Consider the following 57,671-nt stretch of genomic DNA (forward strand, 5'->3'; position numbering starts at 1 on the left):
GCTTCGTGTGAGCTCGATCGTGCTCGACGGCTCGAACCCCGCGGGAGGGCTCCGCCTTGCCCAAAGGCTCCGCCCCGCTCTGTGGGCCGCGTCTCCGTCGCGCTCGAATCACTTGAATCGCTCGAATCAGTTGATTCGGTCGAATCAGTTGAATCGCCCGCGCTGGAAGGCCGCTTCAGCCGCGCAGGCACCTACTATGCCCTGCTCGGCCGGTCGACGATTCATCAGGTACGCGGCCGACGCCGCATCTTCACAGAGCTTCACCACCGCGCTCCCCCATGCGGGGCCGGTCCGTGACAGGCTGGCCACCTGGGGTTTCGGTGTCCCCTGTGTCGCCTGGTCTTCCGTAGCGGGTACCGTGAGCCCCTCGCACGGACGTTGTGGGCCATCGGCGCCCCTGGCCCGTCGCCGGGATCCCGTACAGGAGGATCCCGCCCGACGAACGGGCCACTACTTCGCGAAAGGGATGTCCCGGGGGATGACCAGCGCTACGAGCACTCGGCGCGGACGCCGCGCACAGCAGCAACAGGGAGGTCCGGGCGGCAGACGTACGTCGGCTGCTTCGGCCGCGCCCGTCGCCGCGTCGCCGCGCACCCTGCCCCGCCCCGGCGGGCTGGGCCCGGTGCGGCTGCAGCAGCTCATCCTGGTGGAGCTCGCGGCGGCCGTGATGCTGGCCGCCTGGGCCGCCGACACGTCGTGGCTGCTGGTCCCGGCCGGGATCGTGGCGGCGCTGCTGCTGCTCCTGGCGGTCCTGCGCCGGGGTCGTCGTCCGCTGCCCGAGTGGTACGAGACCTCGCGCGCGCTGCGGCAGCGCCGACGCGAGGCGAAGGAGCCCGTCCCGCCCGGCACGGACGCGATGCTGGCCCCTGTCGTGGAGTGCGACCCCGCGCTGCGGACGTACGGCTTCGTGTCCCGGGACGACCGCTCGATCGGCATGATCGGCGACGGGACCTTCCTGACCGCCGTGCTCTTCGTGCAGCCGGCGGACCAGCCGCTGCGTCCCGGGGCCACCGAGCGGCAGCTGCCGCTGCGGCTGGTCCAGGACGCCCTGGAGGTCGACGGGATCCGGCTCGCCTCCGTGCAGGTCGTGCAGCACACCCAGCCGGCGCCGGCGCCGCATCTGCCGCAGCAGTCGCTGGCCGCGCGGTCGTACGGCCCCCTGCAGGCCCAGGCCGGTTCGCCCGCGCTCCGGCTCACCTGGGTCGCCCTCAAGCTCGACCCGGAGCTGTGCCCCGAGGCGGTGCAGGCCCGCGGGGACGGTGTGCCCGGGGCGCAGCGGGCGCTGCTGCGGGTGGCGGACCAGCTGGCGAGCCGCCTGGCCGGGGCCGGCTTCAAGGCGACCATCCTGGACGAGACCGAGCTGGTGCAGGCGCTGGCGACGTCCAGCTGTCTGAACCCGCGCGCCAACGCGCAGCACGCCCAGGACGGGCGGCAGCCTCAGCGGCGTACGGTCGAGTCGGTGCGGACCTGGCGGGTCGACGACCGGTGGCACACGACGTACTGGGTGTCGCGCTGGCCGCAGTTGGGAAGCGGGGGTGTGGCGTTGCCCGAACTGGTCACGCGGTTCACCTCGTTGCCGGTGCTCGCCACGACGTTCAGCATGACTCTGAGCAAGGCCGGCAACCGGGGTGTCGCCCTCACCGGGCACGTCCGCGTCACCGCCCGCGGCGACAGTGAACTCGGCCAGATCGGGCGGGAGTTGGAGCGGGCCGCGAGTGCCGCGAAGGTCGGCCTGGTCCGTCTCGACCGGGAGCAGGTCCCCGGAGCCCTCGCCACTCTGCCGCTCGGAGGTACGTACTGATGTCCCACCCCGCCCCGACCATGCCCCCGGGACAGCAGGGCCGCGCCCCCGGCCGCACGCCGGCCCACGTGGCATCGCCCACCGACACCGGCATGATCCCGATCATCCGGCAGCCGGAGACACCGCAGCAGCAACGGCGCATCTTCAGCCCGGGTTTCGGGCTGCGCGGGCCGCGCCGTAACCGGCATGTGGTCACCGCCGACGAGCTCGCCGCGATCAGCATGCCGATCGGTGACGACGGCGTGATCATCGGCACGGACCCGGAGTCACAGCCGGCCGTGCTCGGTCTGTCCCGTCCGACCGCCTTCGACATCGTCCTCGTGGGTGGTCTGTGGCTCGCCCAGGTGCTGGCGTTGCGCGCCGCCGCGACGGGAGCGCGCGTCGGCGTCGAGACCGGCCGGCCGCAGGCCTGGCAGCAGTTGGCCCAGGCGGCGGGCGGCGGCCAGCAGTGTGTGACGGTCTATCCGGTGGGCCGGGTGCCCGCGCAGGGGCCCTCCGTCTCCAGTCCGGTGGTGCTGTTCCGGGACTGCGGCATCCGCCCGCCGCGGGGACGGGTGACGTCCGTGCCGTGGCAGGCCGTGGTGACGGTGCTGCCCTTCGTCAGTGAGCATGCGCCGCGCTGGCTGTCTCAGGCCCATCTGGTGGGGATTCAGCGTATTTCGCCCTACGAGACCGAGGTCGTACGCGACACCCTGGGCGTCCCGGAAGAACACCTCCAGCATCTGCCGACCCTTCACGACGGCGTCGCCCTGTGGTGCACTCGCAAGCACCACAAGTTCGTCATGACCGAGCCCACCGATGCGGAGACGGGTCTGCTCGGCACCGCCCGCCGTATGGACTGACGCGTCGTCGTCTGCGGGAGCGGGGCGCGAAGAGGCCGCGTCCATGGGGCTTTTCCACCCATGCCCAGGGGGTTTACCGTCCGCCCCCATGGGGGCTTTTCCGTCCCGCCGTGCGAGTGATTAGGCTTCTGGTGGTGCGGTGACGATCGCAGTCGCGTGGGACTCGCCACTCGGTCCGCCCGGCCGCGACGACTACCAGCTCAGCAGCAGTGGCTGACCAGGAGGCAAGCAGTGAACAGGGATCGGTCCGAGTACAACGGCGGGAGCCCTACCTCGGACGGGGACGATCACGAGGTGGATCTGACGGGCGAGTTCGAAATCGTCTACACGCCCCCCGCCTGGTATGCCCAAAGTACGCAGAGTGGCTCCGCGACCGGCGGACAGCAGGACACCGGCCCGGCTTCGCCACCGCCGCCGACCGGCTCGCCCGTCGGATCGCCCACCGGACCACCGGGCGGTCCCGCACCACAGGCTCCCGTACCGCCGCAGCAGCCCGCGCAGCCCGCGCAGGCCACTCCCGCTCAGGGCACGCCCGGCGTGAACCAGCAGGGCCCTGCCACGGGTGGCTACGGCTTTCCGCAGCAGCAGTCCGCGCCGGGCGCCCCCGCGGCCGGCGGCGCGGCGGTGCCCGGCGGGTACGGCTATCCCCAGCAGCCGGGAGCCGGTGCCCCTCAGCCGGGCCAGGACACGTCCGGTGGCTTCGGCGCGCCCCAGCAGGACACTTCGGGCGGTTTCGGCGTACCTCAGCCCGGCCAGGACACGTCGGCCGGATACGGCGCGCCCCAGCACACGCCTGCCCAGGCGCAGCAGCCGCAGCAGCCGCCTGCCCAGCCCCCGCACGCACCCGCCCAACCGCCCGCCCAGCCACCCGCCGCGCCCGGCTTCCCCGTGCTGCGCCCGGTGGACCAGGACGCCCAGGCCACCCCGCCCCCGACCGCTACCCCGGCGGCCGGTGTCCCGGCAGCAGCCGCGCCCGAACACCCCGCCCCCGAGCAGTCCGCCCCTGAACAGCCTTCCCCCGCGCAGCCGATGCCGGAGGAGCCGGAGGGCGAGCTCAACCATGCCGCCGCCGACGCCGAGGCGGCGAGGCTGTTCGGCGGTGGCGACGACGAGCCGGCGGGGGAGCGGAGCGACGAGGCGGAGGCCGGTGAGGCCGCCGGGCCCGCGTCCGCCGCCGCGGAGGGCGACGAGTCGGCGCCCGTCCGGTCCGACGCGGAGTCTCCTGAGCAGCCGCAGCCGCAGCCCGAGGCCGCGCCGGCAACGGCGGAAGCGGAGCCGGAGGCAGAGGCAGCAGCCGGCGCGCAGGCGCCCGCGGCCCCTGCCCCCACGTCGGCGCCCGCCGGGCAGGCCCCCGCGTCCCCCCAGCCCAACCAGGCTCTTCCCCCGCTGCCGCAGGGCTTCGCGCCCGCGCATCCGCAGGGAGCGCCGAAGCAGGCGGGACAGCCCGACCAGCAGGCCGCTGCCGCCGCGGCACAGGCCGCAGCCGCACAGGCCGCAGCCGCACAGGCCGCAGCCGCACAGGCCGCGGCAGCACAGGCAGCCGCACAGGCCGGCGGATACGGCTATCCCCAGCCTCCCGCCCAGCCGCACCCCGGGCAGCCGGGCCACCAGGCCCCTCCCCAGGGCGCGTTCGGCCCGGCCCAGCCGCAGCCCGGGTACCCCGCGCAGGGTGGGCAGCCCGCGCCCGTCGACCCGCGGCAGGCGGCCCAGCCCGGTCACCCGCAGGCCGGACAGCCCGTCGCCGCCGGGTACGGCTACCCCCAGCAGGCACCGCAGCCCGGCCAGCCCCAGCCCGGCCAGCCCCAGCCCGGACAGCCCGTCGCCGCCGGGTACGGCTACCCCCAGCAGGCACCCCAGCCAGGACAGCCGCACCCCGGCCAGCCCCATCCCGGACAGCCGCACCCCGGCCAGCCCCAGCCCGGCCAGCCCCAGCCGGGTCAGCCCCAGCCCGACGGTTACGGCTACCCGCAGCCCCCGGCGCAGCCCGGCTACGGCTACCCGCCCCAGCAGGGCGGTTACGGCTACCCGCAGCAGGCCGCGCCCCAGCAGCCCGCGCCGCAGCAGCAGCCTCCGGCCCAGCCCCAGCAGCAGGCACCCCAGCAGCACCCCGCTGCCCCGCCCGCCGCCTACGGCAACCAGGGCAACCAGGGCTGGAGCGCCCCGCCCGGCCCGCAGGCCGGCCCCGGTGCTCCCCAGCAGCAGCAAGCCGCGCCCGGTACCCCGCTCGGCTACAACGCCGCCGTGGAGCTGTCCTCCGACCGGCTGCTGCGCAACCAGCCCAAGGCCCGCAAGAACAACCAGGGCCCGTCCCGCTTCAAGCTCGGCGCCAAGAAGGAGCTCGCCGAGCGGGAGCGGAAGCTGGGGCTGATCCGTACGCCGGTGATGTCCTGCTACCGGATCGCGGTGATCAGCCTCAAGGGCGGCGTCGGCAAGACCACGACGACCATGGCGCTCGGCGCCACGCTCGCCTCCGAGCGCCAGGACAAGATCCTCGCGATCGACGCGAACCCCGACGCCGGCACCCTCGGCCGACGGGTGCGGCGCGAGACGGGCGCCACCATCCGTGACCTGGTGCAGGCGATCCCGCAGCTGAACAGCTACATGGACATCCGCCGCTTCACCTCGCAGGCGCCCTCCGGTCTGGAGATCATCGCCAACGACGTGGACCCGGCGGTCTCCACCACCTTCAACGACCAGGACTACCGCAGCGCGCTGGACGTGCTGGGCCGGCAGTACCCGATCATCCTCACCGACTCGGGTACCGGTCTGCTCTACAGCGCGATGCGCGGAGTCCTGGACCTCGCCCACCAGTTGATCATCATCTCCACGCCCTCGGTGGACGGCGCGAGCAGCGCATCGACCACGCTCGACTGGCTGTCGGCGAACGGCTTCGCCGATCTCGTCCAGCGGTCGGTCACCGTGATCTCCGGTGTCCGTGAGACGGGCAAGATGATCAAGGTGGAGGACATCGTCGCGCACTTCGAGACCCGCTGCCGCGGCGTCGTCGTGATCCCGTTCGACGAGCACCTCGCGGCGGGCGCGGAGGTGGACCTCGAAATGATGCGTCCCAAGACGCGCGAGGCCTACTTCGATCTCGCCGCCCTGATCGCCGAGGACATCGCCCGTACGCAGCAGGGCTTCGGCAATCCGAACATGCAGTACCAGCAGCACCCCCAGCAGGGGTACGCGCCCCAGCAGCAGCCGCAGCAGCCCTACGCCCCGCCCGGCGGCGCCCCCGAGCCGGGGCAGGCCTGGCAGCGGCCCGCACCGGGCCAGGGCTGGCAGCAACAGCCGGCGCCGCCCCAGGAGCCGCAGCAGCAGCCGCAGCAGGGCGTCGTACCGCCCGGCTGGACTCAGCAGTAGCGGACCGCTCGGCAACGCGAGAGGGCCGGCACCTGCACGGTGCCGGCCCTCTCGCGTCGGACGGGGTTCAGGCGAGGCCTTCGGCCGCCGCGATCAGCTCCCGGCAGCGCTTCACATCCACGGCCATCTGCTCCAACAGGGCCTCCAGCGACTCGAACTTCGCCTGACCGCGGACGAAGGCGAGGAAGTCGACGGCGACGTGCAGGCCGTACAGGTCCAGCCCCACCCGGTCGATCGCGTACGCCTCCACCGTGCGCTCGGTGCCGTCGAACTGCGGGTTCGTGCCGACCGAGATCGCGGCCGGCATCGCCTCGCCCTGGGCGTGCAGCCAGCCGGCGTAGACGCCGTCGGCCGGGATCGCGGTGTGCGGCAGCGTCTCGACGTTGGCCGTGGGGAAGCCGAGTTCCCGTCCCCGCTGTGCGCCTCGGACGACCACGCCCTCCACACGGTGCGGGCGGCCGAGGATCTCGGCGGCACCCTCGACGTCGCCCTCGGCGACCAGGCGCCGGGTCAGCGTCGAGGAGAAGGGCTGGCCGCCGCCCGCCTCGCCGGTGACGTACAGGTCGACGACCTCGACCTCGAAGTCGTAGATCTTGCCCTGCTCGGCGAGGAAGTCGACGTTCCCCGCGGCCCGGTGCCCGAAGCGGAAGTTGGGGCCCTCGACGACCGCCTTGGCGTGCAGCTTGTCGACCAGGACCTTGACGACGAAGTCCGCCGGGGACAGCTTCGAGAACTCGGTCGTGAAGGGCAGGATCAGCACCGCGTCCACGCCCAGCTCGCCCATCAGTTCGGCGCGGCGGTGGTGCGGGGCCAGCAGGGGCGGGTGGCTGCCGGGGCGGACGACCTCGCTGGGGTGCGGGTCGAAGGTGACGACCACCGAGGGGATGCCCAGCTCACGAGCCCGTGTCACGGCGTGCTCGATGATCAGCTGGTGTCCACGGTGAACTCCGTCGTAGGAGCCGATGGTGACGACGCTGCGCCCCCAGTCGTGGGGGATGTCCTCCAAGCCACGCCAGCGCTGCACTGTGCCTGCTCCTTGTCGCAAACTCGTCGAACCCGTGTCCGTCTTTGCTCAAACGCTCTTACGCAGGTCTAAGGGTGCCATGCCGGGCGCTCCCGGCCCGCATCGGCATGGGTGCTGTGACCGGGTGCACGCAGGAACGCGCTGGTCATGCGGGAACTCGTACACCTGCCAGATTCTCGATCATCCGGCGGGCGCTCGGTCCCACCACCGCCGCCCACTCCTGCGGAGTGCCGGTCAGCCAGCCGGCGATCCGCGCCGCGAAGCCGGGCACTTCGCGGCCCAGGTCGACCAGGCGGCGGTCGAAGCGGGTCGCGCCGTCCGGGGTGCGGACGAGGAGCAGGCCGATGCGGTGCACGAGGTCGCGGAGGTCGTCGTCCGACCGGTCGCCGCCCTGCTGGACGGTGGCCCGCAGAAGGGCGTCCAGGACGGCGGGAGCGCGCTCGTGGGCCAGGAGGAAGTCGAGGAGCTCACGGCGCAGGACGCGGGAGGCGGGCGTGGCGCGAGCGGCGAGTACGGCGACCAGGGCGACCCGCACCTGTTCCGGACCACCGTCAAGCAGGCCGGTAACGAGCGGGAGGAGTACGTCGCGGGCGGTGGGGCCGTGGTCGAGGCGCCGGTCGACGTACGCGGCCACGTCCTCGGCGGTCTCCGGGCGCCACTCCACCGCCTCCCCCACGAGGGCGGCGACCCGGCGGGCGAGGCCGGGCGTGGTGACGTCGGCGAGGGTGCGCAGCGCCTCTCCCGCGTCCGGTCGGTGCAGTCGTGCCCGGAAGGCGGCGAGGACCGCCTCGGGATGGGTGGGCAGGGCGGTGACCAGGGCGCTGGGCGTGAGCTGTGGGTCGCCCGCCGCGAAGTGCCGTAGCGCCCGCGGGAGATGAAGGGCTCGGGTACGGGGATCACGCACGAGCATCGCGAGCGCGCCGCCGTGCAGGCTGCAGTCGGCGGGGCGGGCGAGCAGGGCGAGGGCCGCGCGGCGGAGGAGCTCGCGGTCGGCCTCGGTACGGGCCTGGGGCGCGGCCCGCAGCCCGTACGCCACCGCGGCGACGCGTCGCGCGGGCCTGTCGTCGTGCGCCCACCGGTCGACGGCGCGGCACATGGCGGACGGTTCCTCCTCGGCCAGCACGCCGAGGAGTTCGTCGGCCCGGAGGTGCGCGCTGTCGACCAGCGTCTCCGTGAGGTCGTCCAGGGCGCGGTCCCGGTGTGCGTACAGCAGGGCCTGGGCGGCACGGGCGACGGTCGCGTGCGGCATGGCGGGGAGCGGACGGTCGTCGTCGAACCAGCGGGTGAGATGGGGCTGTACGGCGGTGGGGGCCGCGGCGAGCAGCTCGGCCACGGCGTCGAGGTAACGGGGTGGGGCGTAGTGGGGTTGGTGGGGCGCGGCACCACCGGAGGCATCGGTGCGCGCACCTGGGAAGCCGAGGGCGCCGGAGAACGTGGCGGTGCCTGAGGTCGAGGCGGTGCCGGAAGCCGAGGCCGGGCCGGCAGTCGAAGCGGTGTCGGAGGTCGTGGAGGCGTCGGAGGCCGTGGCGGCGTCGGATACGAGACCGTCCGTCTCGGGTGGGGGTCCGTCGGCCCGCACCAGGCTGCGGAGCAGTTCGAAGCGGTCGGTGTCCGGGAGCCGGAGTCCGGTCCAGAAGTCCGGGCCGAGTTCGGAAGGCGCGGGGCGTTCGTGCTGCCGCCAGGCCACGATGCGGTCGGTGAGCAGGCGCAGTACGTCGATGTACGGCGTCGCGTCCGGGACGCGCAGCAGGGTCTCGGTGAGGAGGCGGGCGGCCCACCAGGACTGCCGGTCGGCGTCGAGCGCGTGGGTCAACTTCTCCAGTTGCAGGGCCAGTTGACGGGTGCCGTGCTGGCGGGCGACGAGGAGCAGGGCCTCGACGACGGGGCCGATCCGGTGGTGCGGTACGGGGACGGGGTGCGCGGCGTCTGGGTCGGTGCGGCGGCGGTGGACCAGGGCGTGCAGGGCCTCGTCGAGGTCGAGGTGCATGCCCTGGATCCAGTCGGCGAGTTCCTCGTGGGCGAAGCGGTAGCCGTTGCCGGCGGGGACGAGGAGGCCCTCGGTGAGCACGGCGGACGCCCAGCCGGTGCCGCCGCCGAGCCTCGCGGGGGCGGGTCCCCACGGGAACACCGCCTCGAACGACGCCCGGTCCAGTTCGCCCTGCCCCGGTCCCAGGCTGCGGCGCGCGGCCTCGTGGACCTGGCCGGAGACCTTGGCGGCGAGGCGGCGTACGGCTGTGCCGCGCAGGCCGTTCTCGGCGGCGAGGCGTACGGCGATGCGCAGGCACATGAGGTCGAGGTGGGCGAAGAGGACGTCGTCGCGGTCGAGCCGGGGGTGGGGAGTGTCGGGGAGGGCCGCGCGCACCTCGGAGAGGAGGCGGAGGGTGAGAGGGTGCCGGGCGTCGGGGCCGGCGAGTGCGCCTTCGGGGATGCCGTAGCGGGCGCGGGCCTGCTGGGCCTCGTCGGCGGTGAGGTCGCCGAGCCGTACGCAGGGCGGGAACCGCCGGGAGATCTCGCGCCCCGCCCCCTCGGAGGAGCTGTACAGCAACTCCTCCGGAAACCCGGCCCCCGCCCCTTCCCAGTACTCCGCCCGGCACGCCACCACCAGCCGCGCCCCCGTCTCCCGCAGCCACCGCGCCGTGCCGTTGGTCCACTCCGGGAGGCGGTGGGCCAGGTGCGGCGGCATCTCCTCGGGGCTGTCGAGGAGCAGCAGGAGGGGGCGGCCGATGGTGTGGGCGAGGTCGGCCAGGCGTTCCGGGGCGGTGTCACCCAGGGCGGCGGGGTCCGACGGGGTGGACGCCGCCACGATCCGAGCCGCCCGGGCCAGTGCCCGGCGCGCGGCGTCGGCCACCGAAGCGTCGTCGTCCTTCAGGTCGGCGCCGCGCAGCCACAGCGTGGGAGCCGGCTGCGGGCCCCGGTTGCGGCGGGCTGCCAGGGCCGCGAGTTCCGTCGTACGGCCGCTGCCCGGGGCCCCGACCAAGCCCAGGACCATGGCCCGGCTCTTGGTGAAGGCCCTGAAGTCCCTTGCCGTCGAGGCCCGTTCGACGGGGGCCACCGCCCCCGCTCCCCCGGCGTCCGCCAGTGTTCCCGGCGGACCGTCCTGGCCGACCGACGTGGCCGTCAGTTCCAGTACGCCCGCCAGGTTGAGGTCGGCGCCGTACGCGGGGACCGTCGCCGCGTTCTGGGCGAGCAGCTCGGCCAGCGGGCCGTCCTGCGGTGGCCGCAGCGGTACGGCGAACCCCGCCTCGCGGTGGCCGGACCGCAGGGCCGTGCCGAGGACACCCACCACCGCGCCGGTCGCGGCGTCGAGCACCGGTCCCCCGGCCGCCCCTCCGCCCGGCCGCAGCGCGTCCCGGCCGGCGGTGCCGATCGCCAACTCCAGGGCGGGGTCGATGAGATGGGAGCGGTCCGCCGCCGTGTACGTCACGGCCGTCGCGCCCAGCACCCGCGCCTCCCGCCAGCCGCCGGCCGCGATCCGGACGTACGCGCCGGTCTCGATCCGGTCCCGCACGGTCACCGGAAGCGGGTCCACGCCCAGGCCTTCGACACGTACGAGCGCCAGGTCCAGGCCGGGCAGCGGGGTCACCGCGCCTGCGGGCACCACGCGACCGCTCTCGCTCTCAGCGGTGTGCAGGACCAGACGGGGCAGGCCGGCGACGACCTCGTGGCTGGTGACGACCGTGCCCTGATGGTCGGCCACGAAGCCGAGGCCGCGCGGACGACCGGCCAGGTCGTGAATGCGGACCAGGGCGGCCTCACGGACGCAGGCATCGAACGGGCGTTCGCCCCCGCGCTGCTCGCGGCTCGCGTCGGGTCCCACGGAACCGCCGTGGGCGCTCCGCGTCTCCCACGCGTCCCCGGCCGCCCGCTCCCCACCCGGCATCCGGCGGTCGCCGCCCGCCCCCGGGCCCCGTCCCGCCATCGTCGAACCTCCCCGCCGTACAGCCATGCACCCGCCCCCCGTTCTCGACGGTAGGCGCGATGTGATCAGCGGGGCAGCTCGCTCGGTGAACGCGCCCCCTTCCGCTCCCTCGGTTCACTCCGAGCGCCTGCCCGGACGGGTGAACAGACGGGGGTCGCTGGATAGACCCTAGAGGTGGGGGAACCGAGGGGGGCCGTGGAGCGGCGGGCAGAGGACAACCCCGTGACCGCCGCTCCACGGGCAGGCACCCGAAGAAGGCCGGGTGTCTAGCCGAAGATGGCCAGGCTCTTCGCCTTGCCCTTGTGCTGCTCCACGAGCGCCAGGAAACCGCCCTCGGGGTCGAAGACGGCGACCGGCCCGGCGCCCGCATACTCGTCGGGCATGTCGAGGCGGACCCCGTTGGTGAGCAGACGGGCGCGCCTGGCGTCCACGTCCCAGCGCGGGAACGCGGCCGAGGCGGCCTCGGCGATCGGCATCACCGTGAGGTCCTGCTGGAGCTGGTCCAGTGTCTTGGCGGAGTCCAGCTTGTACGGACCGACCCTGGTGCGGCGCAGCGCCGTGAGGTGGCCGCCGACGCCCAGGCCGGCACCGAGGTCACGGGCCAGAGCCCGGATGTACGTACCGGAGGAGCAGACCACCGACACGACGAGGTCGAGGACCTGCGTGCCGTCGTCGGCGACGGCGTCCCGCATGTCGTACACGGCGAACGAGGAGACGGTGACCGGCCGCGCCGGAATCTCGAAGTCCTCGCCCTCCCGCGCCCGCTTGTAGGAGCGCACGCCGTCGATCTTGATGGCGCTGACCTTGGACGGCACCTGCATGATGTCGCCGGTCAGCTTGGCGATCCCGGCGTCGACGGCGTCGCGGGTGACCTTCGAGGCGTCGGTCGACCCCGTGATCTCGCCCTCGGCGTCGTCGGTGAGCGTGGTCTGGCCCAGGCGGATGGTGCCGAGGTATTCCTTCTCGGTCAGGGCCAGATGACCGAGGAGCTTGGTCGCCTTCTCGACACCGAGGACGAGCACGCCCGTCGCCATGGGGTCGAGGGTGCCCGCGTGCCCGACGCGGCGGGTGCGGGCGATGCCGCGCATCTTGGCGACCACGTCGTGCGAAGTGAAGCCCGACGGCTTGTCGACGATGACAAGGCCGTCGGGCGTCCGGTGTTTCTGGGTCATTCGGCAGCGTCGTCCTCGTCGGCACCCGGCTTCTTGTACGGGTCCGCCTCACCGGCGTAGGTGGCGCCGGCCGAGACCTCGCGCACCTTCTCGTCGGACTGACGGGCCTTGTCGAGGAGGTCCTCGATGGTCCGGGCGGTGTCGGGCAGCGCGTCGGCCACGAACGTCAGCGTCGGCGTGAACTTCACGCCCGCCGCCGCACCGACCGCGGAGCGGAGCACGCCCTTGGCGCTCTCCAGTCCGGCGGCCGCGGCCTTGCGCTCCTCGTCGTCGCCGTACACCGTGTAGAAGACGGTCGCCTCCCGCAGGTCACCCGTGACGCGGGTGTCCGTGATGGTGACGTGCGAGCCGAGCCGCGGGTCCTTGATCCCGCGCTGCAGCTTCTGGGCCACCACCTCTCGGATGAGGTCCGCCAGCTTTTTAGCCCGCGCGTTGTCGGCCACTGGTCCGTCTCCCGTTCTTTCTTTTCTACGTTCTCTGGCTTGGGTCATCAGTCGTCGTCGCCGTGGAAACGCCGTCGTACCGACAGCAGTTCCACTTCCGGACGGCCGGCGACCAGCCGTTCGCACCGGTCCAGTACGTCGCTGAGGTGACCGGCGTCGCCGGACACCATGGCGATGCCGATCTCGGCCCGCCGGTAGAGGTCCATGTGGTCCACCTCGGCCGCGCTCACCGCGTACTTGCGCTGGAGCTCGGCGACGATCGGGCGGACGACGGAGCGCTTCTCCTTCAGCGACCGGACGTCGCCGAGGAGGAGGTCGAAGGACAGCGTCCCCACGTACATGTGTGTAACCGGTTCACCCGCCGGTACGGGATCGATGGCCCTGCCGTCCATGGGGCAGGGACATCAGAACCGTACAACGAAGGGGGCGGACCGATCGACGGATATTACGCTCCGTGGAGCGTCGCACCCGTCTTCGACGCGCGTCGGCAAACGGCGCGCCGGCCGACGGAACCGAAGTCCCGCCGGCCGGCACGAACCGTCGGCTGTTACGCCCGCGGCTTCTCGCGCATCTCGTACGTCGCGATGACGTCGTCGACCTTGATGTCGTTGAAGTTGCCGAGGTTGATACCGCCCTCGAACCCTTCGCGGATCTCGGTGACGTCGTCCTTGAAGCGACGCAGGCCCTCGATGGTGAGGTTCTCCGCGACCACCTTGCCGTCGCGGACCAGGCGCGCCTTGGTGTTGCGCCTGACCTCGCCGGAGCGGATGAGGACACCGGCGATGTTGCCCAGCTTGGACGACTTGAAGACCTCGCGGATCTCCGCCGTACCGAGCTCGACCTCCTCGAACTCCGGCTTGAGCATGCCCTTGAGGGCCGCCTCGATCTCCTCGATCGCCTGGTAGATGACCGAGTAGTACCGGACGTCCACGCCCTCGCGCTCCGCCATCTGCTGCGCACGGCCGGCTGCCCGGACGTTGAAGCCGATGACGATGGCGTCGGAGCCCATGGCCAGGTCGATGTCGGACTCTGTGACCGCACCGACGCCGCGGTGCAGGACGCGGATGTCGACCTCTTCGCCGACGTCGAGCTGGAGCAGCGAGGACTCCAGGGCCTCGACGGAACCAGAAGCGTCACCCTTGATGATCAGGTTCAGCTGCTGGACCTCGCCGGCCTTCAGCACCTTGTCCAGGTCCTCCAGCGACACACGGCGCGTGCGCTTGGCGAAGGCCGCGTTGCGCTCGCGAGCGGCACGCTTCTCCGCGATCTGGCGGGCCGTACGGTCCTCCTCGACCACGAGGAAGTTGTCGCCCGCGCCCGGGACGTTGGTGAGGCCCAGGACCTGCACCGGCGTCGACGGACCGGCCTCGGCGACGTTGTTGCCGTTGTCGTCGAGCATGGCGCGCACGCGACCGTAGGCGTCGCCCACGACCATCGTGTCGCCGACCCGCAGCGTGCCTCGCTGGACGAGGACCGTCGCCACGGCACCGCGGCCGCGGTCGAGGCGGGACTCGATCGAGATGCCCTGCGCGTCCTGGTTCGGGTTGGCCCGCAGGTCGAGCGAGGCGTCGGCGGTGAGGATCACGGCCTCCAGCAGGGAGTCGATGTGTAGACCCTGCTTGGCGGAGATGTCGACGAACATGGTGTCGCCGCCGTACTCCTCGGCCACCAGCCCGTACTCGGTGAGCTGACCGCGCACCTTGGTCGGGTCGGCGCCCTCGACGTCGATCTTGTTGACCGCGACGACGATCGGGACGTCGGCCGCCTTGGCGTGGTTGAGCGCCTCGACCGTCTGCGGCATGACGCCGTCGTTGGCCGCGACGACCAGGATCGCGATGTCGGTCGACTTCGCACCACGGGCACGCATGGCGGTGAACGCCTCGTGACCCGGGGTGTCGATGAAGGTGATCTTGCGCTCTTCGTCGTTGACCTCGGTCGCGACCTGGTAGGCACCGATGTGCTGGGTGATGCCGCCGGCCTCGCCCGCGATGACGTTCGTCTTGCGGATGGCGTCGAGCAGTCGGGTCTTACCGTGGTCGACGTGACCCATGACGGTGACGACCGGCGGACGGACCACCAGGTCCTCCTCGTCGCCCTCGTCCTCGCCGAACTCGATGTCGAAGGACTCGAGCAGCTCGCGGTCCTCCTCCTCGGGGCTGACGATCTGAACCGTGTAGTTCATCTCGTCGGCGAGGAGCTGCAGCGTCTCGTCGGAGACGGACTGCGTGGCCGTGACCATCTCGCCGAGGTTCATCATGACCGCGACGAGCGACGCCGGGTTGGCGTTGATCTTCTCCGCGAAGTCGGTGAGCGACGCACCGCGCGACAGGCGAATGGACTCGCCGTTGCCGCGAGGCAGCATCACGCCGCCGACCGACGGGGCCTGCATGGCCTCGTACTCCTGGCGCCTCTGCCGCTTCGACTTACGGCCACGACGCGCGGGACCGCCGGGACGGCCGAAGGCACCCTGCGTGCCACCACGGCCACCGGGACCGCCGGGACGACCACCGAAGCCGGGACGGCCACCGCCGCCACCGCCGGGACCACCAGGACGGCCGGCGAAACCGCCGCCACCGCCACCGGGACCGCCGGGACGACCGGCGAAACCGCCGCCACCGCCACCGGGACCGCCGGGACGACCGGCGAAACCGCCGCCGCCCGGACGACCGCCACCGCCACCGGGACGACCGCCGCCACCGGGACCACGGCCACCGGGGCCACCGCCACCGGGACGCGGGCCGGCAGCCGGACGCTGCGGCATCATGCCGGGGTTCGGACGCGGACCGGCGGGGCCACCACCGGGACGCGGGCCGCCGCCCTGCGGACGCGGCATCGAGCCCGGGCTCGGACGGGAACCGCCCGGAGCCTGCGGACGCGGACCGCCGCCCTGGGCGCCGGGCGCCTGGGGACGGGGACCGGCGCCGGGGGCACCGGGGCCACCCGGGCGCGGGCCGCCCTGCGGGCGCGGAGCCTGCGGACGGGCCATGCCGGTGGAGCCACCGGAGGTGAAGGGGTTGTTACCCGGACGCGGACCGGCCGGACGGGCACCCGGACGCGGGGCCTGACCACCGGGACGCTGGGCACCCTGACCCGGACGGGCCTGGCCCTGACCGGGAGCACCCGGACGACCGGCGCCGGGCTTCGGGGCACCGGGACGGGCGCCGGAGCGCGGACCCTGGGCAGCCGCCGGAGACGGAGCCGGGGCCGACGGCGGAGCGGTGAACTCCGGAGTCGTGGGGGCCGCCGGGGCCGGACGCGGCGCGGGCTTGGGACCCGGCGTCGGACGCGGACCGGGGGCCGGCGCGGGGGCAGCCGGGGCCGCGGGCTGCTGGGCCGCGGCGGGCTTGGGGGCGGCCGGCGGCTTCGGAGCAGCCGGACGTGCCGCCTGCGCCGGTGAGGGCGCGGCGGGCTTGGGAGCCGCCTTGCGCGGGGCGGGCTTGCCGGCGGACTTGCCGTTGCCACCGCCCTGGAAGGCGTCAGTCAGTTTGCGTACCACAGGCGCTTCGATGGTCGAAGACGCCGAACGGACGAATTCACCGAGTTCCTGGAGCTTGGCCATGACGACCTTGCTCTCTACACCGAACTCCTTGGCGAGTTCGTATACCCGGACCTTAGCCACTTCGCTCCTTTTAGGTCCGGGTTGCGGCCGGACCGTCGCTACTTCATGGGCGTACTCATCGCGTACTCATCGAGTGCTCATCGCAATCTCGACCTGCTTTCGACTCGCGAGGTACCAGGGCCGCACGGGGTTCCGCGCGACGCTTCTTACGGTGTTGCCTGCTCAGCAACTGTTGTCTGCTCGACGTATCGGCGCAACGCCTTTGTGTCGAGCGCTCCCGGGGCGCGCAACGCCCGCGTGAACGCCCGGCGGCGTACCGCCTGGTCGAGACAGACCAGTGCGGGGTGTACGTACGCACCCCGGCCGGGCAGCGTACCGCGAGGATCAGGGACGCATTCGTCCTTGATCGCCACGATGCGCAGCAGATCAGTCTTGGCCGCTCGCTCCCGGCACCCCACACAGGTGCGTTCAGGGCATGCGCGGACGCGTGTCCGGCCAGACACAGTTAAGTCTACCTCCCCGTAGCGACCTCACCCCTTTGGGGCAGGATTCGAACAGTTGCCGCGCGATAACCTGACGTGATCTAAGCGACCTGCGGCTGGGATCTATTCCCCGGCCTGCTCGGTGTCCGGGCGGATGTCGATCCGCCAGCCGGTGAGCCGGGCCGCAAGCCGGGCGTTCTGCCCTTCCTTGCCGATCGCCAGGGACAGCTGGTAGTCGGGCACCGTCACCCGCGCCGAGCGGGACGCCATGTCCACGACCTCCACCTTGGAGACCCGGGCCGGCGACAGCGCGTTCGCCACCATCTCGGCCGGGTCGTCCGACCAGTCGACGATGTCGATCTTCTCGCCGTTCAGCTCGCCCATGACATTGCGCACCCGGCCGCCCATGGGGCCGATACAGGCGCCCTTGGCGTTCAGGCCGCTGCGGGTGGACCGTACGGCGATCTTCGTGCGGTGACCGGCCTCACGTGCGATGGCGGCGATCTCGACGGACCCGTCGGCGATCTCGGGCACCTCCAGGGCGAAGAGCTTCTTCACCAGGTTCGGGTGCGTGCGCGAGAGGGTCACGGACGGGCCGCGGACGCCCTTGGCCACTCGTACGACGTACGACCGCAGCCGCATCCCGTGCGGATACGTCTCGCCGGGCACCTGCTCCTGCACCGGCAGGATGGCCTCCAGCTTGCCGATGTCCACGAGGACGTTCTTCGGGTCGCGGCCCTGCTGGACCACGCCGGTGACGATGTCGCCCTCACGCCCGGCGTACTCGCCGAGCGTCGCGTCGTCCTCGGCGTCGCGCAGCCGCTGCAGGATGACCTGCTTGGCGGTGGTGGCGGCGATACGGCCGAAGCCGGACGGGGTGTCGTCGAACTCGCGGGGCTCCTGGCCCTCCTCCAGATCCTCGGGATCCTCCTTCGCCCACACGGTCACATGCCCGGTCTCCCGGTTGAGCTCCACGCGCGCGTGGCGGCGGCTTCCCTCGGTGCGGTGGTAGGCGATGAGGAGGGCCGACTCGATCGCCTCGACCAGCAGGTCGAAGGAGATCTCCTTCTCCCGTACCAAGCCCCGCAGGGCACTCATGTCGATGTCCACGGCTACGCCTCCTCTTCCTTCTCGTTCTTGCTGTCCTTGCGGCTGAACTCGACCTGCACGCGGGCCTTGGCGATGTCCGGGAAGTCGAGTCTGCGGCTTGTGGCCTTGCGGCCCTTCACGCCGGGCACTTCGAGGTCGAGTCCGTCGTCGTCGACCTTCATGATCCTGGCCACCAGCTCGCCGCCCTCGGCCAGTTGGAACTTCACCAGCCGGTCGACGGCACGTACGTAGTGCCGGTGCTCCGTGAGGAGGCGCTCCGCGCCCGGGGTGCCGACCTCAAGGGTGTACTCGCCCTCGCCCATCGCGTCCGTCTCGTCGAGCTTCGCCGAGAGCGCACGGCTCACATCGGCGATTTGATCCAGGTCCGCCCCGGTGTCGGAGTCGACGACGACGCGCAGCACGCGCTTGCGTCCGACCGAGTCCACCGCGATCTCTTCGAGATCCAGGCCCTGGGAGCTGACGAGGGGTTCCAGCAGTTCTCGCAGCCTCTCGCTCTGGGTGGTGCTCATCCGGGTGACTCCTCGGCCGCGTGTGCTGTTGTGGGATGGGTCGCGTGTCTGGTCAAAGGGTATCCGGTCGCGAGGGCTGTTGCCGTCCACCTGGGCCCGAGCGGTGCCGATGGGTGGTGCCGTGCGGTTGCGCGGGTACGGTGATCACGGGCCCGCCGCCCGTTGATCGAGCAACTGCTTTCGCAAGTGCTTTCGTACGAGTTCCCCGAGGACGTCTGCCGTGCCGTACCCCTCGCCACCGCGCTCCCCCTCGGGGCCGCGGAGAAGAACCCTCCTGGCCTCGGCTTCCGGGCTTGCCCTGCTGGTCGGCTGCTCCTCGCGTGACGAGGACTCGGAGGGCGCTACGGGCGGCAGCCCGTCGGCCGCCGACCGGGCACGCGCGCGTGCGGCCCGGGACAGCGAAGGGCTGGTCGAGCGGTACGACGCGGTGCTCGCCGCGCATCCGGTACTGACGGAGGCGCTGGCACCGCTACGGGCGGAAGTCGTGCGGCATGTGGACGCGTTCGGCGGGGGTGCCTCCGCGCCTTCCGGGTCATCCGGGCCTGCCGGGCCTGCCGGGCCTGCCAAGGGGCCTTCTACGGCGGCCGAGGCACCTGGGGACAAGTCGTCGCCGTCGGCCTCCCCGTCGGCCACCGTGCCCGGGAACGAGCGGGACGCCCTGGCCGAGCTCGCCGCCGCCGAGCGGGCGCTGGCGGACCGGCGGGCGAAGGCGCTCCTCGACGTGCCGGGCGAACTGGCACGGCTGCTCGCCTCCGTGGCGGCGGCCGGGGCGGCGCACGCGTTTCTGCTGACGGAGGGGGCCCGGTGAGCGAGGCGAGGAAGACGACGTTGACGGCCCTGCAGGCGGCGCTGGCCGCCGAGCACGCCGCCGTGTACGGGTACGGCGTCGTCGGCGGCCGGATCCGGGAGGAACGGCGCTCGGAGGCACGCGAGGCGTACGACGCGCACCGGGCGCGGCGGGACGCACTGGCGCGCGAGGTGCGCGACCTGGGCGCCGAACCGGTCGCCGCGAGCGCCGCGTACGCGCTGCCGTTCCCGGTGCCGGACTCGGCCGCGGGGGTGCGGCTCGCCGCCGAGCTGGAGGACCGGGTGGCCGGGGTGTACTCGGACCTGGTGCGGGCAGCCGAGGGTGAGGTGCGGGGTACGGCCGCCGAGGCGCTGCGGGAGGCGGCGGTGCGGGCGGTGCGCTGGCGAGGCGAGAGCGTAGCCTTCCCTGGGCTCGCCGAGCGGGCGGCCTCCGCGTCGGCATCGGCGGCGCCCACGGCGTGACGCGGGACGGACAAGCACGTACGGGCGGTACGGGAAGGGAACGACTCGCGCATGGCTTTCGAACCACCGCAGCGTCTGGTCAGGGCGCTCGGTGAGACGGCACCGGACGGTGACGACTGGTTGGAGAAGCTGCCGGAGGCGGCCCACCAGGCCGTCGCGCTACGCGAGTTGACCGTTGAGCGGGTGCAGATGCCGGGCGGCCGCAGCAGCCTGGTGGTGCTGGTGCGGCGTGCGGACGGTACGCCGGCCGTGCTCAAGCTGGCCCCGCCCCGGGCCCGCCCCGAGAGCGAGCGGGCCGCGCTCGCGCACTGGGGCGGTCTGGGCGCCGTACAACTGCTGGAACCCTTCGTGACCGAGGGCGTGCTGCTGCTGGAGCGGCTGCATCCGGATCTGTCGGTGCGGTCGTTGCCGGAGGCGAAGGCGCTGCTGGAGGCGGCGGGGACGCTGCGGCGGCTGTGGGTCGAGCCGCCGGCCGGGCACCGTTTCGAGACCGTGGCGGAGCGGACCGGGCGGCAGGCCGAGGCCATGCGGGCGGCGGCGAACTCCGAGGTGGCGGCGCTGGTCGACGCCGCGCTCGCCGCCCGTGCGGAACTGCTCGCCGAGCCGCGCGAGCATCGGTTGCTGCACGGCACGTTCCGGCAGAGCAAGGTGCTCGCCGGGGAGCGGATGCCGTGGCTGGCGGTGGGGCCGGATCCTGTGGTCGGTGAGTGCGCGTTCGATCTGGCGCGGCTGGTCCGGGACCGGGTGGAGGACCTGATCGCCTCGCCGTCGGGGGCCGCGACGACGCGGCGGCGGGTGAAGCGGCTCGCGGAGTCGCTGGACGTCGACCAGGAGCGGCTGCGGGGGTGGACGCTGTTCCGGGCAGTGGAGTCGGGCGTACGGGCGCGCCGCGTCGGCCGCGCACAGGACGCGGAGCTGCTCCTGGAGTTCGCGAGCTGGCTGTAGGCGGCGCCGCATGAGCACGCGTACTCAGACGGCTGAGTAACCGCGCCCATGCCCGGCAGGGCTCGCGGACGGACAGACTCCTGCGGTGAGGACGACTGGACGCAGGGCGTTACTGGTGGGGCTGGCGCTGGCGGGATTGCTGGGGTCGGGCTGCTCCGCCGCACCACGGCCGGACGCCGAGGAGCGGCACCGGCTGGTGACCTCCGCTGCGGCACGGCAGCAGCGGGCGCAGGCCGAGGAGGCCATCCGCGAACGGGTGGCGGCCTTCGCGGCTCGCCCGTCCCTGGAGCCGGTGTTCCTGTGGTTCTCCGACTACTGCACCGGGCCCCGTCTGCCGGATCTCTTCGACCAGTCGGAGGATCCCGAGGTGGTGCACTGCCGCATGGAGGCCATCGCCTACTACGGGGCGCGCGAGGGTGTGACACCGACGCTGAAGGACATCGGCCGGGGCCGGCTGGGCGACTGGGGCGGTCTGACCGGCGCAGGCCCGGACACCGGCGGGGTCGGCGGGCTGCGGTACGCGCTGGAGTACCAGCGGCTCAAGGGCCGACAGGCCGACGGGCTGCGCCTGTCCAGGCCCGAGCTGAACGGTCCGTCGTTCACCGTGGAGTGGGACGACCCGTGGGACCCGGCCTGGAAGGTCGAGGAGCCCATGCCGTGCCCCTCGCCCGCCTGGCCGGACGGGCGCTGCCTGGTGGAGCCCGCCGGAACGACGGTGGCTGCGGCGCGCGCACGCCACGGCACCGTCTTCGCGGTCCACTTCACGAGCGAGGAGTACTGGACCTACTCCCGCGAGGAGTGGCAGTCCGCGGGAGCGTGACCGCCACTCGTCGGCCGAGTCGAGGTCAGGCCGTGAGGCGGGCGACGGCCTCGTCGACCGTCAGTTCCTCGCGTTCGCCGGTCCTGCGGTCCTTCAGCTCCAGCACGCCCTCGCCCGCGCGCCGCCCGGCCACCAGGATCTGCGGTACGCCGATCAGCTCGGAGTCGGTGAACTTCACGCCCGGCGAGACGCCCGCCCGGTCGTCGCACAGGACGCGCAGGCCGGCCGCGGCCAGCTTCTCGGCGACGTCGAGGGCGAGTTCGGTCTGCAGGGCCTTGCCGGCGGCGACCACGTGCACGTCGGCCGGGGCGACCTCGGCGGGCCAGCACAGGCCCTTGTCGTCGGCGGTCTGCTCGGCGAGGGCGGCGACGGCGCGGGAGACGCCGATGCCGTAGGAGCCCATGGTGACGCGGACCGGCTTGCCGTTCTGGCCGAGGACGTCGAGCTTGAGGGCGTCGGCGTACTTGCGGCCCAGCTGGAAGATGTGGCCGATCTCGATGGCGCGGTCGAGCTTGAGGCCGGTGCCGCACTTCGGGCAGGGGTCGCCCTCCTGCACGACCACGACGTCGACGTACTCGTCGACCTCGAAGTCACGGCCCGCGACGACGTTCTTCGCGTGCATGCCCTCCTTGTTGGCGCCCGTGATCCACGCGGTGCCGGGGGCCACGCGCGGGTCGGCGAGGTACTTGACCTTCTCGCCCATGCCCTGCGGGCCGACGTAGCCGCGGACCAGGTCCGCACGGCCCGCGAAGTCGGCCTCCGTGACCATCTCGACGACGGCCGGGGCGAAGTGCGCCTCCACCTTGTCCATGTCGACCTCGCGGTCGCCGGGGACGCCGACGGCCACGATCTCGCCGTCGACCTTGACGAGGAGGTTCTTCAGGGTGGCCGAGGCCGGGACGCCGAGGGATGCGGCCAGTGTCTCGATGGTCGGGGTGTCGGGGGTGGGGATCTCCTCGGCGGCCGGGGCGTCGGCGGCGTCGACCGGCTTCAGCTCGTACGAGATCGCCTCGGTGTTGGCGGCGAAGTCGCAGTTCGGGCAGTCCGCGAAGGTGTCCTCGCCGGCGCCGGCCGGGGCGAGGAACTCCTCCGACTTGGAGCCGCCCATCGCGCCTGCGGTCGCGGCGCAGATGCGGTAGTCGAGGCCGAGGCGCTCGAAGACGCGCTGGTAGGCCTGGCGGTGCAGGGCGTAGGAGCGGGCCAGGCCCTCGTCGTCCAGGTCGAAGGAGTAGGAGTCCTTCATCAGGAACTCACGTCCGCGCAGGATGCCGGCCCGCGGGCGGGCCTCGTCGCGGTACTTGTGCTGAATCTGGTAGAGGATGACCGGCATGTCCTTGTAGGAGGACGCCTGGTCCTTCACCAGCAGGGTGAAGATCTCCTCGTGGGTCGGGCCGAGCAGGTAGTCGCCGCCCTTGCGGTCCTTCAGGCGGAACAGTTCCTGGCCGTACTCGTCCCAGCGGCCGGTGGCGTCGTACGGCTCACGCGGCAGCAGCGCGGGGAGCAGCACCTCCTGGGCGCCGATGGCGTCCATCTCCTCGCGGACGATGCGCTCGACGTTGGCCAGGACCCGCTTGCCGAGGGGCAGCCAGGACCAGATGCCGGCCGCCGTGCGGCGGACGTAGCCGGCGCGGACGAGCAACTTGTGGCTGAGGACCTCGGCGTCCGCCGGGTCGTCGCGCAACGTCTTCGCCATCAACTGGGACATGCGCTGGACCGGTGCGTTCGCCATGGTTCTTCGACTCCTGCTGCGTAAGGGTTGTGGCAGGAGGTTAGCCGGGCGGTACGGGCCGGTGGAAATCGGTTAACGACGGCGGAGGGGAAGCGGGGCTCCCATGACGGCGTACGGCTTCGGGGCGCTCGGGAAGAGGACCTGGCGGGCGAGGTCCTGGTAGCCGAGGGAGCGGTAGAGGCCGCGGGCCGGGCTCTCGATGTCGATCGCCGAGAGGATCGAGCGGGGTTCGACGGCGCTGTCGGTGATCGTGGTGATCAGGGTGCGGCCGATGCCACGGCTCTGGTAGCGGGGGTGGACGTGGAGTTCGGTGATGACGAAGGAGTCGTCGAGCCAGTCGTCGTGGCCCTGGGCTCGCAGGTACGGCTCGACGACGGTTGACCACCAGTGGGTGCGGTCGTTGGGCATGCCGTAGACGAACCCCACGAGGCGCCCGGAGGCGGTGGCGCCGAGGGCGCGGGCGCCGGGGTACGTCATGTGCCGCAGGACGATCTGGCGGCGTACGGCTACTTCGTCGGGGCCTAGGCCGAAGGCTACGGCCTGGACGGCGAGGGCCTCGTCGACATGGGCTGATAGGTCGAGGGGGCCGATGACGAGGTCCATGCGGGGACTCTACAGGGGGGTTTGGGGTGTCTGCCGGGCGCGGGTTGGTGTGGCTGGTCGCGCAGTTCGCCGCGCTCCTGAGGGCGTTGCCCGCGCGCCTCTCGAAAGGGACCGTCAGAACAGGACGCTCATGAAGGCGCCGACCTCTCGGAAGCCGACCCTCCGGTACGTCCGCCTCGCCGCCGTATTGAAGTCGTTGACGTACAGGCTCACCACCGGGGCCACGTCCGTGAGCGCGTAGCGCAGTACCGCTGCCATTCCGGGGGCGGCCAGGCCCTGGCCCCGGTACTCGGGGGCCACCCACACGCCCTGGATCTGGCAGGCCCGGTCCGTCGCGGCGCCGATCTCGGCCTTGAAGACGACCTTGCCGTGGTGGTCGAGGCGGGCGAAGGAGCGGCCGGAGCCGACGAGTTCGGCGACTCTCGCCTGGTAGAGGAGCCCGCCGTCGCCCGCCAGCGGCGATACGCCGACCTCCTCGGTGAACATCGCCACGCACGCCGGCATGATCGTCTCCATCTCGTCCTTGCGGATGCGGCGGACGTACGGATCCGGGGCGATGTCGGCCGGCATGCGGTCGGTGACCATGAGGGGCTGGTGGGCGCGGACCTCGCGGGCCGGGCCCCAGCTCGGTTCCAGCAGGCGCCACAGCTGGGCGGTCGAGTCGGCGGGGCCGACGACGGAGGAGCAGCGGCGGCCCGCGCGCCGGGCGCGGTCGGCGAAGGCGCGTACCGCTCGCGGGGTCGCGCAGATCGGGACGAGGTTGGCGCCCGCGTAACACAGGGACGTCAGCATGCCGCCCTCGTACCAGCCCCACATCTCGCCGCCGAGGCGCCACGGGTCGAGGCCGGCGACCTGGACGCGGGACGTCACGAAGGCGTTCGCGACCGGCTCGCGGTCGAGGACGGCGAGCGCGGCGTCCAGGTCACTCGGTTCGAGCACCCGTGAGGTGGTCTGGGTCAACACGTGCGGAGGGCCCTCCGGGGAGCTGCTGGTCTCCGCACTGTACCTGCGGATGCTGAGCCATGCCGCCCTGCCTCGGTGCCGCCTGCTTTGAGGTGACCGTTGGATGCCGGGCGCCCACGAGCTCGGCAGGGCCTGTGGTCCGGCCAGTGCGGGTCGTGGGTGGCTGGTCGCGCCCACGCGGCGGAGCCGCATATCGATACGGCCCCGCGCCCCTTTGGGGCGCGACCGCACCCGGCGTCAGCCGGCCACCGACACCGACGGCTCGCCCGATGCCACGCCTTCCGCCTCCATCTGTTCGGCCAGCTTCATGGCCTCCTCGATGAGGGTCTCGACGATCTTGGACTCGGGGACGGTCTTGATGACCTCTCCCTTGACGAAGATCTGGCCCTTGCCGTTGCCGGAGGCGACGCCGAGGTCGGCTTCGCGGGCCTCGCCGGGGCCGTTGACCACGCAGCCCATGACGGCGACTCGGAGGGGAACCTCCATGCCGGTCAGGCCGGCGGTGACCTCTTCGGCCAGCTTGTAGACGTCGACCTGGGCGCGGCCGCAGGACGGGCAGGAGACGATCTCCAGGCCGCGCTGCTTGAGGTTCAGGGACTCCAGGATCTGGTTGCCGACCTTGACCTCCTCGACCGGCGGGGCCGAGAGGGAGACGCGGATCGTGTCGCCGATGCCCTGGGAGAGCAGGGCGCCGAAGGCGACGGCCGACTTGATCGTGCCCTGGAAGGCGGGACCGGCCTCGGTCACGCCGAGGTGGAGGGGGTAGTCGCACTGGGCGGCGAGCTGGCGGTAGGCCTCGATCATCACGACCGGGTCGTTGTGCTTGACCGAGATCTTGATGTCGCGGAAGTCGTGCTCCTCGAAGAGGGAGGCTTCCCACAGGGCGCTCTCGACCAGGGCCTCGGGGGTGGCCTTGCCGTACTTCTGCAGCAGGCGCCTGTCGAGGGAGCCGGCGTTGACGCCGATGCGGATCGGGGTGCCGTGGTCCTTGGCGGCCCGCGCGATCTCCTTGACCTTGTCGTCGAACTGCTTGATGTTGCCGGGGTTGACGCGGACCGCGGCGCAGCCGGCCTCGATGGCGGCGAAGACGTACTTGGGCTGGAAGTGGATGTCCGCGATCACCGGGATCTGCGACTTGCGGGCGATGGTCGCGAGGGCGTCGGCGTCGTCCTGGGTCGGGCAGGCCACGCGCACGATCTGGCAGCCCGAGGCGGTGAGCTCGGCGATCTGCTGCAGGGTGGCGCCGATGTCGGACGTACGGGTCGTCGTCATCGACTGGACCGAGATCGGCGCGTCCCCGCCGACCGCCACGGTGCCGACCTGGATCTGCCGGCTCTTCCGGCGCTCGGCGAGCTTGGTCGGAACGGACGGCATGCCGAGAGAAATCGCAGTCATCTGCTGTGCAACCCCAAGTCGTGGATCAAGGTCCGGTCCCGTCAGCAGCGGGCTCCAGGCTTCGAGATTACGGCACGGGCGCGGGCCCCAGCACTCCCCCACCTCGAATGCACTCGGCGGGGGGACTCCCATCGGTCCGTAGACCCACTCAATGGAAGGCGGCCCGGGACAGAGGATCCCAGGCCGCCTCGAAGGCCGTATGGCTAGGAGATTCTGACTGGGTTGACCACGTCTGCGACGAGCACGAGCAGCGTGAAGCAGATGAAGATCCCGGCGACCACGTAAGCCACCGGCATCAGCTTCGCCACGTCGAACGGACCGGGGTCCGGGCGGCGCAGCACCTTGGCCGTGTTGCGGCGCAGCGACTCCCACAGGGCGCCCGCGATATGGCCGCCGTCGAGCGGCAGCAGCGGGAGCATGTTGAACAGGAACAGGGAGAGGTTGAAGCCGGCCAGCAGGAACACGAAGGTGGCCAGCTGTTGCGAGGCCGGGATGTCGAGGGTCGCGATCTCACCGCTCACCCTCGCCGCGCCGACGATGCCCATCGGGGAGTCCGGCTCGCGCGGGCCGTCGCCGAAGGCGGCGTCCCACAGCGCGGGGATCTTGGAGGGCAGGGCCACCAGGGAGTCGACGGCGTCGCCGACCCGGTCGGTCATCCAGGTCACCGAGTCGCCGAAGTCCTGTTTGACGACGCCGGTGGCCGAGCTGAAGCCGAGGAAGCCGGCCTGGACGTACTTGCCCTCGACGTACGCTCCGCTGGAGTCCTTCTTCACGACCCAGTTGGTGGCGATCTTCGCGTGCAGGGTGAGCTGCTCGCCCTTGCGGTCGACGACGATCGGCACCTCCTTGCCGGCGCTGTCGCGGATGAGGTCGGAGAGGGTGTTCCAGTCCTCGGTCCGTACCCCGCCGAAGGAGACGATCTTGTCGCCGGCCTTCATGCCCGCGGCAGCGGCCGGGGACTTGTCGTCGGACGCCTTGCACTCCTCGCGCTTCTCGGTCTGCGCGATGACGCACGGGGAGACGGAGCTGACGGTGGTGGTCTGCTGCTGTATGCCGAAGCCCATCAGCACGGTGAGGAACAGGCCGAAGGCGAGGACCAGGTTCATGAAGGGGCCCGCGAACATCACGATCACGCGCTTCCAGGGCTTGCGCGTGTAGAACAGGCGGGTCTCGTCACCCGGCCTGAGCTCCTCGAACGCGGCCGAGCGGGCGTCCTCGATCATGCCGCGCCAGGGCGAGGTGGAGCGGGCCTCCAGGCGTCCGTCGGGGCCGGGCGGGAACATGCCGATCATGCGGATGTAGCCACCGAACGGGATCGCCTTGATGCCGTACTCGGTCTCGCCCTTCTTCCGCGACCAGATGGTCGGCCCGAAGCCGACCATGTACTGCGGCACCCGGATGCCGAACAGCTTGGCCGTGGACAGGTGGCCCAGCTCGTGCCATGCGATCGAGAAGAGCAGCCCGACCGCGAACAGCACTATGCCGAGGATGAACATCAGGGTCGTCATGCACGGGCCTCCGCCGTGTGTGCCGCCAGTTCCCGGGCGCGCCCACGGGCCCAGGTCTCCGCTTCGAGGACGTCCGCGACGGTGAGCGAGGTTCCCGTGGGCGGGGTGCCGTGCTCCTCCACCACGCGCGTCACGGTCTCCATGATCCCGTTGAACGGCAGCGCGCCGGCCCGGAAGGCCTCCACGCACTCCTCATTGGCCGCATTGAACACCGCGGGTGCGGTGCCCGCGAGCTCGCCGACGTGCCGCGCCAGGTTGACCGACGGGAACGCGTCGTTGTCGAGCGGGAAGAACTCCCAGGTGGACGCCTTGCTCCAGTCGAAGCTGGGCGCGGCGTCCGGGACGCGCTCCGGCCAGCCGAGGCCGATGGCGATCGGGCCGCGCATGTCGGGGGGCGTCGCCTGGGCGATCGTGGATCCGTCGGTGAACTCAACCATCGAGTGAACATACGACTGGGGATGCACGACCACCTCAATGCGGTCGAAGGAAATGTCGTAGAGCAGGTGCGCCTCGATGACCTCCAGGCCCTTGTTGACGAGGGTCGCGGAGTTGATCGTGATGACCGGGCCCATGGCCCAGGTGGGGTGGGCGAGGGCGTCCTCGACCGTCACCTGCGCCAGCTCGGCCTTCGTCCGGCCGCGGAAGGGTCCGCCGGACGCCGTGACGACGAGCTTGCGCACGTCCGCGCGCGTGCCGGAGGCCAGCGCCTGGAACAGGGCGGCGTGCTCGGAGTCGACCGGGATGATCTGGCCGGGCTTGGCGAGCGCCTTAACCAGCGGGCCGCCGACGATGAGGGACTCCTTGTTGGCGAGCGCGAGGGTGCGCCCGGCCTCCAGCGCGGCGAGGGTGGGGGCGAGGCCGATGGAGCCGGTGATGCCGTTCAGGACGGTGTGGCAGTCGGAGGCGGCGACCTGGGTGGCCGCGTCCGGGCCGGCGAGGATCTCGGGGAGCGGCTCCCCCGCGCCGTACTGGGCCCGCAGGGCCTCCCGCAGCGCCGGTATGACGTCCTTGCGGGCGACGGCGACGGTCCGCGCCTTCAGCCGGTACGCCTGCTCGGCGAGGAGGGCGACCCGGCCGCCGTTGGCGGAGAGGGCGGTGACCCGGAACCGGTCGGGATTGCGCAGCACCAGGTCGATGGCCTGGGTGCCGATCGAGCCGGTGGAGCCGAGGATCACCACGTCCTTGGGGCCGTCGCCCGCCACGGGGTCGTAGACGAGGTGGGGGTCGGCGAGGGGGGCTGGACTGTCGCTCATCCCTCCATTGTGGCCGTAACGGCTGTCGGGAAGGACAGGGCGTCCCCGTCGGGCGGGTAACAGGATGGTGAGGGGGCGCTGCGGGCAGTGACCCCTCACCAGGTCGGTCACCTGATCGGGCGGTGCACGTTCTCCCGTGCGCTCGGGCCGGGCGTGGCGTCCGCGATCCACGGGGCGCCGTCGTCCGACGGGTCGACGATGCCCTGTTCCAGCCACTCGTACGTGCCGGACATCACGCCCTTGACGACCTTGCGGTCGAGGTCGTCGGTGTTGGACCACAGGCGGCCGAAGAGTTCCTCGATCCGCAGGCGGGACTGGCGGCAGAAGGCGTCGGCGAGCTGGTAGGCCTCGCGGCCGTGCTCGCCCCGGCTGCGCAGGTGCTCGGCGCGGACGCAGGCCGCGCTCATGGCGAACAGTTCGGCGCCGATGTCGACGATGCGGCCCAGGAAACCCTGTTTGGTCTCCATGCGGCCCTGCCAGCGGGACATGCCGTAGAAGGTGGAGCGGGCGAGTTTGCGGGAGGTGCGCTCGACGTAGCGCAGGTGGGCGGAGAGGTCGACCTCGCGCTTGAACTCGCCGAAGGTGTACGGGAGTTGCCCCTGGCCCGCGACCAGCTTCGGCAGCCACTTGGCGTAGAAGACGCCGGCGTTCGCGCCCGCCTTCGCCTTGTCCTGGAGGGACTTCTCGGGGTCGATGAGGTCGCCGGCGACCGACAGGTGGGCGTCGACGGCCTCGCGGGCGATGAGGAGGTGCATGATCTCCGTGGAGCCCTCGAAGATGCGGTTGATGCGCAGGTCGCGCAGGACCTGCTCGGCGGGGACCGCGCGCTCGCCGCGGGCCCGCAGGGACTCGGCGGTCTCGAAGCCTCGGCCGCCGCGGATCTGGACGAGTTCGTCGGCGATGAGCCAGGCCATCTCGGAGGCGTACAGCTTGGCCAGCGCGCCCTCGATGCGGATGTCGTTGCGGTCCTCGTCGGCCATCTGGGAGGCCAGGTCGGTGACGGCCTCCAGGGCGAAGGTGGTGGCCGCGATGAAGGAGATCTTCGAGCCGACGGCCTCGTGGTGGGCGATCGGCTTGCCCCACTGCTCACGTGCCGCCGACCACTCGCGGGCGATCTTCAGGCACCACTTGCCGGCGGCGACGCAGGACGCGGGCAGGGACAGGCGCCCGGTGTTCAGCGTGGTGAGCGCGATCTTCAGACCGGCGCCCTCGGGGCCGATGCGGTTGGCGGCGGGGACGCGGACCTGATGGAAGCGGGTGACGCCGTTCTCGATGCCGCGCAGGCCCATGAAGGCGTTGCGGTTCTCGACCGTGATGCCGGGCGAGTTGGTCTCCACGACGAAGGCCGTGATGCCGCCCTTGTGGCCCTCGGACTTGGGCACGCGGGCCATGACGACGAGGAGGTCGGCGACCACGCCGTTGGTCGTCCACAGCTTGACCCCGTCGAGGATGTAGTCGTCCCCGTCCGGTACGGCGGAGGTGGCCAGGCGTGCCGGGTCGGAGCCCACGTCGGGCTCGGTCAGCAGGAAGGCGCTGATGTCGGTGCGGGCGCAGCGCGGCAGGAAGCGCTCCTTCTGCTCGGGGGTGCCGAACAGCTTGAGCGGCTGCGGTACGCCGATCGACTGATGGGCGGAGAGCAGCACGCCGATCGCCGGGGACGCCGAGCCGGCCAGGGCGAGGGCCTTGTTGTAGTACACCTGGCCGAGGCCGAGCCCGCCGTACTTGGTGTCGATCTTCATGCCGAAGGCGCCGAGCTCCTTGAGCCCGTTGATCACGTCGTCGGGGATGCGCGACTCGCGCTCGATCAGGGCGCCGTCGACCTTCGTCTCGACGAAGTCGCGCAGCTTGGCGAGGAACTCCTCGCCGCGCTGGGCGGCCTCGTCGGTCGGCATCGGGTGGGGGTGGATGAGGTCGAGGCGGAAGCGGCCGAGGAACAGTTCCTTGGCGAAGCTGGGCTTGCGCCATTCCTGTTGCCGGGCGGCCTCCGCCACCTGGCGGGCCTCACGCTCACTGACAGTGGGTTTGGTGGGTGCTGCGGACATGAGGCTCACCTCGCCGCGAATCGGGATCTTGGGCCGTATGGTTACCGACGGGTGCTACCCGATCGTATGTACCCGATTCCGGGCCACCCCACCACCCTGCGTGCAGCCGTTCAGCCGATGTCGACGGAGTACGCCTTGGTGTCGAGGCGGCCGGTGCCCTTGAAGACCTCGGTGCCGGCCTCGATGCCGGAGACGTATTTGTCGTTGCCGAGCAGGTTGCGCCGGACGAGTGCCTGGGTGAAGTCGTCGAGGTCGAGGGTGGCCTTGGTGGTGTTGCTGCGGCGGACGAAGGAGTGGACCTTCCAGCCGATGTCGCCCTCGTAGATGTCCCACATCGCGCCGCCGAGGCTGACGCTGCCGTACTTGGTGCCGAGTGGGCCGGCGCCGCCCTGGCGGTTGAGCCAGATCATGATCTCGTCGCTGGGCCGGTCCTGCCAGTCCGCGGTGTTCTTGGTATGCAGCCACAGGTCGTAGGCGACGTTCATGGTGCCGGGGTCGGAGCTGACCGAGAACTCCCAGCTCGTCCTGACCGGCTTGCGGTCGCCGACGCGGATCGGCAGCCCGGTCTGCGCCTTGTCGACCTTGAAGCCCCAGTGCCAGCCGAGGACGGTGGAGGCGTACGTCTTCACGTCGTGGTCCTTGCCGGTGCCGCTGTTGGCCAGGCTGTAGTCCGTCCCCCAGGAGATCGTCGAGCCCGACCGGGAGTTGTCCCAGACGCACTGGGTGCCGGTGAACTTGCCCTCGTTCCAGAGGTTGTTGTTCACGTAGTACTTGCCGAGCGTGATGGTGTCGAAGGCCGCGCACTTCTTGCTCGACTCGCCCGCCTGGGCGACGGTGACACCGGCGGCGGCCGCGAGGGCGACCACCGAGGCGCTGAGGGTCTTCGCCTTCTTGGACAGGCGGGGGCGGCGGTGTTGCATCGGGGGGTCCTTCCGGGGACGGTGCAGGTACGCCCTCTCAGTGGCCGCCGACCCGGCGGGAGGTTGCCCCCCACGGCGCCGACACCCTCGTACGAGAAAAGCTGTCGAAGCGCTTCGACAACCTATGGACACCCACGCGCGCCAGAGCTAGTGTCGAACCACCCTCACACCTGCCCCTGTACGTCATGCGCACTGTCGAAGCGCTTCACACCGCTTGGAGAGCTGGATGGTCACCCTCGCCGAGGTCGCCCAGCACGCCGGAGTCTCGGCGAGCACGGTGAGCTATGTCCTCAGCGGCAAGCGGTCCATCTCCGCGACCACCCGGCAGCGGGTCGAGCAGAGCATCCGCGAGCTCGGCTACCACCCGAACGCGGGCGCCCGCGCCCTGGCCAGCAGCAGGTCGAACATCATCGCGCTGATGATCCCGCTGCGCACCGACATGTATGTGCCGGTGATGATGGAGATCGCCATCGCGGTGGCCACCACGGCCCGTACGCACGGCTACGACGTCCTGCTGCTGACCGGCGAGGAGGGTCCCGACGCGGTGCGCCGCGTCACCGGCAGCGGGCTCGCCGACGCGATGATCCTGATGGACGTCCAGCTGGACGACGAGCGGCTGCCCCTGCTGCGCGGCACCGACCAGCCGTCCGTGTTGATCGGGCTGCCCGCCGACACCGCCGGGCTGACCTGCGTCGACCTCGACTTCAAGGCGACCGGTGCGCTGTGCGTGGAGCATCTGGCGATGCTGGGACACCGGGACATCGCTGTCATAGGAGAGGCCCCGGCCGTCTACGAGCGGCACACCGGTTTCGCCGAGCGCACGCTGGACGGGCTGCGGGCGCGTTCCCAGGAGTTGGGGATGCGGCTGCTGCACCGGCCGTGCGAGGGCGGGTACGACGCGATGGCCGTCACCCTCGCCCGGATCTTCGACGAGCGTCCGAGCACCACGGGCTTCGTCGTCCAGAACGAGTCGGCGGTCGAGCCGCTGCTCGCGCTGCTGCGCCAGCAGGGCCGTGCCGTGCCCGAGGACGTGTCGGTGGTCGCCATCTGCCCCGACCAGGTCGCCACCCAGGCCTCGGTGCGGCTGACGTCCGTGTCCATCCCCGCGCAGGAGATGGGCCGCCACGCCGTGGAGCAGCTGGCCGCCAAGCTCGACGGGCGCGGCAGTGACGAAGTCGTGCTGATCGCACCCGAGTTGACGGTCCGGGCGAGCACGGGTCCGGCGCCGACCGCCACCCACTGACCACTCCCCCGAGCCCCGCTCGGGACCACCTCACCGTGCCCCTCCCGGGCACCGCCATGTCTGCACCCGCCGCCCCCCTCAGGAGCGCCCACGTGAATCAGCCTGCCGAAAACCAGCCCCAGCCGGGCGCGGTCAGCCTCGCGCAGTCGTCCCCGACCGTCGGCACGTTCCGCGAGCGGGACGGCGCGCTGGAGTGGAGCGGCCGTCAGGAGACCGTACGTGTCGAGCCGTGGGGGCCGGACGCGGTCCGGGTCCGTGCCCGGCTCGGCGGGCCGGTCCTCGACGGACTGCCCGGCGCTCTGGTGGAGGCCGCTCCGGCGACCGAGTCCACCGTCAAGATCGAGGACGGGCTGGGCGTGCTGACCGTCGGCGCGCTGACCGTCGAGGTCGACGCCGAGGGCCTGATCCGCTTCCTGCGCACCGCGGACGGCGGCGAGATCCTCGCCGAGGAACGCGCCCACTTCTGGTGGCCGGGCCCGCGCCTCTACACGGCCGTCGGCAACGGCTACCACCGCCTGGAGCAGCGCTTCGCCGCGTACGACGACGAGAAGCTGTTCGGCCTCGGCCAGCACCAGCACGGCCGCCTGGACCAGAAGGGCCTGGTCCTGGACCTTATCCAGCGCAACTCGGAGGTCGGCATCCCGGTCCTGGCCTCCAGTCGCGGCTACACCCTGCTGTGGAACAACCCGGCGATCGGCCGCGTGGAGCTCGCGCACAACGGCACCCGGTGGGTCGCCGACTCCGCCCGCCAGATCGACTACTGGATCACCGCCGGCACCCCGGCCGACGGGCAGCGCCGCTACAGCGCGGTGACCGGCCGTACGCCGATGCTCCCGGAGTGGGCGGCCGGTTTCTGGCAGTGCAAGCTGCGCTACCGCACCCAGGACGAACTCATGGCCGTGGCCCGGGAGTACAAGCGCCGGGGCCTGCCCATCTCCGCCATCGTCTGCGACTTCTTCCACTGGACGCATCTGGGCGAGTGGAAGTTCGACCCGAAGGAGTGGCCGGACCCGGCGGCGATGGTGCGCGAGCTGGACGAGCTCGGCATCAAGCTCGTCGTCTCCGTCTGGCCGTCGGTCTCCCCGCTCTCCGAGAACCACCCGGTCATGGAGCAGCGCGGCTACTTCATCGGCACCCAGTACGGCCCGATGGCACACGCCGACTGGCCGGACAAGGAGGTGGCGTCGACGGTCCAGGTGGCGTTCTACGACGCGACCAACCCGGACGCCCGTGACTTCGTGTGGTCGAAGGTGAAGGAGAACTACCTCGACCCGTACGGCATCACCGCCTTCTGGCTGGACGCCTGCGAGCCGGAGCTGAAGCCGGGCTTCCAGGAGAACCTGCGCTACTGGGCGGGTCCGGGCCTGGAGGTCGGCAACATCTATCCGGCGGAGAACGCCCGCACCTTCTACGAGGGCCTGCGCGCGAGCGGCGAGGAGGAGATCGTCACCCTCAACCGCTCGGCGTGGGCGGGCAGTCAGCGCTACGGCTCCGCCCTGTGGTCCGGCGACATCGGCACCGACTTCCCGACCCTGCGCCGCCAGATCGCGGCCGGCCTCAACACGGCGCTGTCCGGCATCCCGTGGTGGAACACGGACATCGGCGGCTTCCACGGCGGCGACCCGGACGACCCGGCGTACCGCGAGGTGATGGTCCGCTGGTTCCAGTTCGGCGCGCTGTCCCCGCTGATGCGTCTGCACGGCTTCCGTGACCCGGGCATGCCGCTCGGCCCGGAGATGACCGGCGGCCCGAACGAGGTGTGGTCGTACGGCGAGGAGGCCGGCGCGATCCTGGCGGAGTATCTGCGGCTGCGCGAGCGGCTGAAGCCGTACGTCCTGCGGGTCATGCGCGAGGCCCACGAGGAGGGCCTGCCGGTGATGCGCCCGCTGTTCCTGGAGTTCCCCGAGGACCAGACGGCCTGGACGGTCGACGACGCCTACCTCTTCGGCCGTGACCTGCTGGTGGCCCCGGTGCTGACGGCGGGCGCGACGGCCCGGACGACGTATCTGCCGGCGGGCGCGAGCTGGACGGACGCGTGGACCGGCGAGACGTACGAGGGCGGTACGACCGTGACGGTCGACGCCCCGCTGGAGCGCATCCCGGCGTTCCTGCGGGACGGCGTGAGCCTGCCGATCCTCCCGGCCGCCGAGTAGCGGCGGCGGCCGGGAACCGGTCGGGTGCGGTCGGCCCTGCGAGGGAGGGGGCCGACCGCGCCGTGCCGGCGCCGTGCGAAGGGCCGCTCGTGGGGGACGGCCGAGTCGCCGGGGTGGGCAGGGCCGTCAACTCACGGGCATGCTGAGCCAGTTGACGTGTACAGCCGCCCCGCCGTCGAAAGGAACTCGACCTCCGTGCCCTCGACCCCGTTACCCCTCGCCCTGGCCAACCTGCTGCTGCGGCCGGCGTTCGGCTCCCGTCGTACCCCCGACCAGGTCTTCGACCGGCTTCTCGCCGACGCCGGGCAGGCGGAGCGCGACGAGTCGTTCGTCGACGACTTCCGGTTCCTGCTGCGCTGCTGGGCCGGGGCGGAGAACCTCACGCCGGTGGGCTGGGCGTCCGCGCGGGCCCACGTCCGCGGGCAGCTCGCCAACCGGGCCCGGATCCGGCGGCTGATCGCCGAGCACCCGGCGATCGAGCGCGAGCCCATCGAGCGGCCGGTGTTCGTGGTGGGCCTGCCGCGCACCGCCACCACGCTCGCGCACGCCGTGCTGTCCCTCTCGGACGAGCACCGGTGCCCCCTGCTGTGGGAGCTGCTCACGCCCGACCTGGACACCTCACCCCGGCAGCGGCGCAGGGCGATCGCGACCGGACGCCGGATGGTGCGGGGCACGAACCTGTTCGCCCCGCGCTTCCGCGACATCCACCCGATGGTCGCCGAGGGCCCCGAGGAGTGCACCTTCGCCCTCCCGCACGCCCAGATGCCACTGTCGCAGGCCCTGATCACGCAGTACCCGGACTGGTACTACCAGCGTGACTTCGTCCCCGACTACCGGCACCTCAAGCAGGTCTACCAGGTCCTGCAGTACGGCCGCCCCCGCCGCCGCTGGGTGCTGAAGTCCCCCATGCACATCCAGAACCTGGACGCCCTGCTCACCGTCTTCCCCGACGCCACGCTCGTGTGGACCCACCGCGACCCGGTCACCGTCGTGGCCTCCTTCTGCAGCCTGATCGAGCACGGCATGGCCGTCAGCACCCGCCCCGTGGACCTGCACGGCATCGGCGCCACCTGGCTCGACGCGCTGAGCCGCTCGATGGCGCGTGGCCTCGCCGCCCGTGCCGCCCTCCCCCGTGAGTCGCTGGTGGACGTCCCGTACTCCTGGCTCGGCGCCGACCCGGCCACCGGCGTCCCGAAGCTCTACGCCGCCGTCGGCGCCCGCTGGACCGACGCCGACGCCGCCCGGCTCCCCGGTGTCGTCGCCCGCCCCAGGGGAAGCCGCCCGCACCGCTACGACCTGTCCCGCTACGGCCTGACCCGCGCCGACGTCGAGACCGCCTTCGCCGACTACAACGCGCTGCGCGCCGAGGTCGACCGGGCCTGACGGCAAGGGCCGGCCCCGCACTCGGGTCGAGTGCGGGGCCGGCCCACCGGCAGCCCGTGTGCTATCCGACGACGCGGCCGAGTTCGATCCGGTCGATGTTCGGCGCCCACGCGGTCGCGTTCCGGAACGTCACCGTGTTGGCGCCCTTCTTCAGGTCGACCGGGACGCCCAGCGTCCAGTAGTCGTCCCAGCTCCAGGTGTTCTTGAAGGTGGCCTTCAGCGGCGCCGCCGTGCCGACCGTGATGTCCGCCGCACGGGACATGATGTCGGTGTTGTAGGCGTGGCCGTTGTCGCGCCGGTCATTGTGCGCGTAGTGGACGACCAGCACATAGCGCCCGGCCTTCGGCGCGTCCACGGTGAACTCGGCGGTGCTGGAGGGGCTGTTGCCGAGCCAGCCGATGTACGAGCCCGCGGAGGCGTGGGCCGAGTCCACCAGCCGGGCCCCGCCCGCCAGGGTGGCCGAGGCGCCCTCGTAGGAGAGGGTGCCGCGCGTCGAGCCGTCGCCCGAGACGTGCAGCGAGCCGACGGAGGCGTGCCGGGCCGTCAGCGCGAGACGGTTGTTGCCCGCCACGAGGTACAGCCGCAGGGGCTTTCCGGGCGCCGCCGTCACCGTCTCCCCGTGCAGGGCCAGCCGCACCGGCGCGGAGGCGTGCGGCACCACCGTGTAGTAGCCGTCGCGCGGGGCGTAGACGTCGAAGACGGCCTTGTCCCCGGAGCGCAGGACGAGCGCGCCGGTGCCCACGCCGGCCGAGGAGGAGTAGTCGTACGACGGCTTCCCGCTGATGTCGGCCAGCGTGGCCTCGTACGACGCCGAGGGCTCACCGTCGTGTGCGATCAGGTCGATACGGTCCAGGGTGACCTCGCGGTCGCCCTTGGCGAGGGCCAGTTGGTGGGTGCCGGCGGAGAGCCGGACGGTGACGTCCTTCTTGGCGCGGTAGGTCCAGTTCTCGGTGGAGGGGTAGCTGACCGTGAGCGGGGCGGCGCCGTCGATCGACAGCCGCTGGGTGGCCGGGGCGCCGGACTGGTTGCCGTAGAGGATCGCCAGGTCGTAGGTGCCGTCCTTCGGCACCGTCACCGTGAAGTCGACCTTGCTGGTGGCCTGGTTGAGGGAGCCGACGTCCTTGGTGCCGGAGGCCGCGTAGCCGTTGGCGTTGCTGACGGTGCCCTGGGTGTAGACCTTGCCGTCGGTGATGGCGGCGTCCTCGGCCTCGTAGGACGCCGTCCACGGGACGGAGGCGGCGGTCGGGGTGCCGGAGCCGCCGGGGGTGAGGACGATCCGGTACGCCGACATCTTGTCCATGCCGCGCAGCGGGACGGTCACCGAACCGTCGGCCGCCACCTTCACCTTCGTGCGGGCCAGCACCCGCGGGGTCGCGTGCTGTCCCTCGTAGCCGGACCAGGCGGCCTCGGCGACGGTCGCGGTGACCGTGCGGCCGAAGAGGGACCGGGCGACGTTGCGCACCACCACGTCCGAGTCGCCGGCGGAACCGCCGAGCAGGACCTGGGCCTGGCGGCGGGAGGTGTCGAGGGAGGCGAGGCCCTGGAGGGTGTCGATGGCGTTCGGCTGCGGCGGGGTCACCTTGACGGTGTCGCCGGTCAGTCCGGCGTACCAGCGGAAGAACCACCAGCCGCCGTTGGGGATGCCGGAACGCACCACATGGCCGCTCATGTTGCCGGCGGCATCCCAGTAGGCCATGTTGGCGTACACCTTGTTGCGCTCGAACATCGAGACCCACTGCACGAGCTGCCCGGGCACGGACAGGTCGCGGCGGTTGGCGTACTCGTCGATGTTGATCTTCAGGGGCGCGATGCCCGCCTCGCGTTCGAGCGCGCGGTAGTTGTCGTAGTGCGCCTGGAAGTCCCGCAGTGAGCCGGAGCCGAGTTCGTGCCAGGTCATGATCTGCGGCAGCACGTTCTCGCGCTTGGCGAAGGCGAGGAAGTCCTTCAACAGGCGGCTGTGGTACGCGGCTTCGTTGGGCCCGGCGATCCGGGCATCGGGGTCTGTCGCGCGGATCCGCTGGTACACCGTCTTCCAGTCCTTGAAGAACCGGTCGCGGTTGGCCTCGTACTGCGCCTGGTCGGAGACGCCGAGCTTGTACCAGATCTGGTCGGGCTCGTTGAACGGGATGTAGACGAAGCGGTCGCTGTCGGGGTCGGCCGACACCTCCTTGGCGATCTTGTCGACCTTGGGGAGGTAGTCGTCGATGCCGAGGTCCTCGTACGGCCACTTGGCGTAGATGTCCTGCATCATCACGTTGATCTCGCCGCCGCCGTTGCGGAAGAACGACTTGGAGACGGAGAGCGCGTCACCGTTGGGGTGCTGAAGTCCCCCCTGCGGCTTCTGCGAGATGCTGGTGATCTTGAGGGGCTCCAGCGCGGCGTCGGCGGGCACTCCGTCGTCGCCGAGCCCGTACAGCGCGCCGTTGGCGCCGAGCATCACCGGGCCCTCGGAGGCGGCGAGGTCGACGGTGAGGCGCTGGGGGTCCGCGGCGGCGGTCGCGGACCCGGCTGCGGGGAGGGTGGCTGCCATGGCGGCTACTCCGAGTGCGGCTGCTAGCAAGGCGGTGCGGGATCTCGTGCGGGCGGGGGTTCTCACGCTGCTGGACCTCCAGTCACTTGACGGCTCCACTGGTGATTCCGGACACGATCTTTCGCTGGCCGACGAGGAACACGGCGACCATGGGCAGGCTCATCACCACGACGTACGCGAAGACGAGGTGCCAGTTGTTGAGGTAGAGCTGGGCGCCGGCGACCTGGTAGAGGTTCAGCGGGAGAGTGGCCCGCTCGCCGCCGCCGAGGACGAAGAACGCGTAGAAGATGTCGCTCCAGGCGTAGAGCATCACCATGATCGTCGCGGTGGCGATGACAGGCCGGAGCAGCGGCAGGATGATCCGGACGAAGATCCGTGACGGCTTCGCCCCGTCCATCCGTGCCGCCTCCTCCAGCTCCATGGGGATGGCACGGATGAAGCCGGTCATGAAGAAGATCGACGTCGACAGGTACATGCCGGTGTAGACGGCGATCATGCCGGGCCGGGTGTTCGCCAGCCCCAGCTGCCGCAGCTCCATCACGATGGTGATGACGGCGGGCGGCAGCAGCAGTCCGCTGATGCACAGCGCGTACGCGGCCGAGACCAGCTTCGACTTGCGGCGGGCGAAGACCCAGGCCGCGCCCGCCCCGAGGATCAGGACCAGCACCACCGAAGGCACCACGACGAGCAGCGAGTTGACGAACCCGCGCAGCATCTCGCCCTGGCTGACGGCGTCCTGGTAGTTGCTGCCGGGCTGCCAGTGCCGGGGCAGGTCGAGGTTGGGTCTGATGGCCTCCGCCTGCGGCTTGGCGGAGGTGACCGCGACCAGCCACAGCGGTACGCCGACGGCCAGGGCGGCGAGGAGCAGGACGAGGGCCGGACGGCCGTAGCGCCACACGGGAGTCACAGCATCTGCTCCCTTCGCCGCAGGCCGACGACCAGCGGGATCGCTACGGCGACCACGACCAGGAAGAGGACGAGGCTCATCGCGGAGGCCTGGGCGTACAGGCCCTGTCCGAAGATCCGGAACATGTAGATGTTGAAGACCTCGGTGGAGGCCGCGGGGCCGCCGCCCGTGGTGGCCTGCACGATGTCGAATGTGTTCATCGAGCCGATCAGCGCGGTGGTGACGTTGAAGGTGACCGCGGGCGCGAGCATCGGCCGGCGCACCGACCAGAAGGTCCGCCAGGGCCCCGCGCCGTCGCACTTCGCGGCCTCCAGCATCTCGCCGGGGATGCCCTTGAGCCCGGCGAGGTAGATCAGCATCGACAGGCCCATCCACTTCCAGCCGTGGATGAGGGTGACCACGACGAGCGTCCAGGTCGGCGAGCCCAGCCACGGAACGTCCGTGCCCAGCACGGCGTTGACGGCCCCGTCCTGGTCGAGCAGCGCCTGGAAGACATAGCCGGTGGCGAGCGCGGAGATGAGCACCGGCAGGAAGAAGACCGCCCGGAAGAACCGGTTGAAGCGGCTGTCGTCCTCAAGGAGCAGCGCCAGCACCAGCCCGAAGCCGTTCTGGAACAGCGCGGCCAGCAGCGCGTACAGCAGGGTCGTGCGGATCGCGCGCAGCAGGGAGCCGTCGTCGGCGATGGTCTTGAAGTTGTCCAGGCCGGTGAAGGCGATGTCCGCGTGGTAGGAGGACCAGTTGGTGAACGGGTAGTAGAAGTTGAGCAGGTTGGGCACCAGGAAGAAGCCCGCGAAGACGACGATCGCGGGGAGCGCGAACCACCAGGGGTGGTGCACGGCGGCGCGCGGCAGCCGCCCCACCTCCTTGGGCGCGCCTGGTGCGGACGGCTGCTTGCGCGTACGTACGACCGTGTCCGCCATGGTCAGAACCCGGGCGCGCCCTGGGCCTTGGCCACCTGCGCGAACTGGTCCTGGATCGCCTGGGCGACCTGCTGCGGGCTCTTCTTGCCGAAGATCATGTCGGCGAGGTAGAGGTGGGTGTCCGGAGCGACGATCGCCTTGGCCTGGAAGACGCCGATGGCGGTGGGCAGGGCCGTGACCTGGGCCTTGGACGTCTGCGGTAGCCCGTCGGGCGTGGGCACGGACGGCTGCACGGACGGGATCTTCATCGTCTTGATGTAGTCGGCGTAATCCGGGCCGAGCCAGAAGGCGAGGAACTGGCGGGCGGCGTTCTGCCGCTTGTCGTCACCGGTTCTGAAGGCGACCACGCCGTTGGTCTGGTCGGGCGAGTACATGCCGGTGGCCGAGGAGTTGGCGATGGGGAACCAGCCGATCTTCTTGTCGATCTCGGCGCTGGAGTACTTGGCCTGCAGCTGGCTCTGGAAGGAGGTGACGTTGAGGACCATGCCGGCCTCGCCCTTCCACAGGGCGTCGGCCTGACCGGTGAAGGTGCCGGTGCGGTAGTTCTTCTGGGCGAGCCCGGCGTCGAGCAGCTTCTCCTTGTACTTCTTGATCGCCCCGACGACGACGGGGTCGGTCCACTTCTCCTGGTTCTTGTTGAGCCCGTCCCACCACTGCTTGTCGAGGTCGGTGAGCTGGACCTGCATCTGCCACTGAAGGGGCCACTTGTCGCCGCCGGCCTCGTAGAAGCCGGCCGCGTCCGTGCTGTCGACGACCTTGTGGCCGAGGGCCAGCAGCTCGTCGTACGACTTCGGGAAGTCCTTCTCGCTCAGCCCGGCCCGCTTGAAGACGTCCTTGTTGTAGTAGACGCCGAGCATGGCGGGGCTGGTGACGATCGCCGCGTACCGCTTGCCGTCGATCATGCCGAGCGACTTCTCGGTGTCGCCGAGCCTGGCCTCCCACGGTTCCCCGTCGAGGGTGAGGAGGTTCTGCTTCGGCTGGATGAACGGCAGCGTGGAGATGGACGGCTGCCAGAACATCAGGTCGGGACGGTCGCCGGAGGCCAGCTTGGTCGGCACGTTCTGCTCGTACAGGTCCGGGATGGCCTGGGTCTCCACCTTGGCGCCGGTGGCCTTCTCGAAGGCGTCGATGACCTGCTTGGGCGCGTTCACCGTGTTCTGCGCGGTCCACATGGTCAGCTTCACCCCGTCGAGGCGGGCGGTCGGATCGACCGCCGTCCGCTCGGTGCCGGAGTCGGAGTCCGCGGCGGTGGGGTCGCTGCACGCCGTGGCGGCGAGGCCGACGGCGCATATCAGCGCCAGGGCGGGGAGAGCTCTTCTGTTCATCACGTGCCTTTCGGAGCAGGTGGTTCAGAAAGCGGGACTCACAGCTGCGCTGTCTTCACAGGGGTGTTCATGCGGACGACCGACCCGAGTTCCTTCAGGAGGCAGCCCTGACAACTGCCGCCACTCGTACGACCGTTCAGCGGCCGGCAGGCGCCCGGCCCGAGCTCTCCCGCACCACCAGCTCCGGCACGGACACGGGATGCGGGGCGACCGGCGCGGGCTCCTCCAGCACCCCGTGCAACAGGGCGAACGCGGCCCGCCCGAGGCCGGTGCAGCCCAAAGGGCACCGGAAGAGGTCTTCTCGTCATCACGTTCCCTTTCCGGAACAGGTCCTTCAAGAAGCGGGGCCTCACAACTGCGGCCACTCGCAGAACCGTTCAGCGGCCGGCAGGCGCCCGTCCCGAGCTCTCCCGCACCACCAGCTCCGGCACGGACACGGGATGCGGGGCGACCGGCGCGGACTCCTCCAGCACCCCGTGCAACAGGGCGAACGCGGCCCGCCCGAGGCCGGTGAAGTCCAGGCGCACCGTGGTCAGGGACGGAGTCAGATAGGCGGAGGGCGGGGCGTCGTCGAATCCGGCCACGCTGACCTCGTCCGGCACCGCGCGGCCGGTCTCGTGCAGGGCGCGCAGCACGCCGAGGGCGAGGTCGTCGTTGCCGCACAGGATGGCGGTGACGGCGGGGTCCCGCGCGAGCTTCAGGCCCGCCGCGTGGCCGCCGGCCGGGCCCCAGCTGCCCTGCACGGGCCGGGGCTGCGGGGCGCCGGCCTCCTTCAGGGCCTGCCGCCAGCCGCTGGTGCGGGCGCTGGTGCGCCGAGTGCTGGACGGTATGGCGACGTAGTGCACGGTCTCGTGGCCGAGGGAGAGCAGATGGCGGGTCGCCTCGTAGGCGGCCTCGCGGTCGTCGGTCCACACCCAGGGTCGGTCACCGGAGGGCGGGCTCGCCGGGGTCTCGACCACGCCGACGACCGGCACCCCGGCGGGGACGGCGGCCAGGGCCCCGACACCGGCCGGATCGTAGGCGATCACGATCAGCCCGCCGCCCGCGTCCGCCGCGCGCCGCACCTCGGCGGCGACGGCGGCCTCCTCGGCCGACTCCAGGACGCTGATCCCGACCGCGTAGGACGCGGCACGGGCGGCCTCCTCGACGCCCTGGAGGATGGAGGCGTAGCCGTAGTGCGTGGTGTTGGCGGTGAGCACGGTCACGGCCCGGCTGCGCCCGCTGGCCAGCGCGAGCGCGGCGGTGTTGCGCCGGAAGCCCAGCTCGTCGATGGCGGCGAGCACGCGTTCCCGGGTGGCCGGCCGGACGCTCGGATGGCCGTTGATCACCCGGGAGACGGTCTGGTAGGAGACCCCGGCGGCGGCCGCGACGTCCCTGATGCTCGCCGGGCTCCTTGTGTGACCGGTCACATTCATGCGAGGATTGTGACCGGTCACACAGGGCTCGTCAAGAGAACGTGACGAGGGATCACGAGGGGGAAGCACCTTGACCGGTCTGGCGGACGCGGATCTCAACGGCACCCACAGGACGTTCACTTGGGGGCATACGGCCCTGGAGAGCGAGTTCGCCGTCGCCGCCGACGGGACGCCACGGCTGGTCCGGCTGGGCGGCACCCCTCCCGCCGACCCGGAAGCCGCCCTCCCTCTCGTCGAGTTGACCGCCCTCGGCCACGGCAGCGGCTGGTCCGGCCCGCGCTTCACCGGCACGGCCTTCGGCGCGCGGCTGGCGTATCGGGGCCACCGCACCGCGAGACACGGCGACTGGGAGCGGCTGACCGTCGAACTCCACGACCCGGCGACCGGGCTGACGGCGTTCGCCGAGCTGTCCTCGCCGGACGGGATCGCCGTGCTGCGCTCCCGGGTGCGGTTGCGCAACGACGGCACCGAACCCCTCGTCGTCCAGTCGGTCAGCAGTCTCCTGCTCGGCGGCCTCCCCTCACCGGACGCCCTCGACGTGCACCGGGCCCGCAACGACTGGCTCGCGGAGTGCCGTTGGCAGTCCGAGCCGCTGCGCCGGGCCGTCGCCGACATCAACGTCGACGCCCATCAGCACGACAGCCGGGCCGCCCTCGTCGTCACCGGACGCGGCAGCTGGTCCACCGACGGCCATCTGGCGATGGGGGCGCTCACCCAGCGGGACGGCGGCCGGACCTGGCTGTGGCAGATCGAGTCCCCGGCCGGCTGGCGCTGGGACCTGGGCGAACGCGCCCACGGCAGCTACCTCGCGCTGAACGGCCCCACGGACGCCGAGCACCAGTGGCGGGTCCGGCTCGCGCCGGGCGAGGAGTGCGCCACGGTGCCGGCGGCGCTGGCGCTGGGCTCCGGGTTCGACGCCGCGATGGGCGCCCTGACCTCGTACCGGCGCGCCCTGCGCCGCCCGCACCCCGACCACACCGCACTCCCCGTCGTCTTCAACGACTACATGAACACCCTCATGGGCGACCCGACGACCGAGAAGCTGCTGCCCCTGATCGACGCCGCCGCCGAGGCCGGCGCGGAGTACTTCTGCATCGACTCCGGCTGGTACGACGACGACACCGAGGGCTGGTGGGACAGCGTCGGGGAGTGGCTGCCCTCACCGCGCCGCTTCCCCGACGGCGGCATTCGGGCGGTCCTGGACCGGATCCGGGAGCGCCGGATGGTGCCGGGGCTGTGGCTGGAGCCGGAGGTCGTCGGCGTCCGCAGCCCGGTCGCCGCCGCGCTCCCCCCGGACGCCTTCTTCCAGCGGGACGGCGTGCGCCTGGCAGAGCAGGGCCGCCACCAGCTCGATCTGCGGCACCCGGCCGCCCGCGCGCACCTCGACAAGACCGTGGACCGGATCGTCGGCGACTGGGGCGTGGGCTATCTCAAGCTGGACTACAACATCGTGGTCGACCCGGGCACCCGCGCCCCCGGCGACCTCGCACCGGGCGCCGGGCTGCTCGGCCACGCGCGGGCGTATCTGGACTGGCTGGCGGACGTCCTGGACCGCCACCCCCACCTGGTGATCGAGAACTGCGCCTCCGGCGGTATGCGGATGGACGGCGCCACGCTGGCCGTCAGCCAGCTCCAGTCCACCAGCGACCAGCAGGACCCGCTGCGCTACCCGCCGATCGCCGCCGCCGCGCCGACCGCCGTCCCGCCCGAGCAGGGCGCGGTCTGGGCCTACCCCCAGCCGGAGTTCGACGACGATCTGATCGCCTTCACCCTGGGCGGGGCGCTGCTCGGCCGGATCCATCTGTCCGGCCATCTGAACCGGATGTCGGCGCACCAGCTGGGGTTGGTCAGGGACGCGGTGGAGACGTACAAGTCGATCCGCGGGGAGCTGGCGCGGGCCGTGCCGTTCTGGCCGCTCGGGCTGCCGGGGTGGACGGACGAGTGGCTGGCACTGGGCATGCGGGTGCCGGCCGGCCCGTCGTACCTCTCGGTGTGGCGGCGCGGTGGGGCGGGCGAACTCCGCCTGTCCGTCGGGCACTTGGCGGGCCGGGAGGCGCGTGCGGAGATCCTGCACCCGTCCGCCGCGACGGCGGGCTCGGCGCTCTGGGACGGGGACGGGCTGCGGGTGTCGCTGCCGCGGACGCCCGGTGTCCTGCTGGTCCGTCTCACGCCGGGCGGCTGAGGCATACGGCCCGAGCCGGCGCCGCGGGGAAGGGCGGTGCCGGCTCGGGTGTCGGGTCAGCTGCTGACCTCGGTCTGTCGGGTCAGCTGCTGCTGACCGTCAGGTTGTTGGTGCGGAAGTCCAGACCACCGGACGACGAGGTGATCTCGTAGCCGAACTGCACGTCGCCGATGGTCTCGTTGCCCATCCAGCCCTTGGTGTCCTTGATCCACTTCAGGATCGGCAGGATGTTGACGGTGCCGGAGCTGGAGTCGGAGGTCCGCAGGAAGGAGAAGACCTCGTTGGCGCCGTTGTTGCCCTTGTAGACGTTCCAGGAGTGGCCGCCGAGGGTGACGCTGCCCTGCGAGGTGCCGAGCGGACCGACGGCTCCGTTGTAGTTGACCCAGAGCATGATCTCGTAGTCGTAGTCCGTGTCCCAGATGTCGTACGACGTGTTGTACGCGCCGGACGACGGGACGGTGACGTTGTAGCTGCTGGTGAGCGAGCCGAGCGAGGTGATCGTCTTGTTGACCACCTTCTTGGCGTTCGGGTACGACTTGATGCCGCCGGTGTTGGGGTGGTTGGCCCACACGCCCCAGTTGGTGCCGGAGTTGGCCCAGATGCACTGGCTGCCGGCGCCGGAGCCCCAGATGTTGTTGTAGAGCGTGTAGCCGTTCAGGCTGGTGTTGCCCCACTGGTCGCAGGAGTTCCAGACGGCGGCGGAGGCGGGGGCGGAGGCGAGCCCGACGGTGGCGCCGAAGGCCATCGCCGGGGCCAGCACGGCCATGGTGATCTTGCGCAGTGTGCTCTTTGCCATGGTGTCCCTTTCCATGGGTGGGGGGAATTGCGGGGGGTTACCACTCCCCCAGGCGGAGGACGTGGTCTTCTCCGGCGACGAGGTCGAGCGGTTCGGCGCCGGAGGAAGTCCGGAGTTCGACGCGGTGGGTGCGCGTGGGGCGGATCACCGCGGTCGCTCGGTTCGGGCTCCAGGTGAGGTCGACCTCGGCTCCGAACCGGGTACGCACGCCGCGCAGCCGCCCCTGGGGGAGGGCAGCGGGCAGCGCGGGGAGGAGCACCAGGCGGTCCGAGGTCGACTGCACGAGCGTTTCGATCAGTACGGCGGGCAGGGTGTGGGCCGCGTCGGCGTTGTAGACGTCGCGTTTGGGGTAGTGCGCGCTCATCAGGGAGGCGTGGAAGAAGTCGCCGTCCAGTACCTGGTCGAGGGCGTGGGCGACGCGCTCGCCGTCCCGGAGCCGGGCCGCGATCAGGGCGTGGTGGAGGTGGCCGTGCGCCGAGTCGTTCTCGGCGCCCCTCAGTTCCAGGGCACGGTGGGCGGCCGTCGCGAGGTCCGGGGTGTCGTACGGGGTGATCTCGTCGAGCGGCCAGACCCCGTAGAGGTGGCTGAGGTGACGGTGGTCGTAGGTGTCCTCCAGTCCGGGCCGGGCCCATTCGGCGAGGGCGCCGTCGGCGTTGATCCGGTGCGGCGGGAGGCGGTCGGCGAGGGCGCGCCAGCGGTCGGCGTGCTCCGGGTGGTAGCGGGCGGCGGTGCGGAGCGCGTGCCGGGCCGCCGAGAGGTCCATGGCCGCGTTGACCGTGCCCCAGCTCGCGTTCGCGGGGCGGTTCTCGGGCGAGTAGGACGGGACGACGACCAGGTTGCCCTCGTCGTCGGTGCGGGTGAGGAAGTCCTCGTAGAACCGGGCGACCTCGGCGAGGACGGCGGCCGTGCGCGGGTCCTGTTCGCCGCGGGTCTCGTCGTGGTCGACGAGGGGCTTGAGGAGCCAGTCGGCGCCGGCGGTCCACAGATGGAGCGGGTACTCGCGGCTGAAGTGGTAGAGGTGCCCGGACTCGCCGTCGGTGTGGGCGGGGGCCACCACGCCACGGGTGCCGAAGATCGCGCGGGCGTTGTCGCGCCAGTGGTCGACCTGGCCGTGGATGAGGGCGGCGTGGGCCTCGGTGACCTCCGGGAGCGCCGCCGCGGCGGCCGACGCGGTCTGGAGGTTGAGGTTGGCGTCGGTGGTGAACGCGCCCGACCACGCGGTGTTCCAGTCGCCGGTCCACAGGCCGGTGAGCCGGGGCGGGAGCATGCCGGAGGCGGACAGCAGGTGGTAGCGGCCGGCCGCGAAGAGGCGTTCCAGGAGGGCGGGGCTCTTCGGGCGGCTCAGCAACTCCGAGCCGGGGAGGGCACGTTCGGCGGGGTCGGCGGCCAGGTCGAGGGTCACGCGCTCGTAGGCGGTGCGATGGAGAGGCGTGTGCCGGTCCAGGAGGTGGGAGTAGGTGCCGGACTCGGTGAGCAGGTCACGCAGGGCGTCGGCATGGGCCGCCGTGTCCAGTTCGCCGGTGTGCCGCACGACCCGGGTCAGGAGGAGGACGGAGTCGGCCCCGGTGACGCGTGCGCCCGGCGGGATGAGCGCGGTACGGCCGCCCGTCGGCACGACCAGGGTGATTCCGGTGTAGCCGCGGTCGCTGTCGGGGTAGCGGACGCGGAGGGTGAGGAGGGCGCCTTCACAGGCACGGACGATGCTCTGGCCGACGACGAGTGCGGCGGGGGCGCCGGGGAGCCGGTGGTCGAGGGTGACGACGAGGTCGTCCGCCTCGACCTGCTGGACGATGACGTCGTCCGCGCGGGAGACGAAGACCCGGCTGCGCCAGCCCGCGCACTCCGCGTGGGTGACGCCGGTGGTGAAGTCGACGGCGCGGCGGTAGCCGGAGGTGTCGGCGGCCGGGCGGCGCAGTCCCATCCGGAAGGCGGGGTGAAAGGGCTGCACCCACTGCACGTCCCGCCCGTCGGTGAAACGCTCGGCCGCCGTGACGTCCCCGGCCAGCAACCGGTCCTGGAGGGAGGCCAGTTCGGCGGCGAGGGCGGGGGGACGGGCGTGTTCGCCGCCGTTGGGGCGGACCAGGGTGTGGTGGTTGACGATGACGCGGTCGTCGTTCGGATCGCCGAACACCATGACGCCGTGCCGGCCGTTCCCGCTCAGGAAGGCGTCCTCCCAGCGGGCCGCCGGGGCCGGCTCCCAGGTGCCGTGCACGGGCCCGGTCATGGCACCCGCTCCAGTACGGCGACCCCGTACCGGCCGAGTTCCACCCCGTCGGTGACGTCGGCGCCGGTCAGCAGGTCGCGGTGGCGGCCGGGCACCGGCACGGTGACACCGTCGCGCCCGTGGTTGAGCAGGAACAGCAGCCCGCCCCGGCGTACGGCCTCCACCCCGGCCGGGAGCCCGGCGAGGGCCGGTCGTACGCCCGCCTCGGCGGCGATGTCGGCGAGCAGCGTGCGCAGGGCGTGCGGCTCGGGGAGGGTGGAGACGTACCAGGCGCGGCCCTTGCGCAGCACCGCCGGCAGGCCGTCCAACTCGCCGCCCTTGTAGGGCGTCACGGCGTCCACGTCGTCCGCCGCCTCGATCTCCTCGGACCACAGGGTGCCGTGGAAGCCCTCGACATCGGCCTTCTCGCCCGCGTCGAGTGGCCACCACTCGTGCAGCACACGGATGCCGAAGAGGTCGCGCAGGCGGGCGTCCATGCCGCCCGCGCGGACCCGGTCGTCCTCGTCGGCGACGCCGGTCTGGAAGCCCGCGACGAGGGTGCCGCCGCCCTCGGCATAGGTGACCAGGCGGTCGACGGCGGTGTCCGTCATCAGGTACAGCTGCGGGACGACGACCAGCTTGTACGCGGACAGGTCGTGCTCGGGGTGGGCGAAGTCGACGGTGGTGTGCGCCTCCCACAGGGCGCGGTGCCAGGCGCGGACGATCTGTGGGTAGTCCGCCTCAAAGGAGAGCCGCCCGTCCTGCCGGCTCGCCCACCAGGCGTTCCAGTCGAGGAGCACGGCGACCTCGGCGGCCTCCACCTGAGTGTCCGTCACCTTCTCGCTGAGGACAGCGAGTTCGGCACCGATCCGCTTGACCTCCTGGAAGGTACGGCCGTGCTCCCCCGCGTGGCTGACCATCCCGGAGTGGAACTTCTCGCAGCCCTGCCGGGACTGCCGCCACTGGAAGTAGCAGACGGCGTCGGCGCCGCGGGCCACGGCCTGCAGGGACCAGAGGCGGTTGAGGCCGGCCGGCTTGGGGTGGTTGACCCCGCGCCAGTTGACCGGCCCGGCGGCCTGCTCCATGACCATCCAGGGACCGCCACGCGCCTGCGAGCGGGTCATGTCGTGCACCAGCGCCCCGAACTGGCCGCCGAACGGGTCGCGCGGGTCCGGGTAGACGTCGATCGAGACGACGTCCTCCCGCTCGGCCCAGGCCCAGGCGTCCAGGCCCTGCCACAGGGCCATGAAGTTGGTGGTCACCGGGATGTCCGGGCTGTGCCGGGCGACGATGTCACGCTCGGTGAGGTAGCACTCCAGCAGCGCGTCGGACGTGAACCGCTTGAAGTCCAGCACCTGGGTGGGGTTCTTCATGTAGTGCGCCCGGCGCGGCGGCAGGACCTCGTACCAGTCGCCGTAGCCCTGACTCCAGAAGGCGGTTCCCCAGGCCTCGTTGAGGGCGTCGAGGGTGCCGTACTTCTCCTGGAGCCAGCGGCGGAAGGCGGCCTCGGCCTCGTCACCCCAGTCGTAGGTGCAGTACTCGTTGTTGATGTGCCACATCCTGAGGGCCGGGTGGCCGCCGTAGCGCGCGGCGAGGTCCTCGGTGATGGCGGCGGCGTAGCGCCGGTAGGCCGCGCTGGAGTGGGAGAAGTGCTGGCGGGAGCCCCACCACTCGGTCCGGCCGTCCTCGTCGCGCGGGAGCGTCTCTGGGTGCAGCCGGCCCAGCCACGGGGGCGGGGACGAGGTGGGCGTGGCGAGGACGACGCCGATGCCGTGGTCGTGCATCAGGTCCATCAGCCGGTCCAGCCAGCCGAAGTTCCGCTCCCCCGGCCGCGGTTCGAGCCTCGCCCAGGAGAAGACGCCGAGGGTGACCGAGTTGACCCCGGCCTCCTTCATCAGCCGGACGTCCTCGTGCCAGGTCTCCTCGGGCCACTGCTCGGGGTTGTAGTCGCCGCCGAAGAGGATGCGGCCACGGGTGGCGTCGGACATGCCGGGCATCAGGCGGGCTCCCCGTACTGCACGCCACGCCCGTTGGTGGCGATGTACACGCGCCCGTGGATCCGCGGGTCGCCGGTGATCGTCTCGCCGATCCAGCCCCACTGGTGCTGGTCGTCGTTGATCCGCACCCAGGTCTTCGCCCCGTCGTCGGAGCGGTACACGGCCGTGATCGTCTCGGTGGAGCCGACCATGTAGATCGCCGGGTAGTCGGCGCCGTCGGCGGCCTTGCCGAAGCCGAGGGTGTACGAGGCCCAGCAGCTGTCGACCTTCGAGAAGCTCACCCCGCCGTCGGTGGACCGGTAGAGCCCGTTCCACTTCACGCTCAGCCACAGGTCGCCGGCGCGTCCGGGCGCCGCGACCAGCTCGAACTGGGTGTCACCGGAGGGCAGTCCGGTCGCCCGGGCGGCGAAGGAACGCCCGCTGTCGGTGCTGGCGTACAGCGTTCCCGTGTCGGTGTCGTACGCGTAGAAGCGCGTCGGGTCGGCCGGGTCGGCGACCGGTGTGGCGCCCTTCGGGTAGGAGGAGACCTCGGACCAGGTGGCGCCGTTGTCCGCCGAGCGGTGGGCGGGGTACTTCGTGCCGTCCCAGTGCACGAACACCCAGAGCAGCACGCTGCCGTCGGCGTTGGTGGCGATCGGCCCCGGCGCGTCCTTGGCGAGGGAGGGCTGGGCCTTGAAGGGCGCCCAGGTCTGCCCGCCGTCGTTCGAGTAGGCGCCGTTGCCGTTGTCGCCCCAGCCGGTGCGGACGACGTACGCCGGCTTGGCGGCGGCCTGGGCGAGTCCCGTCGCCGACCCGAAGACGGGGTTGGACGCCATGCCGCGCGAGGGGGATGCCGTGAGCGACTCGTGGTACATCACGCCGATGTCCCCGTTGCCGCTGATCAGGTGCGCCTCCCCCACCGGGGGCGAGATCAGCTGGCGCACGGACGCCTCCTCCAGGCCGCGGATCTGCGGGGCCCAGTTCTTCAGGTCCCGGGTGCCGTAGAGGGTGGCGCCGGTGCCGTAGACGATGTGCCGGGAGTCGTACGGGTCGAGGGCCAGGGCCTGGATCCACCAGCCGAACTTCGGCTTGTCCTGGCCCCACTTGAGGTAGGGGGTCTCGGAGACGTCGAAGACGGCCGTGTCCTTCAGGGAGGTCCAGGTCCGGCCGCCGTCGGTGCTGCGGAACACCGTGTCGACGGCCGCCCAGCGGTTGTTGGTGGAGACGACGAGCGTGCCGGGCCGGCGGGCGTCCACGGCGACACCGCCGTACCCGAAGGTGTCGGCGGACCCCTCGGCTGTGGTCCCGCCCGGCTTCACGGGCGTGACCTCGGTCCACTTCCCGTTGAGGGTGCACAGCTTGTGCACGCTGCCGTCGGACTGGCCGTTGGGGCCGGGCGCGTTGGCGTAGGTCACGTACAGGTGGCTGGTGCCCCGGTCGTACGCGGCGCGGATCGGGACCTTGGCGGCGGTGCCGGAGGGCCGGCCGGGGACGGCCTCCCAGGTTCTGCCGTCGACGGTGCGGAACAGGTTGGGCGTACTGCCGTCGCTGTCGCCCCAGCCTGCGTAGAGGGTGCGTCCGGCGGCGACGAGGAGGGTGACGCCCTGACCGGTGGCGCTCGGGGAACCCGGGAATCCGGAAGCCGCGGCCCAGGTGGCCCCGCGGTCCGTCGACTTCAGCAGTCCGTCGTGCCGGGTGCCCAGCCACAGGACGTTGCTGTCCCGCGGATCGACGAGCAGCCGCTCGCCCGTGCCCCGCCCGTCCTCGTTGGCACCGAGCTTGACGGAGAGGTCGGTGCGGGTCCAGGTCGCGCCGCGGTCGTCGGAGCGCAGGACGGCGCCGTTGGTGGCCCAGGACTGGGAGTAGGTGCCGAGGGCGAGGTAGAGGCGGTTCGGGTAGGCCGGGTCGACGGCCATGGCCTCGACACCGAGGAGGTTCCAGTCGTCCCAGCCGAGATGGTCGGTCAGCGGGACCCAGCCGGCGGTGCGGTCGTCCCAGCGGTAGGCGCCGCCGATGTCGGTGCGGGCGTAGGCGAGGCCGCGGACGGAGGGGTGGAAGAGAACGCCGGTGATGAAACCGGTACCGCCCATGACGGCGCTGCGCCAGCGGTACGCCTGGCCGGCGGCGGCAGCGGGCTCCGCGGCGGACGCCGGCCCCGCGAGGGACGGAAGGCCGGTGAGCGCGGCGGCGGCCGCGGTCCCGGCGAGAACGGCTCGTCTACTGGGCTGGGACGTGCGCATGACATACCTCGTTCTTGAAGCGGGGGTGCGGATACCTACCTAGGGGCGCGGGGCTGTATCGATGTGCGGCTCCGCCGCGTGGGCGCGACCAACCACAACGAAGCCGCAGACAGCAAACAACCGGTAGTCCTACGGCGAGACCTTCCTGCGAGGGCGTCAGCCCTTCACCGCGCCGGTCAACATGCCCTTCTTGAAATGCTTCTGGACGAAGGGAGAGAGCACCGCAACAGGCAGCAGCGCCATGACCATCACGGCCATCTGGACAGCCAACCCCGACAGTTGCCCTGTCTTGATGGCCTGCCCCAGCCCCACTGGGGCCTCTTGCTTCTGCACAAGCTGAATCATGACGTTCTGCAACGGCATCATGTCCTGGTCGTTCAAGTACAGCGACGCGTTGAACCAGGCGCTCCAGTACCCGACGGCGTAGAACAACGTGATGACGGCAAGCACCGCCCGCGAGAGCGGCATGACGATCTGCCACAGAACCCGGAAGTCACCGGCCCCGTCGATCCGCGCGCTGTCGATGAGCTCCTGCGAGATCCCCATGAAGAACCCGCGCAGCACAAGGATGTTGAACACACTCACCGCACTCGGCAGGATCAACGCGAGATACGTGTCCGTCAGCCCGAGCGTCTGCACCAGCAGATACGTAGGAATCAGACCGGCGCTGAAGAACATCGTCGCCAGCAGCGTCATCAGGATCCACCGATGCCCCATCGACCCGCTCCGGGACAGCCCGTACGCACACAGCACGGACACGGTCATCGAGAACAGCGTGCCGACCAGGGTGACGAGGATGCTGATGACCGTCGCGCGGGTGACCTGACCGCCGCTGAGCAGTTCCTGGTAGGCGATGAAGGTGATGTCCTTGGGCACCATCACCAGCCCGCCGGCCTCGTCGATGGTCTTGCGCGAGGAGAGGCTGGTGACGACGACGATCCACAGCGGGAAGAGGATCGCCAGGCAGGCCAGTGACAGGGCGAGACCCTTGCCCGCGAGGCCGGCCTTGGAAGGCTCTTCCTCCCACGTCGGCCGCGGTGGCGCCGCCCACCGACGGGGCTCACGCACAGGCTTGTCGATGACGGCGGTCACTTCTTGTACACCCCCTGCTCGCCCATGAGATGGGCCACCTTGTTCGCGGCGAGGACCAGGCCGAGGCTGACGACGCCCTTGACCAGACCGGCGGCTGCCGCGTAGCTGAAGTCCTGGTTGCGTACGCCGTTCCACCACACGAAGGTGTCGAGGACTTCCGCCGCACCCGGTCCGACGGCGTCACGTTGCAGCAGGATCTGCTCGAAGCCGACGGTGAGGGCGTCACCGACGCGGAGCACGAGCAGCAGAGCGATCACCGGGCGCAGAGCCGGCAGCGTGACATGCCACATCCGGCGCCAGCGGCCCGCGCCGTCCATCGCGGCGGCCTCATACAGGTCGGGGCTGACCGAGGCCAGAGCGGCGAGGAAGACGATGATCCCCCACCCGGCGTCCTTCCACACGGTCTGCGCGGTGACCAGGAAGGCGAAGGTGTCCGGGTTGGTCATGATGTCGAGGCCGTTGTAGCCGTTCTCCCGCAGCAGCTGCGAGAGCATTCCCGCGCCGCCGAACATCTGCTGGAAGACGGCGATGACCAGCACCCAGGAGAAGAAGTGCGGCAGGTACAGGACCGCCTGCGCGACCGCCCGCACCCGGGGCCTGACCACGCTGTTGATCAGCAGCGCGAGCAGGATGGGGATCGGGAAGTACAGCACGAGCTGGAGGAAGAACAGCACCAGCGTGTTCCGGACGGCGTCCCAGAAAGCCGAGTCCTCGAAGATCCGCTGGAAGTTCTCCAGACCCACCCAGGGGCTGTTCAGGATGGACACGACCCCGTTCTCGCTGATGTAGGGGTCGTAGTCCTGGAAGGCGACGACGTTGCCGAGGATCGGCACGTAGTTGAAGAGCAGGACCAGCACGAGGGCCGGCAGCGTCATCAGGAGCAGCAGCCGGTCGCGTCTGAACCTGACCTTGAGGCTCAGCTTCCCCGGTGGCCGCTTCCCCTCGGCCCCGGTGACGCCGCCCGACGCCACCGGAGTCTTCTCACGCGCAGTCTTGCTCTTCGCCTCGGCCCTGCTCCGAGGCACCGTGCTGTGGGACACGGCGTTCTCCTTGCCTCGAACCCCGGATCAGTTGGCCGCGCTGCCGTTCTCGTCGAGGATCTTCTGGTACCAGTCGCGCAGCTCGTCGCCGCCCTTGCTCTTCCAGTCGGAGACGAACCGCTGCATGTCACTGATCTTCTTGCGGCCGCGGACGATGTCGTCCTCCAGCTGCTCGACGTCGTTGGAGAGGTTGGTGTACCGGGCGGGCTCGGTGATCTGCATGCCCCAGAAGGAGGACCTCTTGGCGAAGGCGCCCATCCGCTGCTGCCACTCGACCTGGCCCTTGGCGACGTCGGGGAAGTCGGGGTGCGCGATGGTCGCGGCGGGGCCCGCGACCATGACGTAGGCGTTCATCACGTCGATGTTGCCCTGGTCGGTCTTGGTGGGGACGCCGTCCTTGACGGTGTAGTGGGTGCCTTCGACCCCGTAGTTGGTCATCATGTACTCCTTGGTGCCGTACGGCGCCGCGGTGACGTTGGCGACGGCCAGCGCGTCGCGGATGACCGACTCGGAGGCCTTCTTGTTGACGAAGGCGAAGATGCCGGCGGGCTGGTCGGCCCACAGGGTGGGGTTGCCGCCGTCGTGGCCCCAGACGTCCATGCCCCAGATCTTGAAGTCCGGGTTCTGGGTGGCCTGTTCGGCGGTGCGGCCCCACCACTGGGAGATGTTGTTCGGGTAGATCAGGAACTCGCCCGCCGCGAACTTGGGGCCCGGGTCGGGGGCGTTCTTGCCCATCTTGGAGTCGGGGTGGACGACCCCGGCGGCGAAGAGCTTGCGGGACCACTCCAGCGCCTCGAGGAACTCCTCGGTCTCGATGCGGTTGACGAGCTTGCCGTCGACGACATGCCAGCCGAGCGGCTTCTCGGCGCCCGAGAGCACACCGAATGCCTGGAAGGCGGTCCACTTCATGTCCAGGCAGGCCCACCGCTTGGCTTTGGCGTTGGTGATCTCCTTGGCCAGGGCCATGAACTCGTCGCAGGACTTCGGGACTTCGTAGCCCTCCTCCTCGAAGATGTCCTGCCGGTACAGGGGCACCATGGAGGGAGCGTACGGGGCCGGCATCGGCAGGCCGCGCAGCTTGCCGCCGAAGATGGAGCGCTGCCAGGCCTCCGTCGGGATCGCCGCGAGGTTCGGGTACTCCTTGACCGCGTCCCCGGAGAGGTAGGGCCCGAGGTCGGCGAACTTGCTGATGATGGCGCTGGGTATCTTGCCGCCCATGTTCCAGCCGGGGACGACCACCACGTCGGGGACGTCGCTGGAGGCGAGGACCGCGCCGAGCTTCTGGTCGTAGGTGTTGCCGTCCTGGTTCTGCCAGACGACGTCGACGCCGATCAGCTCGTTCATCGCCGTGTAGTAGGCGTTGTTCTGCTTCGGCGGCGAGCCCCAGAACGGCGACATGATGGTGACCTTGCCGCCCTTGCCGAGCTTCTTCGAGACCGAGGTCTTCAGGTCGGCCAGGTCCAGCTTGCTGGTGAAGCCGATCGCGGAGCCGTTCTTCGACGGGATGTCCGGCGTCACCACGTTGCTGGCCACATAGGCCGGCAGGATCTTCTTGGCGTCCTTGCCCGACGTGGTCCCGTCACGCGACCCGCTCTCCGAACCGCCGCAGGCGGCGAGCAGCGGCATACCACCGGCCACCGCTGCGGTGGCGACCGCCGTGGAGGCGAGGAAGCTTCTCCGGCTGGGTCCGGAGGAGGCGGCGTTCGGCGTCATTGCGTCAACCCTTCATGGCGCACCTGGACACCCGGCGGTGGGCCGTCGGCTGCGGTGTCTTAAGTGGAACTGGCTGAGCTGAAGCGGTGCTCCGAGCCATGCCGAGGACCGCGCACCCCTGAAGCGGGCGGACCTCTTAGTCGAAGCGCTTCGATGTTGCTGCGAGGTTAAGTGAAGGCATGGGGGCGCACAAGGGTCGTATCCAAGATTCCTCCGAGGTACCGAGCGACCGACCGCTCTCATATGTCGCTTGAAATAACGGTCAGGAGTCGGAGTTGTTGCGCCGGGGTCTCTTGACACCCGCCCCCGAGTCGAATGAGCATCGAAGCGCTTCGAAAGCGCCTCGCCGCTCCATCGCAAGGGGATCCCCACGTGACCGCACAAACGCCGCCTACGCCGCCTTTCCGCGATCAGCGACTGCCGTTCGCGAAGCGCATCGACGACCTTCTGTCGCGGCTCACCCTCGACGAGAAGATCGCGTTCCTGCACCAGTTCGCCCCCGCCGTGGAGCGCCTGGGCATCCCGGCCTTCCGGACCGGCCAGGAGGCACTGCACGGGGTGGCGTGGATGGGTCCGGCAACGGTGTTCCCGCAGGCGGTGGGCCTGGGCGCGACCTGGAACACCGATCTCGTACGACGGGTCGGCGAGGCAGTGTCCAAGGAGACCCGGGCGATGCGCGCCCGCGACGACCGGGTGGGCCTGAACGTGTGGTCCCCCACCGTCAACCTGCTGCGCCACCCCCTGTGGGGCCGCAACGAGGAGGGCTACTCGGAGGATCCGAAGCTCACCTCGGCGATCGCCACCGCCTACACCCGTGGTCTGCGCGGCGACCACCCGACGTACTGGCGCACCGCGCCGGTCCTGAAGCACTGGCTGGCCCAC

The 57,671-nt window shown here is 71.4% G+C and carries 41 protein-coding genes and 1 pseudogene (1 of these 42 only partly in view); 12 read left to right on the top strand and 30 right to left on the bottom strand.

Annotation, left to right across the window (positions count from 1 at the left end; genetic code table 11):
- The first annotated feature begins 478 nt into the window (after positions 1-478).
- The 3 genes from eccE to AQI70_RS38120 all read left to right on the top strand — a co-directional run bounded on the left by eccE (position 479) and on the right by AQI70_RS38120 (position 6,006).
- Positions 479-1,801, top strand: coding sequence for a type VII secretion protein EccE (gene eccE, locus AQI70_RS35260; RefSeq protein ID WP_208607504.1), 1,323 nt, complete (start codon positions 479-481; stop codon positions 1,799-1,801).
- Complete coding sequence (locus AQI70_RS35265) at positions 1,801-2,643, top strand: hypothetical protein (protein WP_062156518.1); 843 nt, start codon at positions 1,801-1,803, stop codon at positions 2,641-2,643. The genes eccE and AQI70_RS35265 overlap by 1 nt, the downstream gene beginning before the upstream one ends.
- 231 nt (positions 2,644-2,874) lie before the next feature.
- The gene (locus AQI70_RS38120) at positions 2,875-6,006 is read left to right on the top strand and encodes an SCO5717 family growth-regulating ATPase (protein ID WP_244181972.1); all 3,132 of its coding nucleotides are present in this window, start codon (positions 2,875-2,877) and stop codon (positions 6,004-6,006) included.
- Positions 6,007-6,073: 67 nt separating this feature from the next.
- Here the strand turns inward: AQI70_RS38120 and AQI70_RS35275 are convergent, their stop codons facing one another.
- The 9 genes from AQI70_RS35275 to rimP form a co-directional block, all read right to left on the bottom strand.
- Positions 6,074-7,030: a bifunctional riboflavin kinase/FAD synthetase gene (locus tag AQI70_RS35275; RefSeq protein ID WP_062156519.1), complete on the bottom strand. Its 957-nt coding sequence runs from the start codon at positions 7,028-7,030 to the stop codon at positions 6,074-6,076.
- Positions 7,031-7,175: 145 nt separating this feature from the next.
- Positions 7,176-10,949: a trypsin-like peptidase domain-containing protein gene (locus AQI70_RS35280; RefSeq protein WP_244181974.1), complete on the bottom strand. Its 3,774-nt coding sequence runs from the start codon at positions 10,947-10,949 to the stop codon at positions 7,176-7,178.
- 266 nt (positions 10,950-11,215) lie between these two features.
- Positions 11,216-12,121 (bottom strand): tRNA pseudouridine(55) synthase TruB, encoded by a 906-nt coding sequence (gene truB / locus AQI70_RS35285; protein WP_062156520.1) that lies wholly within the window; start codon positions 12,119-12,121, stop codon positions 11,216-11,218.
- Entirely contained in the window at positions 12,118-12,564 is a 447-nt protein-coding gene (rbfA, locus tag AQI70_RS35290) for a 30S ribosome-binding factor RbfA (protein ID WP_003997466.1), read from the bottom strand. Before rbfA ends, truB begins: the two co-directional genes overlap by 4 nt.
- A gap of 47 nt (positions 12,565-12,611) precedes the next feature.
- Positions 12,612-12,905 (bottom strand): DUF503 domain-containing protein, encoded by a 294-nt coding sequence (locus AQI70_RS35295; protein ID WP_062156521.1) that lies wholly within the window; start codon positions 12,903-12,905, stop codon positions 12,612-12,614.
- 206 nt (positions 12,906-13,111) lie between these two features.
- Positions 13,112-16,183, bottom strand: coding sequence for a translation initiation factor IF-2 (infB, locus tag AQI70_RS38125; protein WP_079051609.1), 3,072 nt, complete (start codon positions 16,181-16,183; stop codon positions 13,112-13,114).
- 146 nt (positions 16,184-16,329) lie between these two features.
- A complete protein-coding gene (locus tag AQI70_RS38130; RefSeq protein ID WP_078504008.1) occupies positions 16,330-16,626 on the bottom strand; it encodes a YlxR family protein in 297 nt (98 codons plus the stop codon).
- Positions 16,627-16,728: 102 nt separating this feature from the next.
- Positions 16,729-17,715, bottom strand: coding sequence for a transcription termination factor NusA (gene nusA, locus AQI70_RS35310; protein WP_062156523.1), 987 nt, complete (start codon positions 17,713-17,715; stop codon positions 16,729-16,731).
- Between the two features lie 2 nt (positions 17,716-17,717).
- A complete protein-coding gene (gene rimP, locus AQI70_RS35315; RefSeq protein WP_062156524.1) occupies positions 17,718-18,224 on the bottom strand; it encodes a ribosome maturation factor RimP in 507 nt (168 codons plus the stop codon).
- A gap of 220 nt (positions 18,225-18,444) precedes the next feature.
- On the opposite strand from rimP, the gene AQI70_RS35320 reads away from it, so the two are divergent.
- The 4 genes from AQI70_RS35320 to AQI70_RS35335 all read left to right on the top strand — a co-directional run bounded on the left by AQI70_RS35320 (position 18,445) and on the right by AQI70_RS35335 (position 21,258).
- Positions 18,445-19,032, top strand: a complete 588-nt coding sequence (locus AQI70_RS35320; RefSeq protein WP_062156525.1) for a hypothetical protein — start codon at positions 18,445-18,447, stop codon at positions 19,030-19,032.
- A complete protein-coding gene (locus AQI70_RS35325) occupies positions 19,029-19,493 on the top strand; it encodes a ferritin-like domain-containing protein (RefSeq protein WP_062156526.1) in 465 nt (154 codons plus the stop codon). Before AQI70_RS35320 ends, AQI70_RS35325 begins: the two co-directional genes overlap by 4 nt.
- 51 nt (positions 19,494-19,544) lie before the next feature.
- Positions 19,545-20,438, top strand: coding sequence for an aminoglycoside phosphotransferase family protein (locus AQI70_RS35330; protein ID WP_062156527.1), 894 nt, complete (start codon positions 19,545-19,547; stop codon positions 20,436-20,438).
- Positions 20,439-20,523: 85 nt separating this feature from the next.
- Positions 20,524-21,258, top strand: coding sequence for a hypothetical protein (locus AQI70_RS35335; RefSeq protein ID WP_159042747.1), 735 nt, complete (start codon positions 20,524-20,526; stop codon positions 21,256-21,258).
- A 25-nt stretch (positions 21,259-21,283) separates the two neighbouring features.
- Here AQI70_RS35335 and AQI70_RS35340 read toward each other — a convergent pair whose 3' ends face one another.
- From AQI70_RS35340 to AQI70_RS35375, 8 genes are all read right to left on the bottom strand, one after another.
- On the bottom strand, positions 21,284-22,987 hold the full coding sequence (locus AQI70_RS35340) for a proline--tRNA ligase (protein WP_062156529.1): 1,704 nt from the start codon (positions 22,985-22,987) through the stop codon (positions 21,284-21,286).
- Positions 22,988-23,059: 72 nt separating this feature from the next.
- The gene (locus AQI70_RS35345) at positions 23,060-23,590 is read right to left on the bottom strand and encodes a GNAT family N-acetyltransferase (RefSeq protein ID WP_062156530.1); all 531 of its coding nucleotides are present in this window, start codon (positions 23,588-23,590) and stop codon (positions 23,060-23,062) included.
- 114 nt (positions 23,591-23,704) lie between these two features.
- On the bottom strand, positions 23,705-24,553 hold the full coding sequence (locus AQI70_RS35350) for a GNAT family N-acetyltransferase (protein WP_062156531.1): 849 nt from the start codon (positions 24,551-24,553) through the stop codon (positions 23,705-23,707).
- Positions 24,554-24,790: 237 nt separating this feature from the next.
- The gene (gene ispG / locus AQI70_RS35355) at positions 24,791-25,948 is read right to left on the bottom strand and encodes a flavodoxin-dependent (E)-4-hydroxy-3-methylbut-2-enyl-diphosphate synthase (protein WP_062156532.1); all 1,158 of its coding nucleotides are present in this window, start codon (positions 25,946-25,948) and stop codon (positions 24,791-24,793) included.
- Between the two features lie 203 nt (positions 25,949-26,151).
- On the bottom strand, positions 26,152-27,444 hold the full coding sequence (locus AQI70_RS35360; protein WP_208607506.1) for a M50 family metallopeptidase: 1,293 nt from the start codon (positions 27,442-27,444) through the stop codon (positions 26,152-26,154).
- Positions 27,445-27,452: 8 nt separating this feature from the next.
- On the bottom strand, positions 27,453-28,709 hold the full coding sequence (dxr, locus tag AQI70_RS35365) for a 1-deoxy-D-xylulose-5-phosphate reductoisomerase (protein ID WP_062156534.1): 1,257 nt from the start codon (positions 28,707-28,709) through the stop codon (positions 27,453-27,455).
- 107 nt (positions 28,710-28,816) lie between these two features.
- A complete protein-coding gene (locus AQI70_RS35370; protein WP_062156535.1) occupies positions 28,817-30,751 on the bottom strand; it encodes an acyl-CoA dehydrogenase family protein in 1,935 nt (644 codons plus the stop codon).
- Between the two features lie 110 nt (positions 30,752-30,861).
- Positions 30,862-31,671, bottom strand: coding sequence for a GH12 family glycosyl hydrolase domain-containing protein (locus AQI70_RS35375; protein ID WP_062156536.1), 810 nt, complete (start codon positions 31,669-31,671; stop codon positions 30,862-30,864).
- 226 nt (positions 31,672-31,897) lie between these two features.
- Here AQI70_RS35375 and AQI70_RS35380 point away from each other — a divergent pair, with 226 nt between their 5' ends.
- The 3 genes from AQI70_RS35380 to AQI70_RS35390 all read left to right on the top strand — a co-directional run bounded on the left by AQI70_RS35380 (position 31,898) and on the right by AQI70_RS35390 (position 36,450).
- Positions 31,898-32,914, top strand: a complete 1,017-nt coding sequence (locus tag AQI70_RS35380; RefSeq protein ID WP_003997483.1) for a LacI family DNA-binding transcriptional regulator — start codon at positions 31,898-31,900, stop codon at positions 32,912-32,914.
- 92 nt (positions 32,915-33,006) lie between these two features.
- Complete coding sequence (locus AQI70_RS35385; protein ID WP_062156537.1) at positions 33,007-35,067, top strand: glycoside hydrolase family 31 protein; 2,061 nt, start codon at positions 33,007-33,009, stop codon at positions 35,065-35,067.
- 195 nt (positions 35,068-35,262) lie between these two features.
- Positions 35,263-36,450 (top strand): sulfotransferase family protein, encoded by a 1,188-nt coding sequence (locus AQI70_RS35390; RefSeq protein WP_062156579.1) that lies wholly within the window; start codon positions 35,263-35,265, stop codon positions 36,448-36,450.
- A 61-nt stretch (positions 36,451-36,511) separates the two neighbouring features.
- On the opposite strand, the gene AQI70_RS35395 is transcribed toward AQI70_RS35390, so the two are convergent.
- The 6 genes and pseudogenes from AQI70_RS35395 to AQI70_RS35415 all read right to left on the bottom strand — a co-directional run bounded on the left by AQI70_RS35395 (position 36,512) and on the right by AQI70_RS35415 (position 43,547).
- Positions 36,512-38,980 carry a CBM35 domain-containing protein gene (locus AQI70_RS35395; RefSeq protein WP_062156538.1) on the bottom strand — a complete coding sequence of 823 codons (2,469 nt, stop codon included), beginning with the start codon at positions 38,978-38,980 and terminating at the stop codon, positions 36,512-36,514.
- Positions 38,981-39,062: 82 nt separating this feature from the next.
- Positions 39,063-39,887 carry a carbohydrate ABC transporter permease gene (locus AQI70_RS35400; protein ID WP_062156539.1) on the bottom strand — a complete coding sequence of 275 codons (825 nt, stop codon included), beginning with the start codon at positions 39,885-39,887 and terminating at the stop codon, positions 39,063-39,065.
- Positions 39,884-40,807: a carbohydrate ABC transporter permease gene (locus AQI70_RS35405; protein WP_062156540.1), complete on the bottom strand. Its 924-nt coding sequence runs from the start codon at positions 40,805-40,807 to the stop codon at positions 39,884-39,886. Before AQI70_RS35405 ends, AQI70_RS35400 begins: the two co-directional genes overlap by 4 nt.
- Positions 40,808-40,809: 2 nt before the next feature.
- Positions 40,810-42,132, bottom strand: coding sequence for an ABC transporter substrate-binding protein (locus AQI70_RS35410; RefSeq protein ID WP_062156541.1), 1,323 nt, complete (start codon positions 42,130-42,132; stop codon positions 40,810-40,812).
- Positions 42,133-42,268: 136 nt separating this feature from the next.
- Positions 42,269-42,412: pseudogene (locus AQI70_RS40495) on the bottom strand (transcriptional regulator); the annotation flags it as partial.
- A 97-nt stretch (positions 42,413-42,509) separates the two neighbouring features.
- Positions 42,510-43,547: a LacI family DNA-binding transcriptional regulator gene (locus tag AQI70_RS35415; protein WP_062156542.1), complete on the bottom strand. Its 1,038-nt coding sequence runs from the start codon at positions 43,545-43,547 to the stop codon at positions 42,510-42,512.
- A 70-nt stretch (positions 43,548-43,617) separates the two neighbouring features.
- Here AQI70_RS35415 and AQI70_RS35420 point away from each other — a divergent pair, with 70 nt between their 5' ends.
- Complete coding sequence (locus tag AQI70_RS35420; RefSeq protein WP_062156543.1) at positions 43,618-45,729, top strand: glycoside hydrolase family 36 protein; 2,112 nt, start codon at positions 43,618-43,620, stop codon at positions 45,727-45,729.
- Between the two features lie 82 nt (positions 45,730-45,811).
- On the opposite strand, the gene AQI70_RS35425 is transcribed toward AQI70_RS35420, so the two are convergent.
- The 7 genes from AQI70_RS35425 to AQI70_RS35455 all read right to left on the bottom strand — a co-directional run bounded on the left by AQI70_RS35425 (position 45,812) and on the right by AQI70_RS35455 (position 56,789).
- Positions 45,812-46,525 (bottom strand): glycoside hydrolase family 12 protein, encoded by a 714-nt coding sequence (locus AQI70_RS35425; RefSeq protein WP_062156544.1) that lies wholly within the window; start codon positions 46,523-46,525, stop codon positions 45,812-45,814.
- A 37-nt stretch (positions 46,526-46,562) separates the two neighbouring features.
- Positions 46,563-48,749: a glycosyl hydrolase family 95 catalytic domain-containing protein gene (locus tag AQI70_RS35430; protein WP_062156545.1), complete on the bottom strand. Its 2,187-nt coding sequence runs from the start codon at positions 48,747-48,749 to the stop codon at positions 46,563-46,565.
- Entirely contained in the window at positions 48,746-50,725 is a 1,980-nt protein-coding gene (locus AQI70_RS35435; RefSeq protein WP_062156546.1) for a beta-galactosidase, read from the bottom strand. Before AQI70_RS35435 ends, AQI70_RS35430 begins: the two co-directional genes overlap by 4 nt.
- Complete coding sequence (locus AQI70_RS35440) at positions 50,725-52,944, bottom strand: sialidase family protein (RefSeq protein WP_062156547.1); 2,220 nt, start codon at positions 52,942-52,944, stop codon at positions 50,725-50,727. The genes AQI70_RS35435 and AQI70_RS35440 overlap by 1 nt, the downstream gene beginning before the upstream one ends.
- 156 nt (positions 52,945-53,100) lie before the next feature.
- The gene (locus tag AQI70_RS35445; RefSeq protein WP_062156548.1) at positions 53,101-54,036 is read right to left on the bottom strand and encodes a carbohydrate ABC transporter permease; all 936 of its coding nucleotides are present in this window, start codon (positions 54,034-54,036) and stop codon (positions 53,101-53,103) included.
- On the bottom strand, positions 54,033-55,076 hold the full coding sequence (locus AQI70_RS35450) for an ABC transporter permease (protein WP_062156549.1): 1,044 nt from the start codon (positions 55,074-55,076) through the stop codon (positions 54,033-54,035). Before AQI70_RS35450 ends, AQI70_RS35445 begins: the two co-directional genes overlap by 4 nt.
- Positions 55,077-55,103: 27 nt before the next feature.
- A complete protein-coding gene (locus AQI70_RS35455) occupies positions 55,104-56,789 on the bottom strand; it encodes an extracellular solute-binding protein (protein ID WP_062156550.1) in 1,686 nt (561 codons plus the stop codon).
- A 372-nt stretch (positions 56,790-57,161) separates the two neighbouring features.
- Here AQI70_RS35455 and AQI70_RS35460 point away from each other — a divergent pair, with 372 nt between their 5' ends.
- A protein-coding gene (locus tag AQI70_RS35460; RefSeq protein ID WP_062156551.1) for a glycoside hydrolase family 3 C-terminal domain-containing protein crosses the window boundary here: on the top strand, positions 57,162-57,671 show its 5' end (the start). 2,328 nt of this gene lie beyond the right edge of the window; 510 of the gene's 2,838 nt are visible here — the first part of the coding sequence; the start codon lies at positions 57,162-57,164; its stop codon lies off the right edge, out of view.

The sequence above is a fragment of the Streptomyces curacoi genome, assembly GCF_001513975.1.
Lineage (GTDB): Bacteria > Actinomycetota > Actinomycetes > Streptomycetales > Streptomycetaceae > Streptomyces > Streptomyces curacoi.

What these genes read in the sequence shown, in the direction of transcription:
- eccE (WP_208607504.1), top strand. Translation starts at nt 479, where the DNA reads ATGACCAGCGCTACGAGCACTCGGCGCGGACGCCGCGCACAGCAGCAA.
- AQI70_RS35265 (WP_062156518.1), top strand. Translation starts at nt 1,801, where the DNA reads ATGTCCCACCCCGCCCCGACCATGCCCCCGGGACAGCAGGGCCGCGCC.
- AQI70_RS35280 (WP_244181974.1), bottom strand. Translation starts at nt 10,949, where the DNA reads ATGGCGGGACGGGGCCCGGGGGCGGGCGGCGACCGCCGGATGCCGGGT.
- truB (WP_062156520.1), bottom strand. Translation starts at nt 12,121, where the DNA reads ATGACCCAGAAACACCGGACGCCCGACGGCCTTGTCATCGTCGACAAG.
- AQI70_RS35295 (WP_062156521.1), bottom strand. Translation starts at nt 12,905, where the DNA reads ATGTACGTGGGGACGCTGTCCTTCGACCTCCTCCTCGGCGACGTCCGG.
- rimP (WP_062156524.1), bottom strand. Translation starts at nt 18,224, where the DNA reads ATGAGCACCACCCAGAGCGAGAGGCTGCGAGAACTGCTGGAACCCCTC.
- AQI70_RS35330 (WP_062156527.1), top strand. Translation starts at nt 19,545, where the DNA reads ATGGCTTTCGAACCACCGCAGCGTCTGGTCAGGGCGCTCGGTGAGACG.
- AQI70_RS35340 (WP_062156529.1), bottom strand. Translation starts at nt 22,987, where the DNA reads ATGGCGAACGCACCGGTCCAGCGCATGTCCCAGTTGATGGCGAAGACG.
- AQI70_RS35345 (WP_062156530.1), bottom strand. Translation starts at nt 23,590, where the DNA reads ATGGACCTCGTCATCGGCCCCCTCGACCTATCAGCCCATGTCGACGAG.
- ispG (WP_062156532.1), bottom strand. Translation starts at nt 25,948, where the DNA reads ATGACTGCGATTTCTCTCGGCATGCCGTCCGTTCCGACCAAGCTCGCC.
- AQI70_RS35360 (WP_208607506.1), bottom strand. Translation starts at nt 27,444, where the DNA reads ATGTTCATCCTCGGCATAGTGCTGTTCGCGGTCGGGCTGCTCTTCTCG.
- dxr (WP_062156534.1), bottom strand. Translation starts at nt 28,709, where the DNA reads ATGAGCGACAGTCCAGCCCCCCTCGCCGACCCCCACCTCGTCTACGAC.
- AQI70_RS35370 (WP_062156535.1), bottom strand. Translation starts at nt 30,751, where the DNA reads ATGTCCGCAGCACCCACCAAACCCACTGTCAGTGAGCGTGAGGCCCGC.
- AQI70_RS35375 (WP_062156536.1), bottom strand. Translation starts at nt 31,671, where the DNA reads ATGCAACACCGCCGCCCCCGCCTGTCCAAGAAGGCGAAGACCCTCAGC.
- AQI70_RS35380 (WP_003997483.1), top strand. Translation starts at nt 31,898, where the DNA reads ATGGTCACCCTCGCCGAGGTCGCCCAGCACGCCGGAGTCTCGGCGAGC.
- AQI70_RS35395 (WP_062156538.1), bottom strand. Translation starts at nt 38,980, where the DNA reads ATGGCAGCCACCCTCCCCGCAGCCGGGTCCGCGACCGCCGCCGCGGAC.
- AQI70_RS35405 (WP_062156540.1), bottom strand. Translation starts at nt 40,807, where the DNA reads ATGGCGGACACGGTCGTACGTACGCGCAAGCAGCCGTCCGCACCAGGC.
- AQI70_RS35410 (WP_062156541.1), bottom strand. Translation starts at nt 42,132, where the DNA reads ATGAACAGAAGAGCTCTCCCCGCCCTGGCGCTGATATGCGCCGTCGGC.
- AQI70_RS35415 (WP_062156542.1), bottom strand. Translation starts at nt 43,547, where the DNA reads ATGAATGTGACCGGTCACACAAGGAGCCCGGCGAGCATCAGGGACGTC.
- AQI70_RS35425 (WP_062156544.1), bottom strand. Translation starts at nt 46,525, where the DNA reads ATGGCAAAGAGCACACTGCGCAAGATCACCATGGCCGTGCTGGCCCCG.
- AQI70_RS35430 (WP_062156545.1), bottom strand. Translation starts at nt 48,749, where the DNA reads ATGACCGGGCCCGTGCACGGCACCTGGGAGCCGGCCCCGGCGGCCCGC.
- AQI70_RS35435 (WP_062156546.1), bottom strand. Translation starts at nt 50,725, where the DNA reads ATGCCCGGCATGTCCGACGCCACCCGTGGCCGCATCCTCTTCGGCGGC.
- AQI70_RS35440 (WP_062156547.1), bottom strand. Translation starts at nt 52,944, where the DNA reads ATGCGCACGTCCCAGCCCAGTAGACGAGCCGTTCTCGCCGGGACCGCG.
- AQI70_RS35455 (WP_062156550.1), bottom strand. Translation starts at nt 56,789, where the DNA reads ATGACGCCGAACGCCGCCTCCTCCGGACCCAGCCGGAGAAGCTTCCTC.